Annotated in this window: 41 protein-coding genes and 1 pseudogene (2 of these 42 running past the window's edge); 23 read left to right on the plus strand and 19 right to left on the minus strand. The window is 69.1% G+C overall.

Annotated features, from left to right (window positions below):
- Window positions 1-1,117 carry the 5' portion of an alpha/beta hydrolase gene (locus ACIQU4_RS11395; RefSeq protein WP_403728538.1) on the minus strand. It extends 437 nt beyond the left edge of the window, so only the first 1,117 of its 1,554 coding nucleotides appear in the window; it begins with the start codon at window positions 1,115-1,117; its stop codon lies off the left edge, out of view.
- Window positions 1,118-1,298: 181 nt separating this feature from the next.
- A complete protein-coding gene (locus tag ACIQU4_RS11400; RefSeq protein WP_403728295.1) occupies window positions 1,299-2,417 on the minus strand; it encodes a PP2C family protein-serine/threonine phosphatase in 1,119 nt (372 codons plus the stop codon).
- Window positions 2,418-2,678: 261 nt separating this feature from the next.
- On the opposite strand from ACIQU4_RS11400, the gene ACIQU4_RS11405 reads away from it, so the two are divergent.
- The 4 genes from ACIQU4_RS11405 (at window position 2,679) to ACIQU4_RS11420 (ending at window position 8,164) form a co-directional block, all read left to right on the plus strand.
- Entirely contained in the window at window positions 2,679-4,814 is a 2,136-nt protein-coding gene (locus ACIQU4_RS11405; RefSeq protein WP_403728296.1) for a SpoIIE family protein phosphatase, read from the plus strand.
- A 250-nt stretch (window positions 4,815-5,064) separates the two neighbouring features.
- Entirely contained in the window at window positions 5,065-5,730 is a 666-nt protein-coding gene (locus ACIQU4_RS11410) for a DUF4142 domain-containing protein (RefSeq protein WP_403728297.1), read from the plus strand.
- A gap of 9 nt (window positions 5,731-5,739) precedes the next feature.
- Entirely contained in the window at window positions 5,740-7,158 is a 1,419-nt protein-coding gene (locus tag ACIQU4_RS11415; RefSeq protein WP_403728298.1) for a DUF1996 domain-containing protein, read from the plus strand.
- Window positions 7,159-7,312: 154 nt separating this feature from the next.
- A complete protein-coding gene (locus ACIQU4_RS11420) occupies window positions 7,313-8,164 on the plus strand; it encodes an RNA polymerase sigma factor (protein ID WP_403728299.1) in 852 nt (283 codons plus the stop codon).
- Window positions 8,165-8,308: 144 nt separating this feature from the next.
- On the opposite strand, the gene ACIQU4_RS11425 is transcribed toward ACIQU4_RS11420, so the two are convergent.
- Window positions 8,309-9,538 (minus strand): PucR family transcriptional regulator, encoded by a 1,230-nt coding sequence (locus ACIQU4_RS11425; protein ID WP_403728300.1) that lies wholly within the window; start codon window positions 9,536-9,538, stop codon window positions 8,309-8,311.
- A gap of 595 nt (window positions 9,539-10,133) precedes the next feature.
- On the opposite strand from ACIQU4_RS11425, the gene ACIQU4_RS11430 reads away from it, so the two are divergent.
- From ACIQU4_RS11430 to fusA, 5 genes are all read left to right on the plus strand, one after another.
- Window positions 10,134-11,153 (plus strand): cytochrome b/b6 domain-containing protein, encoded by a 1,020-nt coding sequence (locus tag ACIQU4_RS11430; protein ID WP_403728301.1) that lies wholly within the window; start codon window positions 10,134-10,136, stop codon window positions 11,151-11,153.
- Entirely contained in the window at window positions 11,150-12,598 is a 1,449-nt protein-coding gene (locus ACIQU4_RS11435) for an NADH-ubiquinone oxidoreductase-F iron-sulfur binding region domain-containing protein (protein ID WP_403728302.1), read from the plus strand. Before ACIQU4_RS11430 ends, ACIQU4_RS11435 begins: the two co-directional genes overlap by 4 nt.
- 154 nt (window positions 12,599-12,752) lie before the next feature.
- Window positions 12,753-13,808 carry an SCO0930 family lipoprotein gene (locus ACIQU4_RS11440; RefSeq protein ID WP_403728540.1) on the plus strand — a complete coding sequence of 352 codons (1,056 nt, stop codon included), beginning with the start codon at window positions 12,753-12,755 and terminating at the stop codon, window positions 13,806-13,808.
- A 57-nt stretch (window positions 13,809-13,865) separates the two neighbouring features.
- On the plus strand, window positions 13,866-14,411 hold the full coding sequence (locus ACIQU4_RS11445) for a hypothetical protein (RefSeq protein ID WP_403728303.1): 546 nt from the start codon (window positions 13,866-13,868) through the stop codon (window positions 14,409-14,411).
- 372 nt (window positions 14,412-14,783) lie between these two features.
- Entirely contained in the window at window positions 14,784-16,862 is a 2,079-nt protein-coding gene (fusA, locus tag ACIQU4_RS11450; RefSeq protein ID WP_403728304.1) for an elongation factor G, read from the plus strand.
- A gap of 54 nt (window positions 16,863-16,916) precedes the next feature.
- On the opposite strand, the gene ACIQU4_RS11455 is transcribed toward fusA, so the two are convergent.
- The 3 genes from ACIQU4_RS11455 to ACIQU4_RS11465 form a co-directional block, all read right to left on the minus strand.
- Window positions 16,917-19,331: a SpoIIE family protein phosphatase gene (locus ACIQU4_RS11455; RefSeq protein WP_403728306.1), complete on the minus strand. Its 2,415-nt coding sequence runs from the start codon at window positions 19,329-19,331 to the stop codon at window positions 16,917-16,919.
- Between the two features lie 198 nt (window positions 19,332-19,529).
- Window positions 19,530-20,675 carry an ABC transporter substrate-binding protein gene (locus ACIQU4_RS11460; protein WP_403728308.1) on the minus strand — a complete coding sequence of 382 codons (1,146 nt, stop codon included), beginning with the start codon at window positions 20,673-20,675 and terminating at the stop codon, window positions 19,530-19,532.
- A gap of 122 nt (window positions 20,676-20,797) precedes the next feature.
- Complete coding sequence (locus tag ACIQU4_RS11465) at window positions 20,798-23,464, minus strand: SpoIIE family protein phosphatase (RefSeq protein WP_403728310.1); 2,667 nt, start codon at window positions 23,462-23,464, stop codon at window positions 20,798-20,800.
- A gap of 382 nt (window positions 23,465-23,846) precedes the next feature.
- Here ACIQU4_RS11465 and ACIQU4_RS11470 point away from each other — a divergent pair, with 382 nt between their 5' ends.
- Both ACIQU4_RS11470 and ACIQU4_RS11475 read left to right on the plus strand, forming a co-directional pair.
- Window positions 23,847-25,088: a PP2C family protein-serine/threonine phosphatase gene (locus tag ACIQU4_RS11470; RefSeq protein WP_403728312.1), complete on the plus strand. Its 1,242-nt coding sequence runs from the start codon at window positions 23,847-23,849 to the stop codon at window positions 25,086-25,088.
- Between the two features lie 846 nt (window positions 25,089-25,934).
- Entirely contained in the window at window positions 25,935-27,020 is a 1,086-nt protein-coding gene (locus tag ACIQU4_RS11475) for a hypothetical protein (RefSeq protein ID WP_403728314.1), read from the plus strand.
- 350 nt (window positions 27,021-27,370) lie between these two features.
- Here the strand turns inward: ACIQU4_RS11475 and ACIQU4_RS11480 are convergent, their stop codons facing one another.
- The 6 genes from ACIQU4_RS11480 to ACIQU4_RS11505 all read right to left on the minus strand — a co-directional run bounded on the left by ACIQU4_RS11480 (window position 27,371) and on the right by ACIQU4_RS11505 (window position 33,863).
- Window positions 27,371-28,819, minus strand: coding sequence for a cytochrome P450 (locus ACIQU4_RS11480; RefSeq protein ID WP_403728316.1), 1,449 nt, complete (start codon window positions 28,817-28,819; stop codon window positions 27,371-27,373).
- Window positions 28,816-29,439 (minus strand): GTP-binding protein, encoded by a 624-nt coding sequence (locus tag ACIQU4_RS11485; RefSeq protein ID WP_403728318.1) that lies wholly within the window; start codon window positions 29,437-29,439, stop codon window positions 28,816-28,818. The genes ACIQU4_RS11480 and ACIQU4_RS11485 overlap by 4 nt, the downstream gene beginning before the upstream one ends.
- Window positions 29,420-29,734, minus strand: a complete 315-nt coding sequence (locus tag ACIQU4_RS11490) for a DUF742 domain-containing protein (protein ID WP_403728320.1) — start codon at window positions 29,732-29,734, stop codon at window positions 29,420-29,422. Before ACIQU4_RS11490 ends, ACIQU4_RS11485 begins: the two co-directional genes overlap by 20 nt.
- A 38-nt stretch (window positions 29,735-29,772) precedes the next feature.
- Window positions 29,773-30,162 carry a roadblock/LC7 domain-containing protein gene (locus ACIQU4_RS11495; protein ID WP_365951816.1) on the minus strand — a complete coding sequence of 130 codons (390 nt, stop codon included), beginning with the start codon at window positions 30,160-30,162 and terminating at the stop codon, window positions 29,773-29,775.
- A 20-nt stretch (window positions 30,163-30,182) separates the two neighbouring features.
- The gene (locus ACIQU4_RS11500) at window positions 30,183-31,586 is read right to left on the minus strand and encodes an ATP-binding protein (RefSeq protein ID WP_403728322.1); all 1,404 of its coding nucleotides are present in this window, start codon (window positions 31,584-31,586) and stop codon (window positions 30,183-30,185) included.
- A 1,047-nt stretch (window positions 31,587-32,633) separates the two neighbouring features.
- Window positions 32,634-33,863 (minus strand): PP2C family protein-serine/threonine phosphatase, encoded by a 1,230-nt coding sequence (locus ACIQU4_RS11505; protein ID WP_403728541.1) that lies wholly within the window; start codon window positions 33,861-33,863, stop codon window positions 32,634-32,636.
- 933 nt (window positions 33,864-34,796) lie between these two features.
- On the opposite strand from ACIQU4_RS11505, the gene ACIQU4_RS11510 reads away from it, so the two are divergent.
- The gene (locus ACIQU4_RS11510; protein ID WP_403728324.1) at window positions 34,797-35,252 is read left to right on the plus strand and encodes a hypothetical protein; all 456 of its coding nucleotides are present in this window, start codon (window positions 34,797-34,799) and stop codon (window positions 35,250-35,252) included.
- Between the two features lie 169 nt (window positions 35,253-35,421).
- On the plus strand, window positions 35,422-36,171 hold the full coding sequence (locus ACIQU4_RS11515; protein ID WP_403728326.1) for a transposase family protein: 750 nt from the start codon (window positions 35,422-35,424) through the stop codon (window positions 36,169-36,171).
- A 66-nt stretch (window positions 36,172-36,237) separates the two neighbouring features.
- Here the strand turns inward: ACIQU4_RS11515 and ACIQU4_RS11520 are convergent, their stop codons facing one another.
- From ACIQU4_RS11520 to ACIQU4_RS11530, 3 genes and pseudogenes are all read right to left on the minus strand, one after another.
- A complete protein-coding gene (locus ACIQU4_RS11520) occupies window positions 36,238-36,750 on the minus strand; it encodes an SMI1/KNR4 family protein (RefSeq protein WP_403728542.1) in 513 nt (170 codons plus the stop codon).
- Window positions 36,751-37,214: 464 nt separating this feature from the next.
- Window positions 37,215-37,948: pseudogene (locus tag ACIQU4_RS11525) on the minus strand (IS5 family transposase); the annotation flags it as partial.
- Between the two features lie 185 nt (window positions 37,949-38,133).
- Entirely contained in the window at window positions 38,134-39,714 is a 1,581-nt protein-coding gene (locus ACIQU4_RS11530) for a PspA/IM30 family protein (RefSeq protein WP_403728328.1), read from the minus strand.
- Between the two features lie 365 nt (window positions 39,715-40,079).
- Here ACIQU4_RS11530 and ACIQU4_RS11535 point away from each other — a divergent pair, with 365 nt between their 5' ends.
- The gene (locus tag ACIQU4_RS11535; RefSeq protein ID WP_403728329.1) at window positions 40,080-40,973 is read left to right on the plus strand and encodes a hypothetical protein; all 894 of its coding nucleotides are present in this window, start codon (window positions 40,080-40,082) and stop codon (window positions 40,971-40,973) included.
- A 129-nt stretch (window positions 40,974-41,102) separates the two neighbouring features.
- Here the strand turns inward: ACIQU4_RS11535 and ACIQU4_RS11540 are convergent, their stop codons facing one another.
- The gene (locus ACIQU4_RS11540; protein ID WP_403728331.1) at window positions 41,103-42,455 is read right to left on the minus strand and encodes a hypothetical protein; all 1,353 of its coding nucleotides are present in this window, start codon (window positions 42,453-42,455) and stop codon (window positions 41,103-41,105) included.
- 482 nt (window positions 42,456-42,937) lie between these two features.
- Between ACIQU4_RS11540 and ACIQU4_RS11545 the strand changes: the two genes are divergently transcribed.
- Both ACIQU4_RS11545 and ACIQU4_RS11550 read left to right on the plus strand, forming a co-directional pair.
- Entirely contained in the window at window positions 42,938-43,510 is a 573-nt protein-coding gene (locus tag ACIQU4_RS11545; RefSeq protein WP_403728544.1) for a restriction endonuclease, read from the plus strand.
- Window positions 43,426-44,268, plus strand: a complete 843-nt coding sequence (locus ACIQU4_RS11550; protein WP_403728333.1) for a PE-PGRS family protein — start codon at window positions 43,426-43,428, stop codon at window positions 44,266-44,268. The genes ACIQU4_RS11545 and ACIQU4_RS11550 overlap by 85 nt, the downstream gene beginning before the upstream one ends.
- Here ACIQU4_RS11550 and ACIQU4_RS11555 read toward each other — a convergent pair.
- Both ACIQU4_RS11555 and ACIQU4_RS11560 read right to left on the minus strand, forming a co-directional pair.
- Window positions 44,198-45,847: a PE-PGRS family protein gene (locus ACIQU4_RS11555; protein ID WP_403728335.1), complete on the minus strand. Its 1,650-nt coding sequence runs from the start codon at window positions 45,845-45,847 to the stop codon at window positions 44,198-44,200. The two genes, ACIQU4_RS11550 and ACIQU4_RS11555, sit on opposite strands and share 71 nt — an antisense overlap.
- Before the next feature lie 93 nt (window positions 45,848-45,940).
- Window positions 45,941-47,341: a DNA-binding protein gene (locus ACIQU4_RS11560; protein WP_403728337.1), complete on the minus strand. Its 1,401-nt coding sequence runs from the start codon at window positions 47,339-47,341 to the stop codon at window positions 45,941-45,943.
- Between the two features lie 721 nt (window positions 47,342-48,062).
- On the opposite strand from ACIQU4_RS11560, the gene ACIQU4_RS11565 reads away from it, so the two are divergent.
- Window positions 48,063-48,998, plus strand: a complete 936-nt coding sequence (locus ACIQU4_RS11565; RefSeq protein WP_403728339.1) for a hypothetical protein — start codon at window positions 48,063-48,065, stop codon at window positions 48,996-48,998.
- Between the two features lie 88 nt (window positions 48,999-49,086).
- Window positions 49,087-52,887, plus strand: coding sequence for a CHAT domain-containing protein (locus tag ACIQU4_RS11570; protein WP_403728341.1), 3,801 nt, complete (start codon window positions 49,087-49,089; stop codon window positions 52,885-52,887).
- An 83-nt stretch (window positions 52,888-52,970) separates the two neighbouring features.
- Here the strand turns inward: ACIQU4_RS11570 and ACIQU4_RS11575 are convergent, their stop codons facing one another.
- Window positions 52,971-53,234 (minus strand): hypothetical protein, encoded by a 264-nt coding sequence (locus ACIQU4_RS11575; RefSeq protein ID WP_403728342.1) that lies wholly within the window; start codon window positions 53,232-53,234, stop codon window positions 52,971-52,973.
- 422 nt (window positions 53,235-53,656) lie between these two features.
- On the opposite strand from ACIQU4_RS11575, the gene ACIQU4_RS11580 reads away from it, so the two are divergent.
- The 5 genes from ACIQU4_RS11580 to ACIQU4_RS11600 form a co-directional block, all read left to right on the plus strand.
- On the plus strand, window positions 53,657-53,788 hold the full coding sequence (locus tag ACIQU4_RS11580) for a hypothetical protein (RefSeq protein ID WP_403728343.1): 132 nt from the start codon (window positions 53,657-53,659) through the stop codon (window positions 53,786-53,788).
- Window positions 53,789-53,959: 171 nt separating this feature from the next.
- A complete protein-coding gene (locus ACIQU4_RS11585) occupies window positions 53,960-54,082 on the plus strand; it encodes a hypothetical protein (RefSeq protein ID WP_403728345.1) in 123 nt (40 codons plus the stop codon).
- Window positions 54,083-54,116: 34 nt separating this feature from the next.
- Window positions 54,117-54,419 (plus strand): hypothetical protein, encoded by a 303-nt coding sequence (locus ACIQU4_RS11590; protein ID WP_403728346.1) that lies wholly within the window; start codon window positions 54,117-54,119, stop codon window positions 54,417-54,419.
- Window positions 54,420-54,622: 203 nt separating this feature from the next.
- A complete protein-coding gene (locus ACIQU4_RS11595) occupies window positions 54,623-55,846 on the plus strand; it encodes a hypothetical protein (RefSeq protein ID WP_403728348.1) in 1,224 nt (407 codons plus the stop codon).
- 2 nt (window positions 55,847-55,848) lie between these two features.
- Window positions 55,849-57,671, plus strand: partial view of a caspase family protein gene (locus ACIQU4_RS11600; protein WP_403728349.1) — the 5' portion only. The gene runs 172 nt beyond the window's last position; the window shows 1,823 of its 1,995 coding nt (coding positions 1-1,823); its start codon is at window positions 55,849-55,851; its stop codon lies off the right edge, out of view.

A 57,671-nucleotide genomic window follows, 5' to 3' on the forward strand; every position in this document is an offset into this window, starting at 1 on the left:
AGCGGGGCCATTCCGTGTCACCGCACACCACGGACCAGAAGACGGCCGTGCCGTTGTCCGACGCCGGCTCGGCGGTCGGCTTCAGCAGCTTCCGCTGGGACTCGGTCAGCCGGACGGGCTTGCCGTCGGCCGCGTCCTTCAGCGCCTTGACCAGGGGGGCCGCCTGTGAGGGGTAGAAGAAGAGGGCCCGCGCGGCGCGGATGTCATCGCCCGTGAGCTTCGTGCCCTCGAACTCGATCGGCTCCTGGTTCGCCCGGGCCACGAGGTCCCAGAAGGTCTTCGAGACCGCGTCCGGGGTGTCGCCGAGCCCGTAGTCGGCCGAGCGCTCGGCCGTCCACTGCGTCCACCGCTTGAAGGCGGGCTCCGCCTCCGTCGCCCACACCTGGATCATGCCCCGCCAGATGCGCTGCGGGTCCACGCCGCTGTCCAGCACGAAGCGGTCGCTGCGGTCGGGGAACATCTGCGTGTACACCGCGCCCAGGTACGTCCCGTACGAGTAGCCGACGTACGAGATCTTCTTCTCGCCCAGCGCGGCGCGGATCGCGTCCATGTCGCGCGCGGTGTTGCGGGTGGTGACGAACGGCAGGATCGAGCCCGACTTCTCGCGGCACTTCTCAGCGACCGTACGCGCCCAGGCAACGTCCGCCGGGTACGTCTCCTCCTTGTACGGCCGGTCGAAATTCTGCTCGGCGTCGGTCAGCCCGCAGGTGATGGGCGTGGAAGCGCCGACTCCGCGCGGGTCGAAGCCGATCAGGTCGTACTGGTCGCGTACGTCCTTCGGCATCAACTCGTTCATCATCAGCGGCAGATCGAGTCCCCCGCCGCCCGGGCCGCCCGGGTTGAGCAGCATGGCACCGTGCCGCTTGGCCGGGTTCTCGCTCTTGATCCGCGATATCGCGAGGTCGATCGTGCGGCCCTGCGGGCGCCGGTAGTCGAGCGGGACCTTGATCGTCGCGCACTCGTACGACGCGGGCTGGTCGGTGCTGCAGCGCTGCCACGCCGGCTTCTGCGGGGTGTACTCCGCGGCCGGGGCGGCGGAGGCCTGCGTCGCGGAGAGCAGCGGGACGGTGGTCGCGATGAGACCGGCGGCGGCGAGCATGGGTGCGAGGCGTTTCATGTTCACGAAGAGCCGTTTCCTTCCGTGAATGCTATGGCCTCACCACCCTGTTGTACGAAGGCCCCCGGGCGAATCATCCCGAAGGGCCGGTCCGTATGAGTCTCACGAACGAGCTCAAATCCGGACAACTGGCCGACACGCCAAAGGAACTGATGTCACGACCGGGACGCGACGGGAGGGGTCAGGCGCCGCCGTTGACGCGCTCGATGGCCACCATCGCCGCGTCGTCGTCCAGGCTGCCGCCCGGGGAGTGCGCCAGCAGGTCCGTGCAGAGGTGCCGCAGGAGCGCGTCCGGGCCGTCCCCCGGCCAGTCGGCGGCGCGCTCCGGCAGCGGGTAGAAGGCGCCCTCGGCGTCGCGGGCCTCGATGACGCCGTCCGTGTAGAGCAGGATCACGTCGCCCGGCTCGAAGGAGAAGGACTGCGGGGCGAAGCCGCTGTCCACGTACTGCGTCAGGCCCAGCGGCGGCGCCGGATGGTCCACCTCGAGGGGGACGACCCGTCCTCCTCGCAGCAGCAGCGGCGGCGGGTGCCCGCAGCTGATGAGCCGTACGGTCATCTCCCGATCGGGGATGTCCAGTACCGCCGCCGTGGTGAACGCCTCGCCGGGTTCGCCGGCCGGCTCGCCCGTATCGTCCGGGTCCGCAGCGACGGCGGCCTCCAGGTGGGCGACCAGCGTCGGCAGGTCCACCTCCTGGTGGGCGGCGGCCCGGAAGGCGCCGAGCACCAGGGCGGCGTCCCCGACCGCCTCCAGGCCCTTGCCGCGGACGTCGCCGATGATCAGCCGGGTGCCGTTCGGGGTGCGGGTGGCGGCGTACAGGTCCCCGCCGATCTGGGCCTCGGCCTCCGCGGCCAGGTAGACGGAGGCCAGGCGCAGCGGGCCCATCCGGTCGCGCAGCGGCCGCAGGACCACCTCCTGGGCGGCCTCGGCGACCGAGCGCAGCTGCGTCAGCTGCTTCTCGCGGACCTCGCGCAGGTGTGCGAATACGGTGACGAAGATCGAGATCAGGACCAGCGCAATGATCTGGAAGGTGTGGTTCAGGTCGGTGGCGGTGGTCCGCAACACGGCGACCGTCACCTGGGCCGCGACGGCCACCGCGCCGACGAACCCCGTCATCCACGGACCGGCGAAGGAGGCGGTGACGGCCGGGGCCGCGACCAGGAACGGCCCCAGGTGGACATCGGGCGGCGCCAGGACGTCGACCACCGTGACGACCGCGATCAGCGCGAAGGGAACCGCCAGCAGGGGCAGGCGCGGTTCGCCGACGTGGCGAAGGCTCGGATGCGGCGGCCGGTGGTCCATGACTCCTGAATACACCGCGCGTATTGTTCCCGCGCACCGGCCGCGCACCGGCCGCGCACCGGCCGCGCACCGGCCGCGCACCGGCCGCGCACCGGCCGCGCACCGCCCGCGCTCCGTCGTACGGCCGTATCGGGAGGCGGCTGCGCTGCCGGTCCGGGGGAGTGGAGAGAGGATGGGAGCACCCCGGGCGCCGATCCGGGCGCGCAGACCGAGCAGGCTGAAGCACCGCCCTGCGGCAGTGGACGGGAAGGAGCGGCCGGCATGAGTACGGCGGACGCCTTCCCGGCCGACCAGGAACCGGCGAGCCCGGGGCCCCCGGCCGCGCCGGCCGCCCCGGAACCCTCCGTCGACCCCGCCACCGGGCCCGGCCTCCTCGACGTGCTCGGCGTCGCGGCGGTGGTCCTCGACGCCGAGGGGCGGATCGCGCTGTGGAGCCCGCAGGCCGAGGAGCTGTTCGGCTACACCACCGGCGAGGCGCTCGGCCGGCTCGCGGCCCAGCTGCTCGTCGACGACCAGAACCTGGCGATGGTCCTCTCCCTCTTCAAGGAGGTGATGGCCGGCCGGGGCGAGTGGGCCGGGGCGTTCCCCGTACGGCACAAGGACGGCAGCACCCGCATGGCGGAATTCCGCAACATGCGGCTGGAGGACGCCGACGGGCGGCTCTACGCCCTCGGCATCGCCTCCGACCAGGCCACCGTGCGGCGCGTGGAACGCGACCTGGCCCTGTCGATGCGGCTGGTCGCGCAGGCCCCGATCGGCCTGGCCGTCCTGGACACCGAGCTGCGCTACGTCCTGGTCAACCCGGCCCTGGAACGGATCAACGGGCTGCCCGCCGCCGGGCACCTGGGCCGCCACCTCCGCGAGGTCCTGCCGCACCTGGACGCAGAGTCCATCGAGTCGGCCATGCGCGAGGTCCTGTCCACCGGCCAGCCGCAGCTGAACCGGTTCACCACCGGCCGTACGCCCGCGGACCCCGACCAGGACCACGCCTGGTCGCTCTCCGTCTACCGGCTGGAGGACCCGGCCGGGCGGCCGCTCGGCGTCGCCGCCTCCGTCGTCGACGTCACCGAACAGCACAAGACCTCGATGGCCGTAGCCCTGGCCCGCCAGCGGCTCGCCCTGATCGCCGACGCCTCCGTACGCATCGGCACCACCCTCGACCTCTGGGTCACCGCGCGCGAGCTCGGCGACATCGCCGTGCCGCAGCTCGCCGACCTCGCCACGGTCGACGTCCTCGACGCCGTCCTGACGGGCGACCACCCGCCCGGGGCCCCGACGGACGAGACCGTCCAGTTCCGCGCCCTCGCCGTCAAGGCGGCCCGCCCGACCCCCGCCACCCTCGCGGCCGACCCGGTCGGCTCGATCGCCCGGTACGACACCACCCGGGTGGTCACCCAGTGCGTACGGGCCGCCCGCCCCGTGCTCGTGGCGGAGGTCACGGAGGCCGAACTGCCCAGCGTCGCCCGGGACGCCGACGCCGCCACCCTCCTCGCCGCGGCCGGGCTCCACTCGTACCTGGCCGTACCGCTGATCGCCCGCGGCGAGGTCATCGGCGCCCTCGGCCTCCAACGCACCGACAATCCGCTCCCGTTCGACCACGACGACGTCCTGCTCGCCAGCGAGCTCGCGGCGCGCGCCGCCGTCTGCATCGACAACGCCCGCTGGTACCAGAAGCAGCGCCGCGCCGCCCTCGCCCTCCAGCGCCACCTGCTGCCCCACCACCCCACCCCCACCCCGGGGCTGGAGATCGCCTACCGCTACCAGCCCGCCGAGGCGGCCGGCGAGGTCGGCGGGGACTGGTTCGACGTCATCCCGCTGCCCGACGACAAGACCGCCCTGGTGGTCGGCGACGTCATGGGCAGCGGGATCAACGCCGCCGCCACCATGGGCCAACTGCGCACCGCCGCCCGCACGCTGGCGGAGCTCGACCTCGACCCCGCCACCGTCCTGACCCGGCTCGACCACACCGCCACCGGACTCGGGCACACCATGGCCACCTGTGTGATCGCCGTGTACGACCCGCACCGCAACCGGTGCCGCATCGCGACCGCCGGCCACCTGCCGCCCGTACGGACGAGCCCCGGGCGGCCGCCCGAGCTCCTCGACCTGCCGACCGGCGCGCCCCTCGGGGTCGGCGGCGTGCCCTTCGAGGCCACCGCGCTGGACCTGGACGTCGGCGACCAGCTCGTCCTCTACACCGACGGGCTCGTCGAAACCCGCGACCAGGACATCGACATCCGTCTGCAGGCGCTCACGGCCCTGCTCGACGACCCCGCCCGTCCCCTTGAGGAGACCTGCGACCTGCTGCTGGCCGAACTGCGCCAGCCGGACGACCGCGACGACGTGGCCCTGCTCGTGGCCCGCACCCGACCCGTGCCCGAGGCGCCCAAGCGCTAGCGCTCGCGAACGGTACCAGCCTTTCAGGGAGTTGCCCGGATGTTTGTCCATTCGTGATGGTCCTTCCAAACAGGCACCACAACTGGCACTAGCGTCCCGAGGCACCCGGGGAGCGCGGGTGCATTGGACACGGGCAACTGTCGGAGCCCGAGCCGCCGCAGCCCCCTCCCGGTCCACGCAGCAAGGAGGCACAGTGCTGTCTTTCCGTCGGTCGGCCGTCGGCAGCATGTCGGTGGCATCGAGACACGTGATGGCAACCGGCGTCGTCATCGGCGCCCTCGCCTTCACCCTGATCGCGTTGCTGATCCCCGTGCAGAAGTTCGGCGGGGCGAACGCCGCGGCCGCCACCGCTCCGGCGGCCGACGACGACGGCGGCGGGATCCAGAGCACGGCCTTCGGGCCGCTCACCCCCCAAGACCGGGACTTCGTCCGCAAGGTGCGGCTCGCCGGTCTGTGGGAGCTGCCCGCAGGGCGGCAGGCCATGCAGCGCGGCACACGGCCCGCCATCCGCACCGCCGGGATGCATCTCGTCGAAGGCCACACCGAACTGGACCGCAGGGTCCTGGAGGTGGGGCAGGCCCTCGGCATGGAGCTCCCCAGCCAGCCCAGCGCGCAGCAGCAGGGCTGGCTCGACCAGCTGGACAAGGCCCAAGGCCCCCAGTACGAGCAGCTGTTCATCCAGCTGCTGCGCAGGGCGCACGGCAAGGTGTTCCAGCTGGTGGCACAAATCCGCGCGCAGACCCGCAACTCCATGGTCCGGGCCCTGGCCACGGACGCCAACACCACCGTCCTGGACCACATCACGGTCCTTGAGGCGAGCGGGCTCGTCGACTTCGACGGCCTCGCGGACGCCCCGCCGGGCACCCCCTCCGCAACCGCCCCCGCCTCCTCCCCCGTTTACCGACCGACGAAGTGAAGTGATCGCATGAGCCAAAAGGGCCACAAACGCCGGCTGCGGCCGAAGCACAAGATCCTCGCCGTGATGTCCGCCCTGGTCCTGGGCGGAGGCGGCGTCGTGATCGTCGAACAGGGCGCCTTCGCCGGGCAGGATGCCCGTTCGGCGCCCGTGACCGCCACCATCGACTGCCCGGACGTCGGCGACAAGCTGGAGAACGTACCCGACCAGGCCCGCGGCGAGGTGGACAAGAACCTCGCGCAGCTCGACACCCAGGTCGCCGACGCCTACCAGCAGCTCTCCTCCGGCCAGGCCAAGGGCAAGGCCCTGCTGGGCGGACTGAAGCAGCAGCGCGACAAGACCATCACCGACCTGTCCGACACGCTCGGGAAGGCGGGCCAGCAGCCCGCCGGACTGCAAGGGCTCGGCGCGTGCGTGATGAAGGAGGCGGCGGCCGCCGACCCGGCGGACGAGCCGGCCCTCGCGAACGGCGCCGAGGCCGCCGCGAAGCAGGGCGCACCCCAGCAGCAACAGCAACAGCAGCAACAGCAGCAACAACAGGCCAAGGGCGGCCCGGCGCGCAGCGACTTCGTCGCCATCGGCACGGTGAAGCCCAACGTGCGCAAGCCCGCGGCCCGCGGCGGCGCCTCCACCGGATCCTTCGCCGTGCAGTGCGGGACCAACAAGGAGAACCACTTCAATCCGGACAACGTCATCGTCGCCCCCGGTGTGAGCAACGGCGCCCACCACATGCACGACTACGTCGGCAACAAGACCACCGACGCCTTCTCCACCAACAACAGCCTCGCCCAGTCCGGAACCACCTGCACCAACGGCGACCAGTCGGCGTACTACTGGCCGGTGCTGCGGCTGCGCGACGGCAAGGCGGAGAACGACGCCAAGGCGCCCGGCGGCGGCCAGGACGCGAACATCGGCACGATCCTGAAGCCGAAGCAGGTGACCATCGACTTCAAGGGCAGCCCCGTGAGCAAGGTCGCGGCGATGCCCCGCTTCATGCGGATCATCACCGGCGACGCCAAGGCCCTCACCAACGGCAACGCCAACGCGAACGCGTCGTGGAGCTGCACCGGCTTCGAGAACCGCCAGCTGAAGGACAAGTATCCGGTGTGCCCCAAGGGCAGCGACGTCGTACGGACGTTCAACTTCCAGAGCTGCTGGGACGGCAAGAACATCGACAGCGCCAACCACCGCACCCACGTGGCCTTCGCCGACGCCAACGGCAACTGCAAGAAGGGCTTCAAGGCGATCCCGCAGCTGGTGCAGCGGATCGTCTACAGCGTGCCGCCCGGCTCCCGGTTCGCCGTGGACAGCTTCCCCGAGCAGCTCCACAAGCCGGTGACCGACCACGGAGACTTCATCAACGTCATGTCGAACGGCCTGATGGCCGGCGCGGTGCGCTGCATCAACGACGGGCGCGCCTGCCGCTGAGAACCTCGGGGCGACGCCGCCCTCCCACCTCCCCCGCGTCGCTCCGAGAGCGGTGCCGGTCCGAAGCCGACTTCGGGCCGGCACCGCGTACGCGTTTGTGCCACTGCCCGAAGGGGCCTGCGCAAGGGCCCTGAGAACACACACGAGGAGTGCCATGTCCGGCTCTCGTCACACCACCCCTCCCGAACCCGAACCTGAACCCGAACCCGAACCCGAATCCGGACCCGAATCCCGTCCCGAGCCCCCGGACGGGGCGCTCATACGGCGGCTCAGGGCGGCCTACGCCGCCGGCGACGGCGATCCGGTCGTCTGCGAGATCCTCTACCGGCGGCACAGTGCCGCCGCTTTCGCATGTGCGCGCCGCTGCTCCCGGTCCCCGCAGGATGCCGAGGACCTGGTCTCGGAGGCGTTCATCCGCACGCTCCAGGCGGTCCGCTCCGGAGCCGGGCCCCGGGACGAGTGGCGTCCGTACCTCCTGTCGGTGGTCCGCCGCACGGCCGTCGAGTGGCGGGTCTGCGCCGGCCGGACCGTCCTGACGGCCGACGTCGAGGCCTGGTGCCGGCCCGGTCCCGACGGGGACGATCCGCAGCGCCGGCTGCTGGACAGCGAGGACCGCCGGCTCGTCGCCCGCTCCTTCCAGGCCCTGCCCGAACGCTGGAAGGCCGTCCTCTGGCACACCCTCGTCGAGGACGACTGCCCGCACCCCGTCCCCCTGCTGCTCGGCATCACCCCGAGCGCGGTGACCTCGCTGGCCTTCCGGGCCCGCGAGGGGCTGCGCGAGGCGTACCTGCGGGCCCATCTGGACACGGCCGCCGACGACAGGTGCCGTCACTACGGCAGCTTGCTCGGGGCGGTGATCCGCCGCCGCGGGACCAGGCCCCGCGGCCGCGGTCTCGCCCGGCACCTGGCGGCCTGCCGGTCCTGCTCCCGTGCGTACGCCGAACTGCTGGACCTCAATGCCGCGCTGCGGGCCGGGGCGGCGTCCGCCGTACTCGCGAGCCTGTAGGCGGGTGGCACGCGGCGGCCCCGGTCCCTCTCCGCTCCGCGGGGGCGGGGGGAGGGGACCGGGGCCGAATCCGTATGTACGGGGGAGGTTGGGGGTTCGGGGGTTTCGAGGGCTAGGGGGCCGTGGGGCCGGGGGCCCGGGGGGTTACAGGCCGTTGACGCGGGCCATGCGCCCGACGCCCAGCGGCCGGAAGTCGGTGGTGGCGACGCGCACCTTGCGGCCGACCCGCGAGTTGGCGCGGCGTACCTGGGCCATCAAGCGGCGGCTGCGCAGGGCCATTTCGAGCTCGAACCGGGTCCGCGGATCGCGCAGGCCGGGGCCGAAGAGCTTCTCGAGCTGCCGCATGCGGTAGCGCACGGTCTGGGGGTGCACGCTCAGCGCCTTGGCGGCCTCGGGGGCACCGCCGCCCTCGAGCCAGGCCAGAAGGGTCACTTCGAGCCGTTCGCTCTGGCGCGGGGTCAGGTTCGACAGCGGCCGCAGCCAGCGTGCGGCCAGCGCGTGCGCCAGGGGCTCGTCCTGGAGCAGCAGAAGGGTGGAGAGGTGATCGTCGACGAAGAGGGCCCGCGCCTCCAGGCCGGGGCGGTTGGGGGTGAGGGAGAGCAGTCGCAGGGCCCACCGCAGGGAGGAAGCGGTGTCGCGGGGGGCGACGGGGTGGCCCACGGCGGCGAACCGGCCGCGCAGCAGGGCCTCCAGCGAGGCGCGGGTCTCCGGGTCCGGGCTCGGGACCAGCAGGCAGGGCTGGCCGCCGACCATGCCGGCGAGTCCGTCGTCCAGGACGGCCGCCAACTGCTGGGTCTCGCCCGGGGTGGCGAGGACGATGGCGCGTATCTCGGCCGGGAGCGGCCAGCCGGCCGCGGCGGCCAGTTCGGCGAGCGCGATTTCAGCCATGGGCATGTCACTAGTAAGGGCGGAAAACAGCTCACGCCGGGCCCGTTCGGAACGGGTACCGAGCCCCTCGCGGGGAACGACCGTCAGGGGGGCCAACTGCCTTCGCCGGCGCGGGTCCCGGAGCTCGGACGGCGGACCGTGGTGCTCTTCATCCTCTTCCTCCTCCTCTTCTTCCAGGCCTGGGTGGCCGTGCTCGGCCGCGTAGTCCTCCTCTTCTTCCTCATCCTCGTCGGGGCGGGCGTGCTCCGCGGTCTTGTCCCGCTGTTGCGGCGCGGGTTCGCGGTACCCGAGGGCGGTGAGCAGGGCCACTTCGAGCCGCTGTCTGACCACCTCCTCGTCGAGGTCGTCGACGAGGGCGGAGAACCCGGGGAGCTCCTCCCTCAGCTCCTCCACCATCCCAGCGGTCAGCGCGGGGAGTTCCCGTCGCAGGACCCGGGTCCATTCGCCTCGGGGACGAGCCCAGATGCGGTTCAGAAGTTCGCACATTGTTACCTCGTTCATGCCGGGGTACGGCCTGCCCCGTGGGAGGGTGACAAGCCTGTCGAGGCAGTCTCCGTCCCCCCTCTGCGCCAGTGCGGACGGGGGAGTTGAGCACCTCGTACACCCTCCAGGAGAGTGCCATCCACTTGCAGTCCCGCGGCTTTGCCTGAGTTTTGCCGTCGGGGAGGTGTGGTGGCGGACAAGGCGTCACTCCCGTTGCCACCGCACCGTTGGAAGGGAATCTTCCGGGGACGTCAGGTGTGACGATGCCACGCGCGCCAGAACTTGTCACGATTAGATAAATACTGTGGAGGCGTTGCGAAGGTCCACGATGCTTCTGCACTCCGGCCCCCGCTCCCGGCCGGTGGGACCTCATCTCCCGCCCGCCGCGGAGCAGTTCCGTCGACTACCCCGGGCGCCGAGTGCGCGGTGGAGTGCCTCGGGCCTGGGCGTATGGGAGAACTACATGCCCCTGTCCCCAGCCCGTACGCCCCGCTCACACCGGGCCCGCCGCACCAGACGCCATGCCGGCGTGGCCGCTGCCGCGGCAGCCGGCCGGCGAGCCGTGCGGCGGCCGCCCCTGCTGTCCCCCGCCGGAGGCGTGCGCCCAGCCACCCTCGTCGTCGGCGCCCTCACGGGCCTGCTCGCCCTGTCCGTGGCGGCCCGGGCGGGCGCCCTGAGCCACTTCTGGGACTTCCTCGACTACGGGGCGGGCGTCCTCTCGCTCGTCTCGCTCACCTCCGCCGTCCTGTGGGGCCTCGCGGCCACGGACCGTACGGTCCTCACCTCCGGGCACCGGCTGGTCGCCCAGGCGGCGCACCGCGGCCTCGCCGTGGCGGGGCTGGGCTTCCTGCTCCTGCACATCTGGGTCAAGGTCGCCGAGTCGGAGACGGGGGTCGCCTCCGCGTTCCTGCCGTTCACGGACCAGGATCAGCCGGTGCTCATCGGCCTCGGCACCCTGGCCGGATATCTCTTCGTATCCGTCGCGGTCTCCGGCGCGGTCCGCAGCGCCTTCGCCACCAAGGGCCGCTCCGCGTGGTGGCGGGCCCTGCACATCGGCGCGTACCCGGCGTGGGGTGCTTCCCTGGTGCACGGGCTCAAGGCCGGCCGTCCCGCCAGCGCCTGGGTGACCGTGTCGTACGCGCTCTGCCTGCTCGGGGTCGCCGTCGTGCTCGCCGTACGGCTCCGGGCGAGGCTGCTCGCCGCGCCCGTACGCCCCGTGGCCGCCTCGGCGGCCACGGCCCAGGGCGCGCCGCCCCGGCCGAAGAATCCGCCGCAGCGGTTCGTCCGGCAGCCCGCGGAATGGGCCGCAGAGCGGCTGACGGCGCGGCTGGCCCGGCAGTCGGACCGGCGCTCGGTCGGGCAGCAGCCCGACCCGGCCACCGCACCGGCGGGGACCGCCTTCGTGCCCTCGCCCCGGCAGGCCCTGGAGCCCACGACCGAGATCATCCCGCCGTACGGTGCGACGCCGTACGCGCCGTCGTACGGCACTGATCCGTACGGCACCGATCCGTACGGCACCGATACGTACGACACGGTGGTCATCCCCAGCGGCATCGGGGCCGGGCCGGGAACGGACCGGTCCGGTGGGTCGTTCGGCGGGATGCGGGGCCGTCAGTGACCTCGATCGTCGATCCCGCCCTCGGGTGCGTCGGCCAGCCCAGGCTGCTGGCCGGACTCGATGTGCTGCCGCGGCTCGACCGCGCCAACCACTCGGTGGTGCACGGCCCGCTGCCGCAGTACACCTCGGGCGATCTCGTGGAGCTCGCCGAGGGCATCGACCTGCGGGGCCGCGGGGGAGCGGGCTTTCCGTTCGCCCGCAAGCTCAAAGCGGTCATCCGGTCCGCCCGGACCAAGGAGGGGCGGACCGCCGTCGTGGTGAACGGCACCGAGGGGGAGCCGAGCTGCCTCAAGGACGCCGCCATGCTGCTGCACTCCCCGCACCTGGTGCTCGACGGAGCCCTGTTGGCGGCCGACGCGATCGGCGCCGAGGAGGTCGCCATCGGGGTGACCAGGGACGACGTGGAGCAGTCCCTGCGGGCCGCCGTTGCCGAGCGCGGCGTGGCCGGCAGCCGCGTCCGCGTCGGCAGGCTTCCCGAGCGCTTCGTCACCGGAGAGGGGACCTCCCTCGTGAACGGCCTCAACGGGGGGGCCGCGATCCCGAACGGGCAGAAGGTCCGGACCAGCGAGCGCGGCCTGAGTGGACTGCCGACCCTGCTGTCCAACACCGAGACGTACGCCCAACTCGCCGTCGCGGCCAGGCTCGGGGTGGCGGGCTTCCGCTCGGTCGGCCTGGAGAGCGAGCCGGGCACCGTCATGTTGACGATCAGCGGTTCGACGGTCGTCGAGGCGCCGCTCGGGACGTCCCTGGCGTACGTCCTGGAGCTGTGCGGCTCGTCCCCGGGCCAGGGCGTCCTGGTCGGCGGGTACCACGGCAAATGGCTGACGGCGGCGGCGGCGCGGACCGCCCTGCTCTCCCGGGAGTCGCTGTCCTCGCTCAAGGCCACGCTGGGGGCGGGTGCGGTCCTGCCGCTGCCGGAGGACACCTGTCCGGCCGGCGAAGTGGCTCGCGTGATGCGCTGGATGGCGGACGAGACCGCCGGCCAGTGCGGCCCGTGCGTCAGAGGTCTGCCCTCGCTCGCCGATGCCGTGGAGGCTCTGGTGGCCGGGGGAGGCCGGGCCGCCCTGGAGGCGGTCGAGGCGCGGATGCGCGGAGTGCTGCGGCGCGGTGCGTGCAGCCATCCTGACGGAACCTCGGCCTTCATGGCCTCCGCGCTCGCCGTCTTCCCCGACGAGATGCGCGACCACGCCCTGGGCAGCGGCTGCGGACGCCGTGTGCTCGGGGCGCTGCCCCTGCCCGAGGACGAGAACCCCGAACGGCTCGTCGTGGACTGGACGCTGTGCAAGGGCCACGGGCTCTGCGTGGACGTGCTGCCCGACGTGGTGCGGCTGGACCGGGACGGCTATCCCGCCGAGGCCGTCATGTCGGTCCCCGGAAGGCTGCGGCCGATGGCGCTGCGCGCGGTACGGCGGTGCCCCGCGCTCGCGCTGCGCATTCAGGAATGAGCCCGCGGTAAACGGCTGCCGGCGGCGGGAGTTCAGGGGTTAGCGCGATCTGATAAATTCCCGCTCATTCGAATTCGGTGAACCCGTCAGGCCTTATGAATAAGGCAGTAGACGAACCCCCCGGGTTCAACCCGAAGGAGTGATCGTGAACAAGATGCGTCGTATCTCATCGGTCGGATCGGTGGCCGCGGTTCTGCTGCTGGCGGCAGGATGCGGAAGCAGCGACAATGGCGCCGCGCGCAATGTGAATTCCGTCCAGCCGGCGGGTGCGGGCAAGGCCCTCGGAGGCGCGTACGACACGGGCTACGGAGCGGGCGGCTACGGGTCGGACGCCGCCGCCGGCTCCGGGTCGGGCTCGGACGTCGGATCGGGCTCCGGTTCCGGCTCCGGTTCCGCTTCCGGCAAGGCCGGGTCGGCTGGGCAGCTGTCCGTACGGGAGATCGCGAGCGTGGGCAGCGTGGTCACCGACAGCGCCGGGATGGCCCTCTACCGCTTCGACAAGGACACGCCGCAGCCCCCCAAGTCCAACTGCGACGGGGACTGCGCCACGGTGTGGCCGGCCGTCCCGGCGGACGACGCCTCGGCCGCCGCCGGCATCGACGCGGCCCTCCTCGGCTCCGTCGTCCGGACCGACGGCAGCAAGCAGCTGACCCTCGGCGGCTGGCCCGTGTACCGCTACGCGAAGGACACGAAGGCGGGCGAGGCGAAGGGCGAGGGCGTCGGCGGGACCTGGCACGCACTGGCGCCGGACGGCAAGAAGGCGATCGACAAGAAACAGAAGGCGGACGGCAATACCGGAACGGGGATGGAAATGGGGGCGGGAATGGGAGGCATGGACATGAAGAAGGATGCGCAACTGTCCGTCGCCGACAACGAGAAACTCGGCAAGATCCTGGTGGACGGGCAGTGGCGCACGCTCTACCGATTCGACAAGGACAGTGCGTGGCCCATGAAGTTCGGCTGCCTCGGCGCCTGCCTGGATACGTGGAAGCCCGCCCCGGCCGTCGACAAGGCGAAAGCCGAGGGAATTTCCGGCAAGCTGGTCGGATCGGTGAAGCGGCCCGACGGCAGCGAGCAGCTGACGATCGACTGCTGGCCGGTCTACACGTTCACCGGGGACACCGGGCCCGGTCAGGCGAACGGGCACAACAAGCAGGGGCTCTGGTTCGCGGTCACCGCCGAGGGCAAGAAGGTCCCGCCGACGGCGTAGCGCCCGCTGCCGCCCCGTTCCGCCCCGTTGCGCCCGAACCCTGTGAGGCAGTCAGCCATGCCCCGTTCACCCCGTCCCGCCGCTTCTGCCGCCGCTGCCGCGCTGCTCGCGACGCTGCTGTGCGGCGGCTGCGCCGCCCGGGTGGCAGCCGGTCCGCAGGCTCCGCCCGACCCGAGCTCGTCCCCCGCCGCGGCCTCGGCCGCCCGCCCCGCCCCGCTCCAGGCGATCGCCGACGCCCTCGGCTGTACGCCCGAGATCACGGTCGACGCGGAGGAACTCCGGGAAGGGGCTTGCGGGTCGGGCCAGGAGGGCTTCCGGATGGCCACCTTCACCAGCGAGCAGGGCCGCAAGACCTGGCTGACCGAGGCCCAGATGTACGGCGGCACGTACCTCGTCGGACCCACCTGGGTCATCACGGCGGCCTCCGCCGAGGTGTTGGCCGGAGCCCACACCCGCCTCGGCGGAACGATCGAAACCGTATCCGGCCACGGCTCCTCCCCCCACGACGCGTCTCACGACCCCTCGCACGACCCCTCGCACGACGCCTCCCCCGACACCTCCCACGCCGGCGGGCACGACTCCCCGAGTCCCGCCGCGTCCTGAGGGGGCGTCCGGCCCGGCCCGCAGTCTTAATTGCGGTGCCGGGCCGCTGCCGTGTCCCTACACTCGCTCTCATGCCGCCACGGGACGTGGTGCGCACTTCGTCGACGAGAGGGGAGCCGGGCCGTGTGTCACCGCATCGCCGTGTTCGTTCCCCGGTCCCGGTACGACGTGATCCTGGTGTCTCCGTCTTCCCGATGACGGCTGCGCGGCCGCCATCGGATGTCCGCGACGACTGACAAACCCTTCCCCGGTACGTCTTTGCACGCCCCGGTGCGTGCTGGTGCGCCCTGACGCTCCCTGATGCGCCCGGGTACGTCCTTCGTCCGGAAATCGCGCCGCCCTCTTCTCGACCTTCCAGAAAGACCTCGGGCCATGCGCACCCACCTGAACACCTCGACCACCGTCCGCAATCTCGGCATCCTCGCGCACGTCGACGCCGGCAAGACCACCGTCACCGAGCGGATCCTCTACGCCACCGGGGCCACCCACAAACGCGGCGAGGTCCACAACGGCACGACCGTCACCGACTACGACCCCCAGGAGCGCGACCGTGGCATCACCATCTTCGCCGCCGCCGTCAGCTGTACGTGGGACGGCCACCACGTCAACCTGATCGACACACCGGGACACGTCGACTTCTCCGACGAAGTCGAGCGCTCCCTGCGGGTACTCGACGGGGCGGTCGCGGTGTTCGACGCCGTCGCGGGCGTCGAACCGCAGAGCGAGTCGGTATGGCGGCAGGCCGACCGCCACGGCGTGCCGCGCCTCGTGTTCGTCAACAAGATGGACCGCGTCGGCGCCGACCTCGACCGGGCGGTCGCGTCCGTACAGGATCGGCTCCACGTCGCCGCGCTGGTCGTCCAGCTGCCCATCGGGCAGGAGGACGGATTCCGCGGGACGGTGGACCTCGTCCGCATGCGGGCGCTGGTCTGGGGCGCCACGCCCGACTCCTTCGAGGTGGGTCCCGTACCCGATGACCTGTACGAGGAGGCGCGCGGCCGCCGCCGACTGCTGGAGGAGCGGGTCGCGGAACTCCACCCGGCCGCCCTGGAGGAGTACTGCGCCACCTCGGCGCTGTCCGCCGCCACGCTGACCACGGCGCTGCGCGACCTGACGCGGAGCGGCGAAGGCGTCGTCGTGCTCTGCGGCTCGGCCTACCGCAACCGCGGGATCGAGCCGCTGCTGGACGCCGTCGTGTCGTACCTCCCCTCGCCGGCGGACATGCCGCCGGTACGGGGAACCCACGGCGCGGCGGTGGAGGAACGGGCCGCCGACCCGGCGGCGCCGTTCGCCGCGCTGGCCTTCAAGGTGAACGCGACGGCGACGGGACGGCTGACCTGCCTGCGGGTCTATTCGGGAACGATGAGGAAGGGGGACGCCGTGCTGGACGCGGGCACCGGCCGGACCGAGCGGATCGGACGGATCCTGCGCGTGCAGGCCGACCGCCACGCCGAGGTGGACCGGGCCGTGGCCGGGGACATCGTCGCGGTGGTCGGTCTCAAGGGCACCCGCGCCGGGTCCACGCTGTGCGCACCGGAGGCACCGCTCGTACTGGAGCCGCCGAAGGCCGCCGCACCGGTGGTGTCCGTGGCGGTCGAGGCGGGCGGCAGCGCCGAGACGGGCCGGCTGTCCGCGGCGCTGGCCCGGCTGGTCGAGGAGGACCCGTCGCTGGTGGTGCGGACGGATCCCGAGACGGGCCAGACGGTCCTGTCGGGAATGGGCGAGCTGCACCTGGAGGTCGCGGTGGAGAAGATCCGCCGCAGCCACGGGCTGCGGATCGGCGTGGGCCGCCCGCGGGTGGCCTACCGGGAGACCGTCGTGCGCGGGGTGTCGGGGCTGGTGTACCGGCACGTCAAGCAGGACGGCGGAGCGGGCCAGTTCGCCCATGTGGTCCTCGACGTCGAGCCCCTGGCACCGGATGCGGAACAGGCCGGCGACGGCGGGTTCGAGTTCCGGTCGGCGGTCGTCGGCGGGCGGGTGCCGCAGGAGTACGCCCGCGCCGTGGAGGCGGGCTGCCGCGACGCCCTCGCCGAGGGCCCCCTGGGCGGGCATCCGGTGACCGGGCTCCGCGTCACCCTGACCGACGGGGCCACGCACTCCAAGGACTCCTCGGAGATGGCGTTCCGGGCGGCGGGCAGGTTCGCTCTGCGCGAGGCCCTGCGCGCCGCCGCGATGGAGCTGCTGGAACCGGTGGCCGAGATCGTGGTGACCGTACCCGACGACGCGGTCGGCGGGGTGCTGGGCGACCTGGCCGCCCGGCGCGGACGGGTCTCGGGCTCGGCCGCGCGCTCCGGGACCACGGCGGTCACCGCCACCGTGCCGCTGGCCGAGCTGTTCGGCTACGCGTCCCGGCTGCGCAGCCGCACCCAGGGCCGGGGCACGTTCACGACCCGGCCCGCGGGCTACGCCCCCGTACCGGTGGCGGCGTACCAGCAGGCCCTGTCGGGCTAGTGCGCAGGCCCGTACCCCCGGTCGCCTCGGCGGCCGGGGGTAGGGGCGCAGCCGTCAGCCGGTGGAGGCGGCGGCGTCCGCCTCCTCCAGGAACCCTTCGGGGAAGGGCTGTTCGGCCCAGATGGTCTTGCCGCGGGCGTGGTAGCGGGTGCCCCAGAGCTTGGCGAGCTGCGCCACCATGAACAGCCCGCGCCCTCCCTCGTCGGTCTCCTCCGCGCGCCGTACGTGCGGGGAGGTGCTGCTGCCGTCCGAGACCTCGCAGATCAGCTCGCGGTCGCGGATCATCCGCAGCTGGATCGGCTCGCTGCCGTACCGGATGGCGTTGGTGACCAGTTCGCTGACCACCAGCTCCGTGGTGAACTCCAGCTCGTCCAGGCCCCATACGGCCAGCTGCCGCGTCGCGAGCGTACGGGCGAGGGCCACGACCTCGGGCTCGGCCGGCAGGTCCCATGTGACGTGGTGCTCGGCCGGCAGCTCGTGCAGGCGCACCATCAGCACCGCCACGTCGTTCTGCGGCAGCACCGGGAGCAGCCGGCCGATCACCGCGTCGCAGGCCTGATCGAGCGGGTTCGGCGGGGAGAGCGCGACGCCCGAGAGCGCCTCCGGAAGCCGTTCGAGGCCGAGGTCCACGTCCCGGTCGGGCGCCGCTACCAGGCCGTGGCTGAAGAGCACCAGTACGTCCCCGTCGTTCAGCGTCATCTCGGCGCTCTCGAACGGCGATCCGCCGAGACCGAGGGGCGGCCCGGCCGGCAGGGTCACGATGGCGGGCTCCCCGCCCACCGGCGCGAGTACGGGAGGCGGATGGCCCGCGCACGCCACGGCCAGCTGCCGCGTGATCGGGTCGAAGACGGCGTACGCGCAGGTCGTCCCCGCCGCGCCGCCGGGGCGCGACCCGCTGGCCCCGTCCTGGCCGTGCTCGTCCACGAACCGGTGGATCTGGTCGTCCATGTACGAGAGCAGCTCGTCGGGGGAGAGGTCGAGGTCCGCGAGGGTCCGTACGGCGGTCCGCAGCCGGCCCATGGTCACCGCGGCGCTCAGGCCGTGCCCGTGGGCGTCGCCCACCACCAGCGCCACCCGCGCGCCCGACAGCGGGATCACGTCGTACCAGGCCCCGCCCAGCTCCGCCTGTCCGTGCGCGGGCAGGTAGCGCGTCACCGCCTCCAACGCGCCGAGCACCGGCAGGCGTTGGGGGAGCAGGCCGCGCCGCAGGGCCAGGGCCGCCGTCCGCTCGCGCGTGTAGCGGCTCGCGTTGTCGATGCACACCGCCGCGCGCGCCGCGATCTCCTCGGCCAGCAGGACGTCGTCCGGCTCGAACCCGTGGGCGCGCGCGTGGCGCACGAAGACGGCGGCGCCGAGCACCGCGCCGCGTGCGGACATCGGTACGAGCAGCCAGGAGTGGACTCCGTACGAACGGACCCGCTCGGCCTGCGGGGGGTCGACCGGGGCGAGCTCCGCGATCAGCTCCTCGCCCGTCAGCAGCAGCGGTTCGCCGCTGGCCATGGCCCGGGTGAAGAGGGAGCCCGGCCCGGTGGTGAAAGGGTCGGGGTCGCCCGTCGCGACCGCCGCCTTCACCGGGCTTCCGGGTACGGAGGAAGTCGCCGCGCGCAGCAGGGTCACGGCCTCGCCCACCGGGCCCACGAGCGGCTCCTCGCCGCCGAGGACCGGGGCGGGCAGGTCGACGTAGGCGTGGTCGGCGAACTCCGGTACGGCCACCTCGACCAGCTCCTGCGCGGTGCGCAGCACGTCCAGCGTGGTGCCGATGCGCGTGCTCGCGTCGTTGACCAGCGCCAACCGCTCGCGCGCCCGGGCCCGTTCGGTCACGTCGGCCACCGTGTGCGCGAGGGCGATCAGCTCGCCGGAGCTGCTGCGCAGCGGGAGGATGGTCTCGGACCAGACGTGCTGCCGGTCGGGATCGCCGCGCAGCAGGCCCCGTACCTCGGTCTGGACCAGGGCCTCACCGGTCTCCAGGACATGGCGCTGGCGTGCTTCGAGGGCCGCCATGTCCAGCAGGTCGGGCGGTGCCACCTCGGACATGGTGCGCCCGACGAACTCCTCGTTCTCGAAGCCCGCGCCGCGCCGCAGCGCGTCGTTCTGCGCGATGAAGCGCAGCTGCGTGTCGAACACGTCGATGAGGAAAGGGGACTCGGTGAACAGCCCCCTGATCAGTGCCTCGCTGAGCTCGCGCCGCTGCGTGGCGTCGGTATCGGTCGCCTGGATCAGCCACTGCCGCTCCCCGGCCGTGGACATCATGGGCCGAGCGTGGAGCGCCACCTCGACCCCGCGCCCGCTCCGGTGGCGCAGTACCGCGTGCCCGAGCTCGGAGCGCGCGAGCAGCAGATCGGCCCCGCGCCATCCGTGCACCTCCCGGGCCGCGTACCCGAGCAGCCGCTCCGCCCCCGGCCCCCAGCCGATGACCACGCCGCGCGCGTCCAGCAGGGCGTACGTCTCGTCGCCCGGTTCCGCAGCCACGCCGGAGGCATCGTGGAACACCGGGTCGTGCATCACTGCGCCCCACTTCCCGATCTCCGCGGAACGACTCTCTGCGTACTGATCCGATTATCGCTCTGCGTCACCGCTTGTGCAGCCTGGGTCGATCCCCACCGGAAATCTGGGCATTCGTGTCCGTCGGAACCGTGGTGGCCGGGTCAGGCCGGGACCGCCCCGCCCTCAGCCCGGGACGGCCTTGGCCCAGCCGCGGTTGACGGTCTCTCTCGCCTTCTCCGTCTGCGCCTCCGTCGGAAACGTCGGGGTGCCCTCGACCGTCGGCAGTTTCTCCGCGGCGGCCTTGTCGAGGGTGCCGTCCTTCTTCATCGCGTCCATGAGGACGGGACGTGCATAGGCACCGAGCCGGATGTTCTGGCCCTCCGGGCTGAAGAGGTACTCCTGCCACAGACGGGCCGCCGCGGGGTGCGGGGCGTCTTTGTTCACCCCGCTCGCGTAGTACTCGGCGAAGCTGCCGTCGAAGGGGATGGCGGTGCGCCAGTCGACGTCCGCGCCCTTCTTGCGGAATTCGTCGGCGTATCCGAGGTTGAGGAAGTCCCAGTCGATGCTGATCGGGGTCTGGCCCTTCGCGATCGTGTCCGCTGTGGATGCGACCGGGATGAAGTTGCCGTTCTTGCTGAGCTCGGCGAAGAAGTCGATACCGGGCCGGATGTCGTCGAAGGAACCGCCGTTCGCCAGGGCCGCCGCATACACTCCGGCGAAGGCGGAGCCGGACTTGGTGGGGTCGCCGTTGAGCGCGACCTGGCCCTTGTACTCGGGCTTGCGCAGGTCGGCGAAGGTCGAGGGGCAGGTCTTGACGCGTTTGGCGTCACAGCCGATCGAGACGTAGCCGCCGTAGTTGTTGTACCAGCGGGCCTGCGGGTCCTTCTGTTCCCCGGGGATCTGGTCGTACGAGGCGACCTTGTACGGGGCGAGCAGGCCCTGCCGGGCCGCGGAGTGCGCGAACGAGCCCCCCACGTCGATCACGTCGGGGGCGCGGCCTTCGCCCCTGTGCTCCTTCAGGGCGTTGATCTCGTCCTGGCTGGTGCCCTCCGGGTTCTCCGTCGTGACCTTGATCCCGTACTTCCTCTCGAAGCCGTCGACCAGCGCGCCGTAGTTGGCCCAGTCCCTCGGGAGGGCGATCGTGTTGAGTGCGCCCTCCTTCTTGGCCGCCGCGGTCAGTGCCGCCATGCCGCCGGCGTCCACCGCGGAGGTGGCCACCGCGGGTGGTCTCGGCGCGGCGGGGGGCTCGTCCGCGCAGCCACTGAGAGGCGCCGCCGCGAGGGCCAGGCCGGCGGCGACGGAGACGGTCCGGAGGCGGGGTGCGGACACAAAGGCTCCATAACGGACGGTCGCGTACTGATCGAGGCCAGCGTACGTTCGGCGGCCTCGGCGGCGCAGTCCCGGACGGTGGTGTCCGCCGTCTTCCCCGCGACTGCCGTAGCGGCGCGTTCTCAGACCCCCTCGTCGTCCCACCCGGCCAGGAGGGCCTCCCCCAGATCGGTCCCGGGAGCGGCGACCCCGGCGTGGAGGGCCTGCTCGCTCCAGATGATCTTGCCGCGGGCGGTGTAGCGGGTGCCCCAGCGCTCGGCGAACTGCGCGACGAGGAACAGGCCGCGGCCGCCCTCGTCGGTGGCCTCGGCCCGGCGCAGGTGCGGAGAGGTGCTGGACCCGTCGGAGACCTCGCAGACCAGGCTGCGGTCGTACAGCAGCCTCACCCGGATGGGCTCGGTGCCGTAGCGGATGGCGTTGGTGATCAGCTCGCTGAGGATGAGCTCACTGGTGAAGGAGATGTCCTCCAGGCCCCAGTCCGCCAGCCGGCGGGCGCAGGCGTTGCGCACCGGGGACACCGCCGCAGGATCGGGGGACACGTCCCACTCGGCGATCCGCGCGGGGTCCAGCAGGCGGGTGCGGGCCACCAGCAGCGCGACGTCGTCGCTGGGCCTGGTGGGCAGCATCGCGTCGATCACCGTGGTGCAGGTTTCCTCCGGGGTGCGGGCGGGCCCGGCCAGGGCGGCGCGCAGCGCTGCCAGGCCCACGTCCGGATCGCGGTCCCGGCTCTCGATCAGCCCGTCGGTGAAGAGTGCCAGCCGGGAGCCTTCGGGCAGGGTGAGCGTCATCGTCTCCATGGGCAGTCCCGCACCCAGGCCCAGCGGCGGGGAGACGGGCACCTCGGGGAAGGACACGGTTCCGTCGGGGCGGACCAGGGCGGGGCCCGGATGCCCGGCGGTGGCGGCGGTCACCAGCCCCGAGACGGGATCGTAGATGGCGCACAGGCAGGTGGCTCCGGTGATCCCCTGCCACTCCTGCTCGTCGGTGTCGATGTGGGCGACCAGCTCGTCCAGGTGGCTCAGGAGTTCGTCCGGGGGCAGGTCGAGGGTGGAGAAGTTGTACACGGCGGTGCGCAGGCGGCCCATGGTGGCGGCGGCGTGGAGACCGTGGCCGACGACGTCGCCGACCACCAGGGCCACCCGGGCGCCGGGCAGCGGGATGACATCGAACCAGTCACCGCCCACCCCGGCTTGGGCGGGCAGGTAGCGGTGCGCGACCTCGACGGCGGACTGCTCCGGTACGCCCCGGGGCAGCAGGCTGCGCTGCAGGGTGACGGCCATGTTGTGCTCGCGGGTGTAGCGGCGGGCGTTGTCGACGGACAGTGCCGCCCGGGCGGTCAGCTCCTCGGCGAAGGACACGTCCTCCTCGCCGAACGGAGGGGAGTCCTGGCCCCGCCAGTAGCCGGCCATGCCCAGCACCACGCCCCGGGCCCGCAGGGGTACGACGATCAGGGAGTGGATGCCGCGGTCCAGGATCTGTACGGCGTTGGCCTGGTCCTGGGCCCGCCAGCGGTGGGTGGCGCGCAGGTCCGCCTCCAGGACCGCGTGGCCGCCGGCCAGCGCGGCGGCCATGGGACCGGCGGGAGCGAACCGGATCAGCTCGCCGACGGGGGAGAGCGGGTGGTCGCCCCGAAGGCCGGCGACGGCCGTGCGGCGCATCCCGGTGATCACTTCGGGCGGCTCCTCGCCGCGCAGCACCGGGTCCAGCAGGTCGACCGTGACCACGTCGGCGAACCGCGGGACCGCCACCTCCGCCAGTTCCACCGCCGTGCGCTCGACGTTCAGCGTCGTACCGACCTGCACCCCCGCGTCGTAGAGCAGCTTCAGCCGCTCGCGGGCCACCTCGGCCCTGCCGGTGAGCGCCCGCAGCTCGGTGGTGTCCCGCAGCGTGACGACGGTCCCGGCCTGCCCGTAGGGGGCGGTGGGCCGGATGTTCACCGCCAGCAGCCGATCGGCTGCCATGTGCAGCTCGTCGGTCGCGGAACGGCCCGACACGAACGAATCGGCGATCCCCTGCTCCAGACCCAGGTCCGTGACGGGGCGTCCCTCCGCGTTCTCCGGCAGATCCAGCAGCCGCCGCGCCTCGTCATTGGCCAGCAGCAGCCGTCCGCCGCCGCCCACGATCAGTACGCCTTCTCGCACCGCGTGCAGCACCGCGTCGTGGTGCTCGTACATCCTCGTCATCTCGGCCGGCCCCAGGCCATGGGTCCGGCGCAGCAGCCGACGGCTCACCAGAGCGGTCCCGCCCGCGGACAGGACGAGCACCGCGCCCGCGCTGCCGAGGACGACCGGCAGCTGCCGGTTCACCATGCCCTGGACGTTCTGGACCGTGACCGGGGAGGAGACGACGGCGATGACGCGGCCGCCGGCGTCCTTGACGGGGACCACCGAGACCACCGACCGCCCCAGGGACCCTTCGAACGTCTCCGTGAAGGACTTGCCGGCCGCCGCCCCGGCGAAGGGGCCGACGACGCGCTTCCCGATCTGCCGCGGGTCGCTGTGGGCGACGGTGACCCCGTCGAGCGTGTACACGTTGATGCCGTCGACCCCGGCGATCTTCCGGGCCGCCTCGGCGCTCGGCTGGAGCACCGCGCTCGGATGGGGGCTGCGCAGGGCAGCGACGATCCCCGGAGATTCCGCGAACGTTCCGGCGGCGGCGAGCGTACGGTGCCGGGCGTCCAGCATGGCGTCGCTCCGGGCCTGCACCACGAGGGCCACCACCGCGGCGACCACGAGGAGCACCACGACGGCCAGCTGCAGGAGGAACACCTCGCCGGCGACGCTGCGCACGCTCAGCAGGGAGGACAGACGCTGGGGCCTTTCCCTGGGGGGCTGGGCGTGCTCCTGATGCTTCTGATGCTCCTGGTGGTGTCCTGAGCGGGGACGCGAAGGCAGAGGGGAAGAGCTCGTGGTAGAGCGGAGCAGCCAACGCCGGAAGGGTCCCAGGAGGTTGCTCATAGTCCATTCTCTAACCTCTGCGGGCCGTCGGCAGCGGGGAGCGAGCCCGGCGGGAATCACTCAGGGTGACCATCGCTGCTCGACGGCGAGACCGGCGTTGCGGCAGGGGCCCGGGTTGGCCAGTGGGCATGATGTGCGCGGTGCGCGTTGTGCGCAGTGCGCGTTACGCCCAGTGAGTTTCCCGAGACAACGGGACGAAGGGATGCGATCAGCGATGACCGAAGGAGGGCGGAAGCCGAGCACGTTCGGGGTGGACCGGTCGGAGGGGTTCGGTGAGCGGTTGCTGGGTGTGCTGCTGGACCGGGCGCACGAGATGCCGCCGCAGTTGATCGCCCCGCTCGTTGCGGAGGAGGTGGCCAGGGTCGGCGGCCGGGACCTCTCGATCCTCTTGCAGGACTACGAACAGATGCTGCTGGTGCCGCTGCCGGGCCGGCGACTGACGGTCGGCGACCCCGAACCGATCGAGGACTCCGCGGCCGGAGAGTCGTTCCTGAACCGCAGAACGGTGGAGGTGGCGCAGGACGGCAGCGTGCGGATGTACCTGCCGCTGCTGGACGGCAGCGACCAGGTCGGGGTCATGGCCGTCACCCTGGACCGCGTCGATGACGACGACCGGCGGCTGCTGCGCAGACTCGCCGGTCTGGTCGCCGACATGATCGTCACCAAGGACGCCTACACCGATCTGTTCTTCCAAGCCCGCCGTCGCGCCCCGATGAGCGTGGCCGCCGAGATCCAGTGGTCACTGCTGCCTCCGCTCTCGATGACCGTTCCGCAGGTTGAGGTGGCCGGAATCCTGGAGCCCGCGTACAAGGTGGCAGGAGACAGTTTCGACTACGCCCTCAACGGCGACATCCTGCACGTGGCCATGATCGACGCGATGGGCCACGGCCTGGACGCGGCGACCATGGCGACGGTGGCCATCGGCGCCTATCGCCACTCGCGACGGGCCGACACCGGTCTGTCCGAGGTGTACGAGTTCATGGACCAGGCCATCAATGAACAGTTCGGCCACGAACACTTCGTCACCGCGCAGATGATGCGTCTCGACATCGCCACGGGCCGGCTGCAATGGGTCAATGCGGGCCACCCGGCACCGCTGCTGATCCGTGACCGCGCCGTGGTGGACCGGCTGGAGAGCCCGACCACATTGCCGGTCGGCTTCGGCGGTGAGCAGCCGGTAGTCAGTGAGCGGATGCTGCAACGCGGAGACCGGTTGCTGTGTTTCACCGACGGCCTGATCGAGGAGCACCAAGCGGGCGGGGAGCAGTTCGGCGAGGAGCAACTCATCGAGTGGACCAACCGCGTCGTCCGTGACCACACCGGGGTGCGGCCGGTGGTGCGGGCCCTCTCCCACGCCCTGATACAGGAGCGGGGCGGCGTCACCAGCGATGACGCGACCATCTTCCTCATCGAGTGGCGCGGCGGCGACGCCGACCATCTCGCCACTCTCGACTGAGCCGATCGCCATCCGCCCCGCAACTCCCGTGGCGTGGCGGCTGCCGGTCTCGGCAAGGTTTCGGTGTCCACCAGGCGCGCTAGGCCGCAGCCACTTTGGGTCGATACCGCTCGCCGTGAACGGACGGGCGGCGGTCCCCCGCACTGCGCGGAGCCATATCGGGACCGCACGCTCGCGCAGTCCGACTGACGATCATTGGTTGATCACGGCTAGCTTTGGGATCGAATTTGAGCCAAGTTGACCCGGAAGGATCGTTTCATTCCCCGCAAACCGGCCTCAATCGCGGGGCGAGTACGGCTACGCGGGGTTGCGGATTGGTCGGGGTGGGCGCACGTTTTGGAGCACCAAAGGGTGGGAACGGTTCGGCGTCCGTCCCCGCGGCAGCAGCGGATCGTCAGCCCATAGGCCGTCTCGGAGGGAGAAGCCATGCCCCAGGAACCGACATTCGCGATCCTCGTCCAGTCCCTGATCAAGGGGTATGACCCGGACGCGCCGGAGACCCGCCACGGGATGATCTCGAGCTCGTGACGGGGCGTCACCGGGTATCGCTGCGGTGCCGGGACTCCGGTGGCCTGCTCGCCGTGCTCACGCGGCATCCGCATGCCATGGTCGCGCAGACGCCGCCGCGTGACCATGGGCATGTACGCCGCAGAGCTGCTGCGGACGTGGCGAGTACATGGGAACCAAGGATGCATCGGCGATGCGCAATGCGCCCTCACGAATTCCCCTGTGTGCAGCACGTTCGCTTCCTCGCCCACTACGCGCGGCTTATGCCGGCCCTTGTAACTGCTCATCGCGCCGGGCGACATGCAACACCGAGCGCGCCGAAAGGGAAGCAGGGATCTCATGACAGCGCAGGCCATCAAGCTGCCCATACTGCGGATGCCCTACCCCGTGCGGCTGAATCCGTACCTGCCGGCCCTGCGCGAGGAGACCGAGACGTGGGCGCGGGACATGGGCATGCTGGACAGCGACGAAGCACCGTCGGCGCGCCGGGCGATCTGGACCTTGCCCCAGTTCCACGCCATGGCCGTTGACCAACTGACCGCCTGGGCTCTTCCTGACGCCTCACTCACCGACCTCCGGCTCAATCACCGGTTCAACCTCTGGGCTCTGGCCTGGGACGACTACTTCGCCTCCGCCTTCAAACGGCAGGGCGACCTCACAGGCGCAAAAGCCTTCACCACCCGCCTCCATGCCTTCCTGCCGGCGGAGCCGGGCGCTCGGTTGCCGGAGCCGACCAATGCCGTCGAAAGGGGCATGGCCGACCTCCAGCAACGGCTGTTCCCTCCGAGAATGGCGCACTGGCAGCAGGGGCTCAACCGTGCCCTGGCAAGGTACATCGACGCGGGAGTTCAGGAACTGGCCAACAGCCGCGCCGGCCGTGTCCCGGACCTCATAGAGTACGCCCAGTTCCGCCGTGAAAGCTTTGCCGCCTATACGGCCCCGTACTCCGTCGAACTCTCCACTGGCGCACGGATCCCTGAGCAGATCCGGCACAGCCGAGCCTTCCGCGCATTGCTCGACGCCTTCATGGACTACATGGGAATGGCGAACGACATTGCTTCCTATCAGCGGGAAATCCATGACGAACACGACGTCAACAACCTCGTCGTAGTCCTCCAAACATCCCTGGGCATCACCGTCCAGGAGGCGATGCATGCGGCCGCCGATCTGGTGACCGCCCGACTGCGCCACTTCGAGCACCTCACGCGGAGCGAACTGCCCCCGGTCGTCCAGCGAGCCGGGTTGAACCACGGCGAACGGATCGAACTGGAGGCGTGGCTCCGGGGAGCTTGCAGTTTCCTGTCCGGCCTCCATGCGTGGTACACCGGGGCGCCCCGCTACGCTCCCGCAGACGGTCCGTTCCAAGAGCAACGGACCTCCAAGGCCGCTGTGCCCGCCGACGAGCAATGCGTCTCCGCGTCATGAGGCCTCACGACGTCGACGCACACGTGATGCGCGTCGTACGACGAGCCCGACGTGGGCGCCGAGTGGTTCACCGTGGTCCACCTGTCGGCACTCGGTGCGCGGCAACTCCGACCGGGCGTTGTCCACCGGGCGCTGCACGCGGAGAAGGTCCGGCCCGGCCCAGACGCCGAACGCCTGGGCCGGAGACTGCGGACGACCTGCTCTTCCTGCACAGCCGTTCCGACTCAGGAGTCACGCCGGACGGCACGAGCACTCGGCTGGTGCCCGCCCAGCTGTGAGGAGGCTGCCGACCCGTGCCGTCCGGCAGTCTCCTCGGCTGTCGTGCTCGGCTCTGATGTGAGCTGCGAGTCCTACAGCCTCCGCAGAAACTGCCTCAGCCGCGCTCGCCACGAGGTGCCGGGTTCGGTTGGGCGCAACAACTCCGGTTCGGAGAGAGGCCATTGGGGCGCCCTCGGCATACCGGTACTCGGCGGGGGCGCGGCCGGCAGCGGTGGTGGCAGCACATCATGCGCTTCCGGACTGCGGGACGCGAACCTCACGGGCAGCGCCGTCAGATGCCGCGACCAGGTGGAGGAGCGCCAGGTGAGCTCGCCCTCGGGCACGGCCAGGCTGATGTCGGGAAGCCGGGTGAGCAGGATGTCGATGCCGGTGTCGGCGATGACACGGCCGATGTCCTGGCCGGGGCACTCATGGGCGCCGGCGCTGAAGGACAGGTGCGCGCGGTTGTGGTGCACGCGGGTCGAGGGGTCCGGGCGAACCGCTTGGTCGACGTTCCCGGCGGCCAAGCCCAACAGGAGCATGTCTCCCGCCTTGATCTCCTGTCCTCCGAGGGAGGTGTCACCGGTGGCCCAGCGGCCCGGGCACACCATCAGTGGTGGCTCGTCCCAGAGCACTTGCTCCACTGCTTCCGGCAAGGTCATCTGTCCGCCGGCCAACGACCCGCGGAACCGCGGGTCGGTGACCACCATGCGCAGCACGTTGGACATGAGGTTGGCGGTCGTCTCATAGCCCGCAAGCAGGATGAGACGCAGGTGGTGTTGCACCTCCTCGTCCGTGAGGCCGGCCGGGTGGGCCATCAGTACGGATGCGATGTCCTGCCCGGGCAGGGCGCGCTTCGCGACGACGAGCTGGTCGAGGGTCTCCAGCACGTAGGCGTTGCTCGCGAGCGACGTTTCGGTGCCCTTGAAGAGGTCCCGGGCGGCGTGCACGAGCTTGGGACCGTACTCGTCCGGCATTCCGAGCAGGTGGGTGAGAACGAGCATGGGCAGGTGCTCGGTGAACTGACCGACCAGCTCCGCGTTACCCATTTCGCAGAACTCATCGACCAGCTGGTGCGCGAAGCGGGTGATGCGGCGGCGGATTCCGCGTTGGTCGAACTGGTCGAGGCCGGCGGTGACCGCGCCGCGCAGGCGCTGGTGCTCTTCGCCGTCCGCACATACGCAGTCGGGTCGCCAGCCGATCATCGGCACCAGCGGCGAGGTGGTGGCGTCGATCTCGCCACTCTTCCAGCCGTGCCAGGTGCGGGGGTCGCGGGAGAACTGGGTGGAGCGGCTGGCCACATCACGGTTCTCGAGGTACCCCAGGACGAGCCACGCCCGTACGTCCCCGTCGAGCAGGACGGGGGCCACCGGGCCGTGGACGGCACGCAACTTTTCGTACAGGCCCATGGGGTCGGTCTCGGCAGCGGCGCCCCAGAGCCGGGTCACTGCGTCGAGTCCCGTGGCGGCGTGGGCCGGGCAACCCGGGGGCGGGACGAGCCCTGGTTCCGTGGTGGTGTGGTCAGCGGGTGGGACGGTCATACGGACTCCTGAGCGGCGGCGAGGGTGCACAGATAGCCCATCAGTGAGAGCAGCGCGTCGCGGCTGGACGACCGGTCGCGTGCGTCACAGGTGATGATGGGCACCGATTCGTTGAGCGCCAGAGCAGTGCGCAGGGCTGGTACCGGGTGCTGCGGCGCCTCGGGGAAGGTGTTGACGGCCACGACGAAGGGGACGCGGCGGTCTTCCAGACGGGTGATGATCTCGAAACAGACTTCGATCCTCCGGGTGTCGACGAGGACCACGGCACCGAGCGCGCCCTCGAAGATGCCGTTCCAGAGGAACCAGAAGCGCTCCTGTCCCGGCGTGCCGAAGAGATAGAGGATCAGCTCCTCGTTGATGCTGATGCGGCCGAAGTCCAGAGCAACGGTCGTGGTGCTCTTGCCTTCCGCGCCGGGATTGTGATCGATCCCGACGCCGGCCTGAGTCATGGTTTCTTCGGTGGTCAGGGGCGGGATCTCGCTCACCGCCCCGACCATGGTCGTCTTGCCCACCCCGAAGCCGCCGACAATCACGACCTTGACTCCCCTGGCGCCGTGCGGCAGCAGCACGTCCGAGCGGCGGGGGCCGGCGGCGGGTGCGTCAGAGCCTGCGTAGTCCATGGATCACCGCCTCCAGAAGGCCAAGTTCGGGGACCGCTGCGACAGGAACGGGAGCAGTGGCCTCAACTCGCCCGTGGTCCACGAGCTTGGAGAGCAGCACCGTGATGACGCTGAACGGCAGGCTGAGATACGCGGAAATCTCGGCCACCGACAGCGGGTATTGGCACATGGCGAGAATGGCTGCCTGCTCGGGCTGCATACCGGGTTCGGGTGCGGACCTCGATGCGACGAGGGTGACCAGGTTGAAGGCTTTGGCCGAGGAACCCGGGCCACCGGAGATGACATAAAGCGGCACGGGACTGCCTTCATCCCATGCGTCCTGGTTCTGTGACGTCACATCGCCTGCCCGATGTCATCACGAGGTGGGCTGGTCATGTGCTGACCGATCCGGAACACCAGCGTACGCATACGGTCGCCCAGCAACCCTGCGTCCACCTCCTCATCGGCCAGCACCGCGAGATAGGCCCCGGGTCCGGCCGCCATGAGGGAGAAGTATCCGCCGTCGACTTCGATCCCGACCATGTGGGTCGAGCCGTTTCCGTGCGGGAACTTCTGGGCGATGGCCTTCGCCAGGCTTTGGATGCCCGAGCAGGCAGCGGCGATCGCGTCAGCGGTGTCGGGCTCCGTGTTCGCTTGACCGATGCACAGACCGTCCGATGACAACGCGACCACGTGTCGCACGTACGGGACGCTGGCTGCAAGCTCCTTGAGCATCCAGTCCATGTTGGGCAGTGGCGGCACGGTTACTCACCCTCGTCTGATGGCTCGCTGGTTTGGATGGAAGGGCCCGTGACCGGCCTCTTTTCGCCGCTGAACGCCTCCCACATCAGGCCCGGCTGCCGGGGTGCGCCGGCCGTTCCCGGGGTGGCGGCCGAAGCGGCGGGGGGATGAGGGGTCGTGCGGACGACCGGTGTCGGGACGGGCGACTCGCGTCGCCGTTGCGGCAGTCCGTTGGCGGTCTGTTCGACCTCGACGGAATCTGCTGAGGCAACGCGCGTCATCGTCGGCTTCGGCACGGTCGGTGCGCCCGTGGGCCTCGGCGTGAACTGTCGGACGTTCGGGGCAGGCGGCTGAACTGTGGTGATCAGGCGCCGCGGAACGAGCACGACGGCCCGCACTCCTCCGTACGCGGAGGTGCGCAAGTCGACGTCGAGGCCGTTCTCGCGGGCCAGCCTGCTGACGACGGGCAGGCCGAGCTGCGTCGCCTCGCCCAGGTCGGCCAGATCGATGCCGGATGATGCCTGAGCCATGACGCGATCGATGCGCTGGCGGACCTCTTCGGTGAGCCCGACCCCGCGATCCTCGATCTCGATCGCGATACCAGAGGGCACCTCGTTCGCGGTCACCTCGACCGGGGCGTGCGGGGGCGAGAAGGTCGTGGCGTTGTCGAGCAACTCGGCGAGCAGGTGGATCAGCGGCTCGGCTCCCTGGCCGATCACAGCCACCTCTGTCACCGACTGCAGCTTTACGCGGGGATAGTCCACGATGCGTGACATGGCCCCTCGCACGACGTCGTAGAGCGGGATCGCTTTCGACCACTGGCGCCCGGGCCGGGCGTCACCGAGTACCGCGATGCTGGCCGCAAGGCGCCCGATCAGGGCATTGCGATGGTCGATGTCCTGCAGGCCATGGGAGACCACTACGTCCGTACCATGCAGGATCTGCATGTCGCGCAGGTCCTTGGCGAGTTGATGCACGATCGCCTGGACCCGCCGGGCGATCGCCACCAGCGCCCGCTGCGACGAGTCCCGGGTGCGTTCCTCGGCATCCACGGCTTCCAGGAGCGTCCGCAGAGCTGCCCGGAGCGCTTCGGCGAACTCGCTGTCGAGATGTTCCCCGAACGGGACGGACTGCAGGATCTCCGAAGTGGGCTCACCCTTCTGCAGGCGGGCGACAGCTGCGGGGAGGAGCTCTTCGGCGAGCCATACGGTGGTGGCCCGCTGATCGGACAAACGCGCGAACAGTGCGGTCTCGCGTTGCGCGTAGTACCGCTGCACCTCGGCATTCGCCCGCGCGTAGCGGGCCGCCTCTGCCGAACGCGCCCGGCGCGCCGTCTCAGCCGACGTGATGGCCGTCAGGCCGACCGCGACGAGGCCGCACCAGGCAACTGGCGTGCGTATCTGCGCGGAAACACAGATCAGCGCCACGACGCAGGCCCCAGCCAGGACACCAGTGGGGATTAGCCATGCCGAAGCCACTGCACGTGGCAGCGCTCTAGGGGTTGAACCTGCACGAACCATCGAAGGGTCCCTAAACAGTCTGGAATTGGTCGATTGGGCGTGATGCGGTGCGCCGACAAGAACGGTCGGGACTTGGCTCGGCCGCGCAAAGATGTTCCAATAGGTGCGCCCGACGGGCCGGTTCGAGATCGGATGGGTGGTCACGCCTCTCTGTGCCGGGCTCCGTCTGCGCGCAATGCGACGTTTGACTCGCGGTGAGTGCAGCGCAACACGCGGGGCGAGCATAGTCAGTTCGGGTACGCCAAGTGGCCCTGACTGGAACGGAAATCTCCGTTGATCAATCTGGACCCAAAGTTGATCGATCACCGCCATGACGCACGCTGCAAATGCATGGAATCGACCGTATCCAGCAGCTTGCTGTTCATGGCTTTCGGCTCTGGCCTCCGCCGCCTCTAGGCCCGTGCGTGCCATGGAGCGAGGACGCCTCTGCAGGCACGGCGTTGGCGTCGTCGTACGTCACCTGTCCGCGACGGGCCGGTCCGCAGCCTTGGCCGAGGGGTGTGACGGGCGGGCGGGAGCCCGTCGATGGCGCGTGGACGACTGCGGATCTAGGGGGGTGGGAGAAGTACGCCACGTTCCAGGAGGGCCATCGACCTACGTCGGGGCAAGTTCTCCCTCGCCTGGAAGGCGGACATGCGCGCCCAAGCTGCCACTTCGCTCATCGGCCCACCGGACAGGCGCGTGTTCGTCGCCACGAGCATGAAGCCGTCCACGGAGTCAGAGCCCACCACATACAACTACGGGCTGCCGGGAGCGAACTTCACCGAGCAGTACCAATGGCGCGACGCCGCCACCGGCAAACTGCTCGCCGCATCCCGGTACTGCTCGCCGAACGCCGAGGGAAGCCGGACACCCCCTGGATACGGCGTCTCATCTACGGCCTCAACGGTTCCCGCGAGTGGCGGGGGCTGGTGGCCGTGCCATTCTCACCGGCGTGGCTGCGGACGTTGCGGGTCACAGGCGGATGATGACCAGCGCCGTGTCGTCGGTGTTGCCGGTGGGTGGGAGGAGGTCTGCCAGGAGGGCGTCGGCCAGGGCCTCGGGGTCAGCTTGCCCATGGCGGGCGAGGGCGTCGCCGAGGCGGGCCAGGCCGGTGTCGATGTCCTCGGTGCGGCGTTCGATCAGGCCGTCGGTGTAGAGGACCAGGGTGGCGCCCTCGGTGAAGGCCGTACTGGCCTCCGGCCGCGGGACGTGTTCGGGGCGCGCGCCGAGAGGCGGGTCGGTGGCCTGGTCGAGAAAGGTCACGGTGTCGTCGGGGCTGAGCAGGGCGGGTGGAGGATGGCCCGCGCTGCTGTACGTGATGGTGTGGGTGTCCCAGTCGATGAAGGCCTTCACCACAGTGGTCGACTCGGCCCCGTCGACATGGCGGGCATACAGGCCGAGGGCCTCGAGTGCCTGGGCCGGGCCGTCGGCTACACGGGCCGCCGCGCTCAGTGCGCTGCGCAGTTGTCCCATGACGCAGGCCGCTGCCAGGCCGTGGCCGACGACGTCGCCGACGGCGACCGCGATGCGGTCGGCGGACAGGTCGACCAGGTCATACCAGTCGCCGCACACGTTCAGGGTGCCGACAGCGGGCCGGTAGCGAACGGCTGCCTGGTGGTGCCCGAGCGGCGTGGGGGCGGGCAGCATCGCCTCCTGCAGGGCCAGGGCGACCTCGCGATCGCGCGCCTGAGCCCGGCGCAGGCTTTCGTTGACATCCTGCAGTTCGCGGGCGCGGGTGTAGAGCTCGGCCTCCAGCACACGGGCCCGGCTGTCGCTGCCCGGCCCGCCGCGCGCTCGGATGAGTTCGGTGACCTCCTCGACCCGGTGCACGATCAGCACCACCTGACCGTCCCGGCCCAGCACGGGTGCGTTGACCGGGCTCCAGAAGTGTTCCACCCAACGGCCGGGCCGCTCGGGATCCTCGATGTCGTAGCGCAGCAGCGCCATGGTGTCGCGCTCACCGGTGACCACCACGCGCAGCATCGACGCCCGGGTTTCCCGCATGCCGGCCGCTGCCTGGTCGTTGGGGTTCTCGGGGAACACGTCGAAGATGTAGCGGCCCAACAGCTCCTCGCGGGTGCGCCCCGCCAGCCGCAGGAAGTCGTCGTTGGCGTCGGCGTACACGAGGTCCGGGGTGAGCAGCGCCACCATGCCGGGGAGGGCACGGAAGACCGCTGCGTAGTCGATTTCCGGTTTCCTCATGTTGCTGTCCGCCTCGGCGCTGAGCGTCATGGTGTGCAGTTCCACGATAGAAGGGAACGCGTCACCGGCTCGGGACCGCTCTGCACGAGCCCCGGCAGTCACCTGGGTAGCTCATCCATCTCCGCCAGGAGCTTCGTGTGCCTATCCACTCGTCGTCGATCGATTTGTCCAGCCGTGCCCTGTGGCACCTGACGGAGCAGCTCGCCCGAGATCGGCGTGCTGCTTGAGCAAGCACAAGCGGTACAGCCTGAACGTCCAGGTCCTCGCCGACCCGTTCGGTCGACCGCTCTATGCATTGCAGGCCCCCTGCGCGGAAATGGTCCGGTCGGCGTCTTTCCGTCCCGCAGAACGTTCCAGAACGGCCGTCGTCGCGGCAGCGAGTCAGAGGGCGCGGGAGAGCTGCCGAACCGCCCTGATGGTGCGTCGGAATAGTTGGCAATCTGTCAGCATGAGTCCTGAGAGACCTGGGGAAAGCTGACCGAACATGCGAATCGTTGTAGGCTCCGGAGACCGCCCTTGACCTGCGGAAAGCAGGCAGGGAGCAGACATATCGGGAGCTTCTTCATGTTTCGAACCATGTTCAAGTCCCACATCTGACATCTGGGTGTTTTCGCAGGTCAGAGGCATGATGTGAGGGTCTAGGTCAGCAAACACTCAGCATCGGTCCCGATCATGTCCCGCCGTTGCTGACCTCGGAGACAGCCGCTCGTGATCAATACAGCTAGGGCCTGTCTCCTTGAGGAGTTGATCCACTCCCGTGGCTCCGGGGATTCTCCCGATCAGGTGGTTTGCCGTCTTATGGAGCATCTTCAGGGCTTCTGCAGCGTTGCCCGGTTGTCCGGCCGATCTTTGGTCCGGCCCACTTGTTGCTGCGGGAGGCTGTCGACCGGAGTCGGTCGCGGTCGCGGCGATCACTAGGTGAAGGAGTCACCCATGGGAAACCTACGCAACGGCACATACCGCATCTTCGCGCTCGGCGAAGGCATCGCCCCCGAGGCGGCGATCCTCACAGCAACCGAGCAGGGTGTGACCCTTGCGGGTAAGGGGGCTGTGCCGGAACGAGAGCAAGAGTTTCGCGTAGAGCGCGCCGAGGGCGGCTACGCCATCCAGTTCCCAGCGCAGATCATCCCCAGTGCTTCCCTGAGTCACAAGGAGCCTCAGTCCGGCGACAGGCTGATCCTGGGGCCGTTGTCTGATTTCCCCACGCGCGTGTGGAACATCGAGCCACTGCCGTTGGGGCTGCTTCCGGAACCTTTCGTCATCCGTGTTCCCGATGCCGACCTGGCAGTGGGAATTGCGCCGATCAAGATCTTCCCGCCTCAGCTCGGGCTGCAGACGGTCGGCATCGGCAAGCCCCAGACCTGGGCGTTCGAGTTCCTCCGGGAGTAATAGCCGCGTGACGCCCGGGTGAGGACACCGTCCGCGTTCACACGGTGTTCAGTGAGCTCTTTCAGAGTGGCCATTGATCGGGTGACGGGCCAGCGTCCCGCAACCCACGAGGCTCCCGTGCCGTTGAGAGAGATGCTCGACGTCTCAACTCATCAGCACAGGAGCCTCGTTGGTTCCCCGTCCTGCCGCACTCGACCTGCCTCATGCTCTGGTCGAGTGGGTATCGATGCTCATCGTCACCCGTGAGGGTGACCGACGCTGCAAGCTCCCGCCCCACCAGCGCGCCCTCGTCGGCCTGGTCTACCTGCGCAGGCACGAGACGCTCGCGCAGATCGCCGCCGGTTTCGGCATATCCGTCGGGACCGCCCACGCCTACGTCACGGCCGTCGTCAACCACCTGTCCCGCCGGGCACCCGGTCTGTTGCGGGTCCTGCGCGAGACGGATCCTGATCACGTCCTGCTCGACGGGACGCTCGCCGAGTGCGACCGGGTCGGCGACAGCCGGGCCGACTTCTCCCAGAAGCACCGCCGTCACGGCGTGAACGTGCAGGTCGTGGCCGATCCCACCGGCAACCTGCTGTGGATCTCACCCGCGCTGCCCGGCCGCACCCATGATCTGACCGCGGCCCGCACCCACCGCATCATCCGGATCTGCGAACGCCAGGGCGTTCCCGTGCTCGCCGACCGCGCCTACATCGGGGCCGGCCCCTGGGTGACCACGCCCATCAGGCGGCTTCCCGGCCAGGACCTCACCACAACCCAGCAGACGATCAACCGAGCCCTGTCAGCGGCACGAGCACCGGTCGAACGAAGCATCGCGCGACTCAAGTCCTGGCAGATCCTGCGCCGGGCCCGCTGCAGCCCCAACCGGATGACCGTCATCGCCGCAGCCGTCCTCACCCTGGAACGTCAACGCTGATGCATCTCATTGCCGTTCCAGGGTGAGGACGGATTGGCAATGGCCGTCATCCAGTTGGGAGCCGTCTCACGACCAGACAAGTCGCCCTTCGGCAACGGAACAGACCGGATAGTCCCCCGCGCCGATCCTCGTCAGCATCTCCGCCACGGAGTCGAAGTAGTGAGCCAGTGACGCGTACTCGCCGGTGACCGTGGGCGCACCCACGAACCATCTGCCGATACGTCCGTCCCTCGCGTCGATGAACTGTCCCATCCAGCCGTCCCGGTCCGACTGGAACGGGATCCACTCCTCGCGCCATTCGCTCCCACCGGACAAGGGGTGATTCGCGTAGAGCCTCTCCATCGCCCGGATGCCCAGAAAGAAGCTTCCCTCGTCGGGGAACCCGTCGAAGCCGCAGCACATCACGTCGTCGTCGACGTCTTCCTCCGGCAGATCCAGATTGTTCTGCAACAGCCACGTCCGCAGGTGCCCATGAAGGGAGATCCCCATCCGTTCCTCGGCTGCCGCGAGCATCTGCTCCGTAGCGGGCCCCGGCAGATCCGCGTGATCGGCCGGCGCGTGCTCTCGAAGAAGGCTCATCACACGCGACCAACTCTCAGCCACACTCATCGCCCTATGCCCTCTGTCCTCTCTACAGGGATGTCTCCGTCCGACTACGCCACTGCGGAGGTTGGGAAGTACCGGCCGGAGAACCTTGCAGGGATGGTACTTCGAGCATGCGTTCCATCCCTCCCCACAATCACCTTCCGCCCCGAAGCGCAGGACCGGCCCCTCAGCGAAGTGACCGCCCGCGACTTTTCACAGACAACCCACCGTGCCCGGCGGGCCCAGCCGAGGAGCTTCCAGGCTCAAGCGAGGGCCGCGGCGTCACCCTGGAGTGGCGAAGCTGAAAACGCTCAGTGTCGTGGAGCACGTCGGTACTGGCTCTTGGCCTGCGGACGCGTGTTGGGTGGTCGATCGCTGACGGCCGTTTGTCGCCGGGCCCAGATGAGGATCGCGGCGAGGTGGAGTGCGGCCTGGTAGGCGATGGCGAGCTTGTCCGTTCGCATGGCCAGGCCGCGCCACTGCTTGAGCCGGTTGATGCATCGCTCGACTGCGTTGCGCTGCTTGTACGCCTCCGCGTCGAAGGACGGCGGTCGGCCGCCGGCACTGCCTCGCCGCAGACGGTGGCCGATCTGGTCGGACGGCTGGGGGATGACAGCGCGGATACCGCGTTGGCGGAGGTGACTGCGGATCGCGCGGGACGAGTACGCGCGGTCCGCGAGGACGGCATCAGGCCGGGTCCTGGGTCTTCCCGGTCCGCTTCGCGGAACACGGATGGCGGCCATGACGGTCTTGAAAGCCGGGGCGTCGCCTGCCTGGCCTGCGGTGACGCGGAGGGCCAGGGGCCGTGCACGACTGTCGCTGGCGAGGTGGACCTTTGTGCTCAGGCCGCCGCGGGAGCGTCCGAGCGCGTGGTCGTCGGGTTCGGCCGGGCCTCGAGCCCCCTTGGTTCTGGCTCCGGCGGAATGCTGCTGAGCCCTGCACACGGTGGAATCCACCGACACAGTCCAGCCGATGTCGTCTGCCCTCTCAGCTGCCGCCAGCACCGCGCCAAGGATGCGTTCCCAGGTTCCGTCCACGGCCCACCTGATCAGCCGTTTATGGGCGGTCTGGAACGAGCCGAGCTCGTCGGGCAGGTCTCGCCAGGGTGAGCCGTTCGGTACTTCCACGCGATGGCTTCCAAGGTGCGGCGATGATCGGCCCATCGCCGACCGTGGACCGGATCGGCCGGCATCAGCGGCTCGATCCGGTCCCAGATCGCATCAGTGATCACTAACCGGACGGACACATCCGATCAACTGACCAACCATTCAAGGAGACACGCTCTAGCTCCTACAGACTCCGGACAGGGCCCTTCGCCACGCGCTGCCGGGCCGGGATCTCCGTGACCCGGGTCGGGCAGTACGCGGCCTCCCTTGTTCAGTACTTTTTCACGCCCACGTGGTCCACGATGAAGCGGCGGCCCTTGGGGTCAAGGGCGAAGTGGATACGACCGCAATCGCTGTGGGCAACGCCGTCGCGGACCTTCACATGCGGCAGGGTATCCCGCCGTTCTCCGTCGAATTCCACCCAGCGAAGACCGACATCGTTCTTGATGGTCTGGTCACTGGTGGCAACCCTCAACCCGTGCTGGGTGGAGAACCACTCGTCAAGGTGGGGCATGGAGCCCTGCGGTTGCTCGTACAGGTCAGCCGCCGCTTTTGCGAGCAGGACCAGTTTCTCAGTCATCTCCTCAGGGAAGCGGTAGCGGCTCGCCTTCCAGCTGCGCTCAGCTCCGGGGGTGAAGACGATGCGCCCTTCAGATGCTGTTTCAAGGGCACGGTACGTTGCATCCGAGTCCCCCGTCTGAAGGTCTGGAATGGCACCCCAGGGATCACCCGGTGCCGAGTTCTGGGATGCCCGCTCCTGTTGGTAGAGCTGGCGCCACCGGGTCGCTTCCTCTTGATGCTTCGCGGCTTCAGCGGCCTTGCCCGAGAACTCTGCTGCCCGTGCCGCCTCCGAGATCGCCAGCTGTTCCCAGGTGGTGACGTCATCCTCAAGGGCGCGGATGCGCTGCTCGAGTGCCTTCCGCTCGGCAGCTGCATCACCCACTCGGCGGGCTTCCTCCACCTCAGAGGCTGCGCGCGTGGCGGCTGCGCGCTGCGCGGCATGGAGCGCCGACTCCCACCCCTTGTCAGATCCGCGTGCCAGGACGGACAGTTCTGCCAGGGTGCGCATCCAATGGCCAACCATCCCATCAGTGGTGACCTCGGCACGGGAGTAGCTGGGGTGTGAGAGGCTCAGGTCAGGCCATACGAGCAGGGCTCCGCCGTCGGGGACGCGTAGGGCAGGCTGGGCTTGCAGGAGCGCCTGGCTGGTCGCGTAGTTGAGAGTCACCACCTGTGCAAGACCCATGAGTTGTGACGAGGCCCGTCGAGCGACCTGCCAGGCATCGTCGTCACGGGGATGCATCACAAGCGTCGGCAGACGGGTCGGAGAGGCCAAGGACTCGGCGAGGACCGGGACCAGCTCGATTTGGCGGATGGGCTCGAACCGGCCGGTCACCCGCTGGCTCAGCGTGCGCAGATTGAGAGCATCGTCCCCGCAGGCGATACCCAGCACGTTCGGCCGGAACAGGGGCGGGTCCTGTATGGGGGACAGCCAACCGCTCGGAATTTCCTGGCCCATCACGACTCGGAACAGCACACGGTCTGCCAGGTCGGCCAAAGTGACCTGGGTGACGAACCGCGCACCGCTGTCGACGGGGTGGGAAAGGTGGACGCGCAGCGCGTGGGTGTCGTCGCCCTCCTCGACCCTCCATGACGCCTGCCTCAGCTCACGGCCGGGCGGCTTGGCCGGCAGGAGCGTGTCGCCGGACCGGGTGAGATCGGCCTCGGAGGGGCCGCTTCCGGAAGGGGCGCCCAGCCAGGTTGCAAGATGCCGCCGCAGCCGCGGCACGACATCGGTATCGGCATCCGAGGCTGGTGACACGTCAAACTCAACCACGTACAGAGGCTGCATCCGCTCTCCTGCGCAATCGTGGGGCGTCATGGGCAAGTTGGCGCAACGATAGTGCGAAAGTATGGGCCGAATTGGTTCTTGTGCCTGTGAGACCGTCTTCTCGCTCTCCGGGTCAGGCCGTCGCCGAAGCCCGAGCCGGAACGGAGCCTTACCTCCCGGCTGCCGTAGCGGGTTCGATCGGCTTCAGGACGGCGGCCCACAGTGTTTTCTCCAGTGAGGTTCTGCGGTGGCGTACCGCTGTGTCATGGTGCCCCCGGCGGCAGCTTCGTCTCCTTCGTTCAGGCGAAGCGATCGCGATTTCGGCAGCAGTTCGATCTCAAGGTTCCTAGCATCGGCACTGTTTCGCTGGGCGAGAGGACTCGAACGTGGCCGACCCTGCCGCAGGTGTGCGCCCACCAGCTGTAGCGCGCCGGCTTCCCGGCCGGGCAAGGCGGCGCACGGACGTCCTGCGCGAGTACGAGGAGTTCAATTCGGATCGCCGCAGGGCGATTCCTCCGGTGCTGTGGCCGTTCTTCGCACCGGACCCGGACCGGTACTACCGATGGCGGGTTCAGCTGGATTGCGCTTGCGTCAAGGAGTTGCTGACACCGGGTGACCGCATCCCGCCGAGCGAGAGGCAGTGGCGTGGCCTCGGGGATGGTGAAGCATTGCCGCCGGGACAGGTGTACTGCCGGCACGATGATTCCGCTGATGCCCCCTACCGCGACATCGTTGAGTGGGGAGACCGACGGGAGGTGAGCTTTGCCGCGGACCCGGTGGAGCCACCCGAATGGGCCGATGCCGATGTGTGGGCCGTGATCCGCCATGATGAAGCGCACACGTCGGCCTTCTGGAAGGTGACGCTGGCCTGCGGACACGTCGAAGAGGTCGTAGCGCCAGCCCTCGACTGGAAACCCGATGATGGGCCGCGCTTGGCCGAAGCCACGAGGGTGAAGCAGATGACCGAGGAATTTGAGCAGGTCTGGGATTCAGACCCGATGCTTCAATCCGGACACCAACGTGAGCACACCCGCCGGATGCTGGCGGCAGGCTGGCCGCGTCCGAGGCCGGAACGGTCTTGCCATACGTGTCCCGACGCTCGCGCGATTGTCGCCTATCAGCGCGTGGGCTGGCTCATTCCGCGGAATGAGGCGCTGAAGCCCGAAATCCCGCCGCCTGCTCGCGCTGTCTTGGAGCGCCGACTGCGCCGGGCCGAGGCCGAGGCTGAGCGGCTACGAGTGCAGCTGGCCGGGCACGAGGAGCGACGGGACGCCCGATAGCCGGGCCTCGTAAGCGGCCAGCACTCTTCCGGATCGGAGCCCTTCCGTTCCCACTCACACGGGCGGCGTTGGATGGTGTCGCGCCCGAGGGCACCCGGGCGCGACACCGTCACACCTGCCCGGGCAGGGTCAGGTCAGTACGCGCATCGCGAGTACGGAGCCGTCTTGATGGATGGAGACGGGGCCGTCCCACTTCGAGTCCCATCCGAGAAGGGGCCATGACTTCCGTTGGGCGTGGACCGCGGTGCGGTACCGCTCCAACTGGCCGTTCTCGAGATGGTGGAAGAGGTCCTTCGCGACTCCGGAGAACGCCTCGACCCGGGTCCTGTTGAGACGGAAGACGTGATCGGTGCCGACGAAGTCGATGCCATGGAGCTGGACGTACGCGTCTTGGACGCTGTCGGTGGCGGCATGGATTAGGCCCGTGAAGTGTCGCTGGCCTTGCCTCTTGGTGAGGTACTGCGCGGTGGCTGTGCCGTCTCCGGCGAAGGCCGTCAGGCCGGCGGCGGTGGTTCGGGCGAGGACGCGCCGAAACCACGGATAGTGCTCGGGCTGGACGTGGAACCCTGGCTCGGGCGCTGGCGGTTCGCCGCCCTCGTGAGGCCGCTGGATTCCCGGGTAGATGTTCTCGTCGTCGACTGGTTGATCGAGGTGGTTGTCGGGGGTGTCCAGCGCGCTGTTCAGCCGGCCGCCGGTTCCCCGTGCCTGCAAGGCGTGCACCGTGAGGGGGCCCTCGGTCGGAAGCTCCGTGCTGAACACCAGGACCGGCGTCTGGTTCCATGCGCCGATGTGGACTGCCTCGACGTGGGCGGAGGCGGACGCCAGCTGGGTGTGCGACGTGGCGGCGTTGCTGTGGTTGCCTTTGCAGGCGATCGGGATGGCCGACGACGGCTCGCCGGGCTTCCAGACCTCGGCGAAGAACTGCGGCCGGTAGCGGTAGCCGGATCGCGGCCCGGCGTCACGGCTGGTGAGAGCCCAGCCGGCCCGCAGCGCGGTGTCCGCGGGGACGATCGAGATCGAGTGATCCGGATACCGGCGGCCCAAGAGCTGTCGAGCGAGAGTCAGGGCGAAGCCGGTGCCGAGTTCCCCGGACTGGATCGCCTTGTAGTAGTCCGCGGTCTCCCGGCCCTCTGCCGAGAGCGTCATAAAGGACTCGGCGCTGCCGGTCAGAGCCTGGCTGTACTTCAGGCATCCCCAGTGCTCCGCGAGCCCGCGGCTGGCTCCTCGCCGCGACAGGGCGATCGCTTGGCCGAGGGTGTGCAAGACGTCCCAGGGCGTGAGCTGGACGGTCCGGTCCAGCTCCTTCGTCGGTATGGGGCGCAGGCCCGACTTGCGCCGGAGCTCTTCGAGCTCCTTCTCCTCGCGGGCCTTGTCATCCTCGGCGGCTGCCGCATCGACCTTGCCGACCAGCCCGGTGCTGGAATGAGCGGAGATGTTTGACGGCTGGACGAGCTCCTTCAGTACGTCAGCGGCTGGCTTCAACCTGTTCCCCTTACGGCTCGCTCGGGTGTAACAGACCAACATCGCAAGCTATGCACCGGGAGAGGGGCGCGCACAGGGCGTACGTGGGCACGCCGCTGCCTCGGGGACCTGGTGCTGGGAGAGTGAGCCATGGCCAACAGGCGCTCTTACGCCTGCGGAGTTCCTCACCCACACTGGCGGCCGACACCAGGGGGAGGAAACGGGTGGCAGCTCGTAAGCCGAAGCGCCGGTCGTCCCGGCGTAAGCGCAGGGACGACCGGCTCGCTGTGGGAGCCGTCAGCGGTATCGCTGTCCTCGGCGTACTCACGTCGTCATGGGTTGTGATCTGGCCCTACCTCGTCGGGACCCTGGTCATAGGGGCAGTGACCGCAGGAGGCTGGTGGCTGTGGAAGACGGACCGGCTCATCCGCAGCGGTGATCGGACGTGGCGCCACGAGGACGCGGTCAACACTGGCCACCGGACGCTCACCCAAGTCGACGCGATGGACGGACCGGACTTCGAGGAGTTTGTGGCCGGTCTGTGCCGACGGGACGGATGCACCGACGTGCGCCGGGTCGGTCGCTCGCACGACGACGGAGCGGACGTCCGCGGACGGCTTCCCGACGGCCGGACCATGGTGATCCAGTGCAAGCGCTACAACCCGAAGCGGAAGATCTCCAACAGCGAGGTCCGCAACCTCCTTGGCTCCCAAGTGCACTTCGGCGCCGACGTCGCGATCTTCGTGACCACCACCTACTTCAGCGGCCCTGCCGAGCGCTGCGCTGTGCAGAACGGCGTCCTGGCCGTTCACCGCGACCACCTCGGCCTGTGGAACAACGGCGCCGCATTGCCCCTCCCTCGCCTGTGTCAATGGATCCGGCCAGGGAGGCCGCGAACATCGCGTCCGCCGGAAGGAGACGTACGGATAGCCGGAGCCCGGATTCTGCCGTTGACGGCCTCCAGGAGTCGTTGGACTGGCTCAATGGACCCATGGAGATTGGGGAGCACTGGGCCTATCGAGCAAGGCCGAAGGAACTGGGTGGTGCACTGCGACGGGTGGAGATTGTCCGAGTAGGTGGCGCCGGCAGATCCGCGAGCGTCCACGTGCGCTTCCTGGATGGCGATGCGGCTGGCCTCCAGGAATGGGTAAGTCCCGGCTGTCTGCTCGACCTTTGGGCTGACGTCGACTCCTTCCGGGCGGACGACGCGGCGGAGCTGGCTCTGACCGAGGCATCGAGGGCAGTGCGGGGGAGCGCCGAATTCGAGGCGGCCCGGATGATCTTGGGCTTCGTCCGGCCCAAGGGGCGGCTACGTCTGCGTAAGGCCGTGGCCGACGCAGGCGTCCTGGAGCTGGGGCACGTCGATGAGACCGCGCCACTCGTCGGCATGGACGCTGCCCGACTGCGCGACGACCCCATGCTCCACGAGGACCGCAAAGGCTGCTCCCTGGCGGGCTGGCCGATCACCGAGCGGATCGCACGCCAGGTCGCCCAGCGGCTGGCCGAGGAGATCCTGCCGGAGGTCGACCGGCGGCAGCGAGCCATGGAAGAGGAGCGCGACCGATCTTCCTGGTACGGCTACCAGCGTCGGGACGACCGAAGGCTGGACGCGGACAAGGAAGCCCTGCGCACGGTGCGGGAGTGGTGCGGACAGGAGAAGGCAGAGCGCCATGACGAGCTGGTGGCCCTGAGGGCGGAGGTGCTGCGACTCGGGGAACTGGTCGAGCGGGCCGTAAAGGCGCTCCGCGATCGGGGCCACGGTGTCATCGCCTCCACCATTGAGCGCGACCTGGGCGTCCATATCTCCACCCTTGGTCCGGACGTTCGTCGCTGAACGCCCGCGAGCGCTCCGGCTCCGGCCGTACCTCGGGCTGGGCCGGAGCGGGCTTCGACGGCGGCTTCTCCTTCTCGGGACGATGCGGGTGCCAGCCGGCGAGGAACGGACGAAGCTGGTCACCCGTCGGCTCCGCGTGGAAGTTCCGCCCGCGGAGCCCCTTGCGGCTCAAGATGGGATCGATACGGGCTGCCTCTGATCGTCCCCAGGCCGACCATTCCCGAAGGCTCTCTGCCTCGACGGCGTCATCGGCCTGGGCAGCGGCTTCGTCCAAGGCGTCGCAGAAGGCCCGGATTTCGCCGGCGGCTCGCCATCGGTCCAGGGCCGTCCCGAACTGCTCGGCCCGCGCCGCGTCCACCGCTTTGATCGAAGCCACGCTGAGCGCGGCCTCCCACTTCTCCTGTGTCCGCTGCCGCTTCTCCGCTTCCACCCGTTGACGTTCGGCTTCCTGCCTCGCCCGCTCCTCCTGCAGCCGATGCTGTTCCGCTTCGCGCTCTTCCCTCAGGCGGCGCTGTTCCGCCTCGTACTCGAGCCTGGCTCGCTCCTGCTCCCGCGCACGTGCCTTCAGCACCTTGAAGACCTCGTCGATCTGGTCTTCCAGCCGCTTCTTGCCGGTGTCGGCCCACTCCGTTTTGATGCCGAGGCGCAACTCGAGCTCCCCGGAGGGCTCGACCCGGTGCGCCGGCGTCACCCGCTGCCAGTCATAGGTACGCCGGCCCGGCTGCTTGGGCACGTACCGGACCTGCTGCTGCCGCTCACGGAAGTTGATCTCGTAGGTGACGCCATGGACGGTGAGCAGCGGCCGCGGCTGCTTGCGCTTCTTGGAGATCTTGATCTCGCCATGGAGAGCGAAGGCGCGCTCGGCGAACAGCCGGAGCAGGGACAGAACCCGGGGGAGTACCTCCTCCGAGACCTCGAAGGCGCTGTGGTCCTTCTCGACTGCGGTGATCACATCGTCGATGTCGGTCAGAGTCCTGCTGCGCGCGAGCCTGATCCGGTTCCACTCCGTGTCGTCCTCGCCACTCACCCGCAGCAGCCCGAAGCAGATGTCTCCCTTGGCCCGCCCGGTGTACTTCAGGTGGTACCCGGCAGGAGGGCGCTGCCTCGCCGCATCGAAGGCCCGCCGGTACCGGGCGCGCTCCGCCTCCCCAGGATCCGGGATGCGTAGGAAGCGCCCAGCCTCCTGCACTTCCGCGATCAAGGCCGCCCCGATGCCCGCGGAGGAGGGCTGCGGAGCCTTGGGTGCATATTGCGCACGAGGCTCCCGCTTGACTGGGGTCTCGGGCTCGGGAGGCTCAGACTCCGGGGGTGCCGTGGCGGCCGCCGTCGTACGGGACCTCCGTGGCGCGGGTTCAGGCCGGTCCGGATGATGACCGTGCTGGAGGTAGAAGCGACCCGCCTCGGCGATCTCCGCCTCCCACTTCCCGCCTTCCTTCGGCATGGTGATTAGGCCCCGCTCCTGCAGGACCCGTGTGGTGCGGGCGAGGTCCGGGGAGTCAGAGGTGACGGCTTCAGTGCCCTCCCCGATACGTGTGAGGAGGGCAAGCTGGCGATCGTTGAGCGGCGTCCAACGGTGCATGTGATCGTCGTACCGTCCGCGTTCTGGTGGGCACAAGCTGTGCGGTGGGCTTTCCGCGGCGGGTTCCCGGCTGGCCTCCCCGGCAGTTCGGGCTCAGTTGCCGACGAGGGCCTTCAAGGCGTCCACGGACAGGCGCACAGTCGGATCCGCTGCCCCAGCCTCGAAGCGGATGCCCTCGGTCGCCAGGACTTCGGCGGGTGTCTCTGTGCGGGTGGGGTCGGTCCAACGGAAGCCGGGGCTGACACGGCCCGCCGTATTGAGGACCCGCCAGGCGTTGGGGCACTGGCGGCAGGTGGCCAGGTGCGTGCCGACCGGGACGGCATGGCTGCCGATCACGGTTGCCACGTCCCCGTAAGTCGTCCACCGACCCGCGGGGACGGCCGTCAGGAGTGTGTGCAGGCTCGTCCAGTCCTTGCCGGTGCTGCTGAGCTGCTTGGCCAGGGCGGCGAGGCTGGTGCCGGCCAGGGTTCCCCACTCCTCGGGGTCGACGGTGTCCGGGACGTGGGTGGTGTCGACGTCCCACCAGGTGGTGCCTTGGATGCCGTCGGCCTTACGGCCGGTCACGCTGGTGAAGATGTGGTTGGCCAGTCCGGTTGGGGTGTACGGCTTGCCGTCAGCCCTCCACATCAGCGGCTTGGCGGTGTTGTTGTTCCACGTGACGCTTGCTCGGCTGTCGTCCTCACCTACCCAGACGAGGATTTCTTCGCGGATGCCTTCGGTCACGCCGTGCCTCGGCGTCAGCGTGAGCAGGGTGTCGTCCGGGAGCAGTCCGGCGCCGACGATGACATGCACGGCGTTCCGGGCCCGCGAGCGTTCCTCCAGCTTCTGGGCCGCGGCCTTGGCCTCGATCCGGGCCGGGGCGAGAGTGAACTCCTCCACCTCCGGCGTGGGGTAGACCTTGGTGAAGCTGGCGACGAGCTGGTCCTTCACCCTCCACAGCCCCACCTGGATGAGGTCGATGTCGAGGTTCATCTCCGACAGCCAGACCACGGTGTGCGTGACCTGCTTGGGGAAGTCGGCGGCAATTATCACCTGTCTGGGACGCTGCAGGAGTTCCGGGCTCCAGTCCCCGTCCACGTGGTCCAGGAGGCGTTGCCGACACTCGGAGAGTTCGAGGACCTCGCCCCTGCCCTTCCGGAAGTCGCGGTGTGCCTGTGCCAGCGTGTCGAGGTCGAACCTGGACACCAGGGCGGCGTAGGTGATCGCCTGGAGGTGGACGTCCCGGTCGGCCGTTCCGCGCTTCAGCTCGACGACCACGAGCCGTCCGGTGGCGTCCAGTCCCAGGACGTCCAGCCGGTCCCGCGCCGGCACCCCGTCCGTGTCGGCCCACCGGTCGAACTCGGAGGTGATCACTAGCACCGACTCGCCGAGGACCTGAGGGTTGGCGATCACCCACTCTTGGAGGTGCTGTCGTTCGAGGAGCCCCTTCGCTGCGAGCGCGGTCGGTGCGATGGGTGCGGCCAAGGCCCCTTCGACGGTGAAGAGATGATCCACGCTATCCCCCTGCCCCAGTCCGTCAGCCGCGCGCTGCCACGCTGGCCGTCCTGAGCCTATGTGCAGGTCTCGCTCCGGGGCAGTTCCTTGCGGTAGATCACGGAGGGGTCGGGGAGCCGGGTTCCCAGGTCGGCTCCCAGATAGCTCCCAAGACAGGTGCAAAGACCAGGTCAGGGCCCTGACCTGGTCTTACGAAGTCGGGGTGATGGGTTCCGGGACTTCGATGCCATCCGCCCCTGCCCGAAGCAGTTTGCCGAAACCGGGCGTGCACCTGCACATCTGGAGCGAGAATGGCCGCCTAGTGGATCAACGAGGCACAGGGGGCGGAGTTCGGCATGACGAGCCAGGCGGAAGTAGTCGGCCTGCGGATCGCTAGGGCGCTGTCGTACGTATGTGGGCATCGGGATGAACTTGCTGCGCTGCTCGACGAGGACGCCGCCGCCTTGCATGCTCTCGAAGCCGCAATTGGTAGTCCGGCCGCTTCGCTCACCGCTCTTCTAGACGCCTTGCACGCAGCGGTTCGACGCGCAGGCGATCCATCGGGGGTGCATGGGGGCGCGGGCCGCAGCGTAATGCCGGCCGGTGTTGCTGATCTGGATGTCGTGTATCGATGCCCCTTGCAGCTGTGCGTTGGTCGCTCCGGTCACGAAGTGGACGACGACGTGCCACGTTGCCGGTTCGCCCCCGCCGAGACGGCGCTGATCCGGGAGAGGCTCCCGTAGTGGGAGGGCTGTTCAGCGAACTCAGCAAGAAGCTGGCCGAGCGGTGGCTGACCCTCCTCGTACTGCCAGGCGCGCTCTACATGGCAGTCGCTGCAGTCGGAACCACCCTCGGGCAGAGTGCTGCGCTGGACGTGGGGCGGCTCCCTCACGCGATCTCGGATGCTGCTCAGGCTCCTCAGGTGACCACGGTAGGCGGCCAGGTCGTACTGCTCGCTGCCGTCCTTGCTGGTGCGGCTGCTGTTGGGCTGGCCGCCCAGTCCCTCGGCTCCGTTGTCGAGCGTGTCGCTCTGGCCGCCAGCTGGGGCGCATGGCCCTGGCTGTTCGGCGAGTTGGCTGAGCGTCACGTGGCACGTAGAAAGCGTCGCTGGGACGCGGCACAGGCGGAGTACCAGGCCCTGCGGCTCCGGGAACGCGCTCCGCGTCCGGCCGACCGGCCGAGACCTCTGGAGCGTCACCGTGCGGCCCACAGGTGCAAACGTATCTCCGTGGAGCGGCCTGAACGGCCGACCTGGAGCGGTGACCGGATCCACGCCACCGCAGTCCGGCTGGACCGAGAGGCACATGTCAATCTCCTCATCCTCTGGCCACACCTCTGGCTCGTGCTGCCGGAAGAGATACGCGGCGAGATCGGCAGGGCCCGGGCCGCATTGACGCGAGCTGCCGTCCTCGGTGGATGGGCCCTGCTCTATTTGCCTCTGACCTGGTGGTGGTGGCCCGCGGTACCGCTCGCCGCCACGCTGGTGGTCATTTCAGCACGCCGCCTCCGTACTGCGTCGGATACCTACGCCACACTGCTGGAGGCATCCGTGCGCCTTCACCTGTCGGACTTGGCTGACAAGCTGCGCATCGAGGATCAGCCGGTGGGCCCTCTCCTCGGTGGCGCGGTGATGCGACGACTGGGCAGCTCGGCTCCTGTGTCGGAACCGGCTTCGTGAGCACGGTTGAATTCAGAGGCTCGACTCGGCGGACCTCAAGGATGCAGCAATCAGATTTACCGGAGAACGGCAAGTGACAGGACGGTTCGTGCAGAGTCGTGAGCAGGACTTCGCAAGAGAAGACGAACTGGAGAAGCGGATTGCCGTAGTGGGGTTACGGCTGGACCGGCTTGCCCGCGAACAGAACCTCGGCGTAGTGCTGGAGCCGGAAGCACTGGTCGAGGCCCGCCGACTTGCCGCGATACTCCGAAACGACGAGTCCGACCTGGAAGGCCATTACGCCCTCGGCTGGTTGTACACCTTCAGGTATCAGGCACTTCCCGAACGGGCTGGACAACGGGACAGAGAGGAGGCCATCGCGAGGTTCACGCCCTGCTTCGTGTTTGGCGCCGGCGAGGAAGATCTGCCAGATGAACTGGTTCCAGACGTGGCCCGGCACGCGCTTGGCTTCGCCTGGCGGATCCAGCAAGGACTGAACGCTTCGCCGAGCCCAGCGTTGCGCACAAGAGTGACCGATCTTCTGCGGCGCATCGGGGCCGCCATCCCCCGTGAACACGGACACGCGGAAACGCTGTCCAATCTTGCCGTCATCATGAAATCCCAATTCGACATGGGTGGCGAACCAAGGGATTTGGACGCGGCGATCGACGCTGCCCGAGGTGCGGTGGAAAGCGCGGCAACAGGGCACGCGAGCCAGCCGGTCATGCTGTTCAACCTGTCAGGTGTACTTATGGAGCGCTTCACCCAAACAGGTACGGCGGCAGACCTGGACGAGGCGATCGAGATCGGCCGACTGGCAGTCCAAGCTGCTGTGGACTCCCCTGCCGACCGGGCTGGTGGGCTCAACAACCTGGGCACCGCGCTGCAGACCCGATTCACTGAGAGCGGCAGATTGTCGGACTCGGACGCGGCTATCGAAGCCTTCCAGGAAGCGTCAGAACTCTGTGACGAGAGCCACGACAAGGCAGGAGTCCTTCACAATCTGGGGAGCGCTTGGCAGGCCCGATATGAAAGAACCGGCGTTCCGGCGGATCTGGAGAACGCGATCGAGCGCTGCCAGGCCGCAGTCGAGGCTGCCTCCGAGGAACATCCTGGGCGCTCCATATTCATGTCCGGGTTCGGCAGTGCCACGCTGACCCGATTCGAGCTCACCGGGGAAACAGCCTATCTGGACCATTCCATCAACGCGTTCCGGGAAGCTCTGGAGATGCTCCCACTGGGGCACAGGGCTCGGGGACTTCGCCTCTCCGGCCTGGGACAAGCTCTCCTGGCGCGCTACCGCCTTGGCGGAGACAGATCTGACCTCGATACGGCGATCCAGATGAACCGCGCTGCCTCCCTAGAAATCAACCCGCACCAGACCGAGTTCAACGCGGTCCTCAACAACCTGGCTGTCTCTCTCTGGCAGCGTTTCGAATGCACTGGTCAGATGGACGACCTGGACGAGGCCATCAGTGCCAGTCGCGCTTCCGCACACAGCACCGCGAACGGTCACGTCGACCAGCCGGGCCGTCTGTCCAATGTTGGTCTGATGCTGTGGACTCGGTTCAAGCACACCGGGGCGCTGCCGGACCTGGACGCCGCGATCGAGTACGCGCATGGAGCTGTGAAGGCGGCGCCCCGTGAACACTCCGCCTCGGCGGCGATGCTGTCCAATCTCGGCGTCGTGTTGTTGCAACGCTACCAACGGAGCCGGGACCTTCAAGACCTCGATGAAGCGATCCGAAGAAACCGTGAGGTCCTCAGGATTGTGGATGCAGGGAGACCCGAACGCCCTCGATTCCTCGCGAATCTGTGCACGGCCCTGCACGCCCGCTTCCAGCGCACTGGAGACTTTGAGGACCTGAACGGCGCGGTCGTGGCGGGACATGACGCGACCGCCAACGTCCCGTCCCACCACCCCGAGCGCCCGAGATACTTGTCCTTGCTGGGAGGAGTGCTGACCGTCAGGTTCGAGAAGACCGGGTCTATAGCTGATCTTGATGACGCGGTGGTTGCGTGTCAGGCCGCGCTCGACACCTCACCCGCAGAACATCCGGAGCGCGCCGACTACTTGTTCCAGCTCGGGACGGCCCTGCAAAGCCGGTATGAGCGGAATGCCTCGCGACACGACTTTGATCGCGCCCTGGCCGCACACATGGAAGGCGCACGAGCCGATGGGGCCAGGCCCTCTGTTCGGATTCGTGCCGCTCAGGCAGCGGCCTCCCTGACCGGACGGGCGGATCCTAATCTTGCAGCCGATCTCCTGGCTGGTGCCGTACGTCTGTTGCCCGAAGTGGCAGATCGCCGGCTGAGTCGTGGTGACCAGCAACACGCCATGGGCAAGTGGTCCGGGCTGGTCGGAGACGCCGCGGCACTGGCTCTTGCTTCCCACGAAAGCACACCCACCGATCGGGCAGTGTGGGCACTGCAGTTGCTGGAGGCGGGCCGCAGTGTCCTCCACAGCCAGGCGCTGGACATGCGAAGCGACCTTGCTGAGCTTCGCGCGTGCCATCCCGACCTGGCCCATCGTTTCGAGGTACTCCGAGACGAGCTTGACCAGCCGATTGACACGAGCGCTTTCCCCGCGGATCCGATGGAGCAAGTCAGCACCGCCGTGCATGCGGTCGACGCCGAGGAACATCGACGTGGGCTCGTCGACCAGCTTCAGGTCACGCTGGACCGCATCCGAGCGCACGACAGATTCGCCAGTTTCGCTCGCCCTCCCGCTGTCGGTGAGCTCTTGGGTCAAGCCGCCTTTGGTCCGGTGGTGAGCTTTAACGTCAGCCACTACCGCAGCGACGCACTGCTGTTGACGTCCGACGGAATCGAGTCCCTGAGCCTGCCCGACCTGAGGTATGACTTCGTCGTCGACCAGATCCAGATCTTCCACCAGGCCCTGGAAGTCGTTGCCGATCCGCGCACGACGCCCCTCGTGCGTAAGGAGGCCCAAGAGACGCTGCGCACAGTCTTGGAGTGGCTGTGGGACGCGGCGGCCGAACCGGTCTTACACTGCCTCGGTTTCACTGGCGAGCCTTCCCCCGGACAGCCGTGGCCGCGCGTCTGGTGGGCGCCGGGTGGGCTCCTCTCGCTGCTTCCCCTGCATGCTGCCGGCCATCATGCCGAGCCACCGCCGACGGGTCTGAGGAAGGGGGAGCGGCGGACGGTCGTTGACCGTGTCGTCTCCTCCTACACCACCACCGTCCGCGCCCTGCACCACGCGCGCCGCCATGACACATCCACGCCATCCGTAGGCCGGTCGCTGATCGTGGCCATGCCCACAACTCCGGCTATCAGCGGCCGCTTGGACCACGTGTCGGAGGAAGCTGCACTGCTCTGCGGCTTGTTGCCGAAGCCGACGCTGTTCATCGAGCCGGACGCCGCTGCTGGCGGCACGACTGGCCCTGGGGCGGAGACACGACCGACCAAGGCCCGGGTCCTGGCGAATCTCTCCGATTGCACGATCGTTCACTTCGCGTGCCATGGTGCACACAACCCCACCGACCCGTCTAAGAGTCTGTTGTTGCTGCACGACCACGAACATGATCCGCTCAGCGTGGCGGACGTTGCCGAAATGAGGCTGGAATCGTCCCAATTGGCTTACCTGTCAGCCTGCCGAACAGCGTTCATGGGCTCTGTGGAGCTGATCGACGAGGCCATTCATCTCACTTCGGCCTTTCAGCTTGCGGGTTTTCCTCATGTCATCGGTACCCTCTGGGAGATAAATGACGAGGTGGCCTCGTCTATGGCAGCTGATTTCTATGCCGAGCTCGGCAGGATCACGAACCAGCACGGTGATCTTGATACGGATGCGGCGGCCTATGCTCTGCACCACACCGTGCGTAAGGTCCGTGATCAATATCCAAAGTACCCCTACCTGTGGGCGGCCCACCTACACGCCGGAATCTGAAACTTGGCGGTGCAACTGCTGCTGAGACGCGGCATTCGATGCGCACTAAGGTCCAGTGGAACAACCTTGAGTCCCTCTTGATGTCAGATCTCATGCGCTGGTCGTGCTACCAGCCGCGCGCGGGCGGCCTGCTGGTGGGTGACAACCTCGTGTGCTTGTCCGGGGTCGTCGGCGAACCGCCGTCGGGAATCCCGCCTGGCTTTTTCGATCACGGTGTTGGGCCGGGTCTGCACCAGTTCCGGCGTCTGACCGTCCCGCTGGGGAACGGCCTTGCCGTGATCATCTCCCGGGACCGCCGGGAGGCTGCGCGCTCTCATGGCCTGATGTGTTGTCAGGTAGGTCAGCATCTGATCAGCATCAGTCCCTGAGAATTCCGAGGGTGCTGTCCGATGTGACGCCTGGTCGGTGGTGTCGAAACAGTCTGGTTGGCGCAGAAGTACAGGCTGCGAGCCTTCTTGGCAGAGGGGGTCGATGTTCCTTTCTATAGTCGTCTCGACGGGCGTCCATGTAGAGTGCATAGCGCCCTTGACCTGCAGAAAGCTGGCAGGGAGCCGTCTTCTAGGAGTTCAAAATGTTGCGCACCATGATCAAGTCCAACACCGAGCATCTGGGCATTTCCGCAGGTCAGTGTCGTGCTGTTGAGGGACTGGTCAGCAAGGAGTCAGCATCGGTCCCGATCATGTCCTGCCGTTGCTGACCTCGGGTCAGCGTCAACGGATTCGCGTCGGGAGCCCGAGCCGTCTTCCGTGAAGGCGCGTCGTTCCTCGCCATGGACGGCGCGGACCTGTTCTGCGTCCTCGACGATCGCATCCGGCTCGACGAGCTGCTGACCCAAGAGAAGCGGCCCGCAAACGACACCGGCAGCTGCTACTTCCCGGCTCGCCTCATGCTCGACGAGTAGCCCTCCTCGGCCACCGTTGCCGGATGGCCGAGCAGGCCCTGAACAGGGAAGCTTGCTGCACGCCGCCGTCGCGCTCGCCGACGACACCGGGATCGACGCGCTCAGCATGCGCAAACTCGCGCAGGAGCTGGGGGTAGCGCCCACGCCAACATTGAGCAGCTCCTGGGCGGCGTGGTGGACGGCGTCGTCGGCGAGATCGAGTCTCCGGCCCCCGGCGCCGACTGGAAGAGCGCGGTCGGACAGGGGATCCTCTCGGCGCTGCGCGCCCTCCTGGGTCACCCCTGGGCGGGCTAAGGTGATCCAATCGCGGACCAGCCCTGGACCGGTCGTGCTCGCGTACATGGACTCGTTGATCGGGGTGTTCCGGCCCGGCGGCTTCTTCGTCGATCTGACGCATCACCTGATGCACGCCCTGGGTGGCCACATGCTGGGGTTTGCCAAGGAGCTGTTCGACGACACGCCGAGCGCGACCCGGGCGTCAAGGCTGCCGCCCCCCGAGGTCGCGCGTCGATACCCCTACGTGAGTGAGCGGGCCATGGCGGTGTCCCATGAAGGGGAGTCCGTCGTCGGCCGAGGTTGTGACGACGGTTCGAGTTCGAGTTTGCCTGGCACTCCTCCTGGACGGCTTTGAACGACTCCGGTGGCAGGGCTGGACTTCCGGCAGTGATGCCGCCCACCACCCCTGCCGGGCGGGCGGCCCTCGAAGCCGCCTTCGCGGGGGCGGCTTCACACGATGGACTACGCGTATAGGGGGGCGAATGCCTAGCTAACAGTAGATTTCGATAATATCTGACATATCATGCTTCTCGACAGGCTGGAGAAGGGTGGGGTCTGGTGCGGATCCTCTTCGTGCATGGGACCGGCGTGCGACGCGAGCGCTTTGATGCCTTGTTCAAGCAAGTCAGCGAATCGCTGCAGAAGCGCTGGCCCGAAGCCGACATCCCGCCGTGCTACTGGGGTGACATGCACGGCGCCACCCTGGGCGCCGGCGGAAAGTCGATCCCGGGGCACGACCAGACTCGCGGTGCCCCGGGCGGGGCCACTCCATCCGATCAGGAGACTGCTGAGTGGCATCTGTTGCTCGCCGACCCCTTGTGCGAGATGAGAGTGCTGGCGGAGGTGGGCAGCGGTGTCGAGGAGTACGGGACCCCCGGGGTGCGGGCCGCCGGCCGAGCGGTTGCCGACCGGCTCGCCGAGCTCCCCCCGGAGATGCCCGACACGGATGCGCTGGCTGCCTTGTTGCGGGCCACCGGCCTGTCGGAGCACTACTCGGCAGCGCTGTCTGCGGTCGCCGAGTCCGATGAGTTCGCGAAGGCATGCGCGAATGCGGGGGATTCCGACGCGAGCGGAGAGGTGACAACAGCCGCCGCACGCGCCGTAGTGGCCTGCCTCTTGGCCGCCGCCGGAGAGAGTGCCCTCTGTACGGGTTCCGAGCGGGACGCGCTCGTGAACATGCTCACCGAGCGGCTCGGCGGCACCGCCCGTGGCCCGCTGGGCAAAATCGGAGCGGTCCTCGGAACACTCGCCTTGCGGGTGACCACGCAGCCAGCGCTGAACCACTGGCGCGGCCGGATCACCACCGGAGCCACACCTGCGGTCGGCGACATCCTGCGCTACCAGGCCAGGGGCGGGCCCCTGCGGGACTACGTGCGACAGACGATCGCCGCAGAGCCCGGGCCGACCGTGGTCATCGGGCACAGCCTGGGCGGAATCGCCCTGGTCGACGTGCTGGCACTGGCGGCTGCCGAGCAGACACCCTTGCCCGGGCTCAAGCTTCTCGTCACTGTCGGTTCTCAGGCGCCCTTCCTGCACGAGCTGGGGGCGCTCACGAGCCTGGCACCGGGCGATGGTCTGCCGACGGGCTTCCCGACGTGGCTGAACATCTACGACCGGCAGGACCTCCTCGCGTACCAGGCGCAGCCGATCTTCCCGGCCGACGCCCGCGTCACCGACTACGAGGTGAGCAGCCGGCAGCCCTTCCCCGTGTGTCACAGCGCCTACTGGAAGCTGGACCCGGTGTATGACCGGATCGCCGCCGCGGCAGAGGGGTCCGGCTAGGCATGCCTGATGCAGATCTCTCGCCCGTGTCCCCTGACCGGGTGTTCGCGCTGGTGGTGGGCGTCGAAGAGTACGAGGTCAGCCACAAATGGAATCTCCCGGGTGCGGCGCGCGACGCGTTGCGGTTCGCGCAGTGGCTCACCGGGCCGGCGGGTGTCCCGCCAGCGAATGTGCGGCTGTTCCTCTCGCCGCTGGAATCGACTTCGCTCGACTGGGACGCGGCGCCACAGCTGGCCGCGCTCCGGGCTTCCTGCCGGTCTGCCGTTCGGGAGAACGTCGTATCGGCACTCACCAGGGACCTGCCCGCATGCGAAGGGGACTTGCTGTGGATCTTCTGGGCCGGGCACGGATTTCTCGACGCTCGCAACGACATACTGCTGCCGTATGCCGACGCGACCGGAAAGCACACCCAACATCTCAACTTGGAGTCGACCCTCAGATGGTGGAAGTCCGACAAGGTGAGACCCGCACGATTTCGACTGCAGGTGGCACTGGTCGACGCCTGCAGGGTCGAGGCCCCTTCAGGGTTCGGCACCGAGGACTTCGGTCCGGGAGGAATCGTCGCGTGTCGTAACCAGTTCACCCTTTACGCGTCTCGGGAAGGGGAGGAAGCCAAGAACCAGGCGGAGCGCGGCGCCGGCCAGTTCACCGAAGTACTACTGCGCGAACTCGAAAGCAAAACCTTGGACGAGAGCGTGCGAGGGCTTGTCCAAATTGCCAGGTCGATGCAGGAGCGCTTCAGGGAGTTGGAGGAACAGAACCTCGGCTGGCAGATGCCCCAGTTCCTCCGTGACCGCGACTGGGATGGATCGTCGATCCTCGCTGGCGATGACTTCGGTACCTTGCGTGCGCCCCGTATCGATCAGAAAGCCTGGGACCAGCTCGGGCAGTTGTTCCATGCGCATGAGCTGCCCGACCGCGCCTATGACGCGTACCGCTATGCCTTCGAGATGGCCGGTTGCGACGTTCCCAGCCCGCGTCTGCCTGCGGGGAGTCTGACCGAAGTCGTCTGGGATCTCGATGACCGTCAAGGCCAGCGGGCGGACCTCCCGTTGGCCGTGCCGTTCGTGCGACATCTGGCGGAAAGCGCCAGGCAGACCGATGAGGCATGGGCCGCAGAGCTCGACACATGGGTGAGGGGGACCAGCGAGCGCCTCAATGTGGGTGCCTTCCCGCCGCCACCCGCCACCGCCGGTCGTACGGGGCTGCATGTGCGACTGGAGGGTGCGTCCGGAGGTGGCTACCTGATGAGGATGTGGCTTCACAAAGGAGCGTTCACGAACCTCTGGGAGTCGGAGTGTCCGCTGGACCTGGTCGCCGTTCGGCATGAGCTCGCGGTGCAGCTCCTGGCCCTCTCCGGCGGCGACACCATTCCTGGAGGCCCTAGTGCAAGCCGGCCGTTCCGCGGTGTGGATCGAATCGAATTCGACGTACCCCTCGAACTGATCGATACGGAGTTCGAAAGCTGGAAACTGCCGATCGGCCGGATGGGTAAACATCGCGAACTGGGCCGCCTCTACCAAGTCGTCGTGCGCTGCCCCGAGGAGCGCAGGGGCGTGAGCCATGAGGCATGGCTCCAGAAGTGGCGATGGTTCATGACCCACGGCGGACAGCATCCGGACGCCGTGCGCGAGCTCACCGATGCCGACGTCACGGAAGACTTGGGATATGCATTGCAAGGAGACGACCCTCCGGTCTGCGTGCTGGCGGGAGTATCCGATCTGCGGCTCATGGACGCCCTGGATAGCGTGCTGGATGCGGGTGTGCCCATTGCGGTCTGGCGCCGCGGCGGGCCGCCGGTTCCCGGTGGGCCTGGTGGGGGGCT

The sequence above is a fragment of the Streptomyces sp. NPDC090741 genome, assembly GCF_044769045.1.
GTDB lineage: Bacteria > Actinomycetota > Actinomycetes > Streptomycetales > Streptomycetaceae > Streptomyces.

Excerpts from the sequence above, each read along its gene's own strand:
- ACIQU4_RS11400 (WP_403728295.1), bottom strand. The coding sequence starts at position 2,417 with ATGGACCACCGGCCGCCGCATCCGAGCCTTCGCCACGTCGGCGAACCG.
- ACIQU4_RS11405 (WP_403728296.1), top strand. The coding sequence starts at position 2,679 with ATGAGTACGGCGGACGCCTTCCCGGCCGACCAGGAACCGGCGAGCCCG.
- ACIQU4_RS11410 (WP_403728297.1), top strand. The coding sequence starts at position 5,065 with ATGGCAACCGGCGTCGTCATCGGCGCCCTCGCCTTCACCCTGATCGCG.
- ACIQU4_RS11415 (WP_403728298.1), top strand. The coding sequence starts at position 5,740 with ATGAGCCAAAAGGGCCACAAACGCCGGCTGCGGCCGAAGCACAAGATC.
- ACIQU4_RS11420 (WP_403728299.1), top strand. The coding sequence starts at position 7,313 with ATGTCCGGCTCTCGTCACACCACCCCTCCCGAACCCGAACCTGAACCC.
- ACIQU4_RS11425 (WP_403728300.1), bottom strand. The coding sequence starts at position 9,538 with ATGTGCGAACTTCTGAACCGCATCTGGGCTCGTCCCCGAGGCGAATGG.
- ACIQU4_RS11440 (WP_403728540.1), top strand. The coding sequence starts at position 12,753 with ATGCGTCGTATCTCATCGGTCGGATCGGTGGCCGCGGTTCTGCTGCTG.
- ACIQU4_RS11445 (WP_403728303.1), top strand. The coding sequence starts at position 13,866 with ATGCCCCGTTCACCCCGTCCCGCCGCTTCTGCCGCCGCTGCCGCGCTG.
- fusA (WP_403728304.1), top strand. The coding sequence starts at position 14,784 with ATGCGCACCCACCTGAACACCTCGACCACCGTCCGCAATCTCGGCATC.
- ACIQU4_RS11470 (WP_403728312.1), top strand. The coding sequence starts at position 23,847 with ATGACCGAAGGAGGGCGGAAGCCGAGCACGTTCGGGGTGGACCGGTCG.
- ACIQU4_RS11475 (WP_403728314.1), top strand. The coding sequence starts at position 25,935 with ATGACAGCGCAGGCCATCAAGCTGCCCATACTGCGGATGCCCTACCCC.
- ACIQU4_RS11480 (WP_403728316.1), bottom strand. The coding sequence starts at position 28,819 with ATGACCGTCCCACCCGCTGACCACACCACCACGGAACCAGGGCTCGTC.
- ACIQU4_RS11485 (WP_403728318.1), bottom strand. The coding sequence starts at position 29,439 with ATGGACTACGCAGGCTCTGACGCACCCGCCGCCGGCCCCCGCCGCTCG.
- ACIQU4_RS11495 (WP_365951816.1), bottom strand. The coding sequence starts at position 30,162 with ATGGACTGGATGCTCAAGGAGCTTGCAGCCAGCGTCCCGTACGTGCGA.
- ACIQU4_RS11505 (WP_403728541.1), bottom strand. The coding sequence starts at position 33,863 with ATGAGGAAACCGGAAATCGACTACGCAGCGGTCTTCCGTGCCCTCCCC.
- ACIQU4_RS11510 (WP_403728324.1), top strand. The coding sequence starts at position 34,797 with ATGGGAAACCTACGCAACGGCACATACCGCATCTTCGCGCTCGGCGAA.
- ACIQU4_RS11520 (WP_403728542.1), bottom strand. The coding sequence starts at position 36,750 with ATGAGCCTTCTTCGAGAGCACGCGCCGGCCGATCACGCGGATCTGCCG.
- ACIQU4_RS11530 (WP_403728328.1), bottom strand. The coding sequence starts at position 39,714 with ATGCAGCCTCTGTACGTGGTTGAGTTTGACGTGTCACCAGCCTCGGAT.
- ACIQU4_RS11545 (WP_403728544.1), top strand. The coding sequence starts at position 42,938 with ATGGACGGACCGGACTTCGAGGAGTTTGTGGCCGGTCTGTGCCGACGG.
- ACIQU4_RS11550 (WP_403728333.1), top strand. The coding sequence starts at position 43,426 with ATGGAGATTGGGGAGCACTGGGCCTATCGAGCAAGGCCGAAGGAACTG.
- ACIQU4_RS11555 (WP_403728335.1), bottom strand. The coding sequence starts at position 45,847 with ATGCACCGTTGGACGCCGCTCAACGATCGCCAGCTTGCCCTCCTCACA.
- ACIQU4_RS11575 (WP_403728342.1), bottom strand. The coding sequence starts at position 53,234 with ATGCTGACCTACCTGACAACACATCAGGCCATGAGAGCGCGCAGCCTC.
- ACIQU4_RS11580 (WP_403728343.1), top strand. The coding sequence starts at position 53,657 with ATGGACGGCGCGGACCTGTTCTGCGTCCTCGACGATCGCATCCGGCTC.